This window comes from Fimbriimonadaceae bacterium (assembly GCA_023957775.1).
Classification (GTDB): Bacteria; Armatimonadota; Fimbriimonadia; order Fimbriimonadales; family Fimbriimonadaceae; genus JAMLGR01.
Genome location: JAMLGR010000002.1, coordinates 172,505 through 227,665, shown reverse-complemented (window position 1 = coordinate 227,665; position 55,161 = coordinate 172,505). Strand labels below are relative to the sequence as shown.

Here is a 55,161-nt window from a genome sequence, read left to right as displayed (position 1 = left end):
ATCCTGCGACGTGGCCGAGCCTGCTGGAAGAGCAGTTGAAACGTCCGGTGCGTTGGACCGAGACGGTGGGCACCCTGCGGGAGGCAGGGGTGTCGCGGATGGTGGAGTGCGGTGTCGGCGAGGTGCTCTGCGGCCTCGCCAAGAGGATCGATCGCGAGCTGCCGTGTTGGGCCGTCTACGACGACGAGTCGCTGGCGCGAACGGTGGCGGAAGTGGGAGGAAACGCGTGAATTTCGAGGGACAGGTGGTGATGGTGACCGGGGCGAGCCGCGGCATCGGACGGGCGATCGCCGAGGCGTTCGCCCGTGCGGGCGCCCAGGTGGCGTGCGTCGCGACGACAGAGCAGGGCGCAGAGTCGACGGCCCAGGTGCTGCGCGAGGGGGGAGCCGCCGCCCGAGGATTCGCTTGCGACGTGAGCGACTCGGGGGCGGTCGAAGCGCTTTTTGGGGCCGTTGGGGAGAAGCTTGGCACCCCGTCGGTGCTGGTGAACAACGCGGGTATCGCTCGGGACACGCTCCTCATTCGGATGTTGGACGACGATTGGGACCGGGTCCTCGCCGTCAACCTCAAAGGGGCCTACCTGTGCGCCAAGGCGGCCGCCCGGCCGATGATGAAGGCGCGTTACGGGCGGATCGTCAACGTGTCGAGCATCATCGGATTGGGCGGCGGGGCCGGGCAGGCGAACTACGCGGCCAGCAAAGCCGGCCTGATCGGCCTCACCAAATCGATTGCCAAAGAGCTGGGGGGACGCGGCATCACGTGCAATGCGGTCGCACCGGGGTTCATCGAGACCGACATGACCTCGGAGTTGCCGCAGGAGATGCGGGATCGGGTGGTTCAGAACGCTCCGGCGGGACGGTTGGGCACGCCTGAAGACCTCGCGCCTGCCGTCCTGTTCCTGGCCTCCAGGGAGGCTGCGTACATCACGGGCCAGACGTTGGTGGTGGACGGGGGGCTCACGCTGTAATCTCCAATCTCGATTCTCCTCTTGCCCCACCCCCACCCCCAGAGGTATCGTGTGCGCATGTCTCAGGCCGTTATTGACAGGGTGAAGAAAGTCGTTGTCGAGGAACTCGGCGTGAAGGAAGAAGAGGTGGTGGACACCGCGTCCTTCACCGAGGATCTCGGGGCCGATTCGTTGGACGTCGTCGAACTCGTGATGGCGCTCGAGGACGAGTTCGGGATCGACATTCCCGACGAGGAGGTCGGTGAGATCAAGACGGTGGGCGACGCCGTCAGCTACATCGGCAAGAAGCAGGGATGAGCATGCCCCGTCCGTCGGGACGGGTCGTGGTCACGGGCGTCGGCGCGGTTACCCCGCTGGGAACCGGGGTCGACGTTTTTTGGCCGCGCATGCTCGCAGGCGACTCTGCGGCGGGTCCGGTCACGCACCTGGATCCAACCGAGTTCTCCACGCGCATTGCGGCCGAAGTCAAGGATTTCAACCCCGAGGACTGGCTCGACCGAAAGGAGGCCAGGCGCATCGACCTGTTCATCGCCTACGCGGTGGCCTCGTCGACCATGGCCCTGAAGGACTCCGGACTCGACACCTCGGGCGAGATGGCCGAGCAGGTGGGAGTGCTTGTCGGCTCAGGGATTGGCGGGCTGACTTACATGGCCGAGCAGATGCGGCGCTTGGTCGAGTTTGGCCCGGGCAAAGTCTCGCCCTTCCTCGTCCCCTACATGATTCCGGACATGGCCTCGGGCTATGTTTCCATCGTGCACGGGCTTAAGGGTCCGAACACGTGCGTGGTCACGGCGTGCGCCACGGGCGCGAACTCGCTGGGGGACGCTTACCACATCATCAAGCGCGGCGAAGCCGTCGCGATGCTTGCCGGAGGGACCGAGGCGCCGGTGAACGAGATCGGGCTCTCCGGGTTCTGCGCCGCGCGCGCCATGACGTCGCGCAACGACGATCCCCAGCACGCGTCCCGGCCGTTCGATCTCAACCGCGACGGGTTCTTGATCGCCGAGGGCTCGGCGGTGCTCGTGCTCGAGGATTACGATCACGCCAAGGCGCGCGGCGCCAAGAACTACGGCGAGATCCTCGGCTACGGCATGTCGGGCGACGCGTACCACATGACGGCGCCCGATCCGCAGGGCGACGGCGCCCAGCGCGCGATGAGGGCCGCGTTGCGCAGCGCGGGTTTGGAACCCTCGGCCGTGGGCTACATCAACGCGCATGGGACGTCCACCAGCCTCAACGACAAGTTGGAGACCCTCGCGATCAAGCGCGTCTTCGGCGAAGACACCACGCCACCGATCAGCAGCACCAAGTCCATGATCGGCCACACGTTGGGTGCGGCGGGCGCCATCGAAGGACTCGTGTGCCTGTTGGCGATGCGCGACGGCATCCTGCCGCCGACGATCAACTACGAGACGCCCGACCCGGAGTGCGACCTGGACTACATTCCGAACCAGGCGCGCCGCCAGGCCGTGGACGTGTCGCTCTCGAACTCGTTCGGGTTCGGCGGCCACAACGTCTCGTTGATTTTCGGCAAGGGGGAGTAGCCCCGTGCTGGATGCCCGCATCCAAGCGTTTCTCGACCACCTTTCGGCACGCCGTTCGCCGCACACCGTGCGCTCCTACGGTTCGGACCTGGCGCAGTTGGCCCTGTTCTTGGAGGGGGAGTTCGACCTAACGCCCGATCGGCTTCGAGGCTATCTGCGCGCGTACGCCCCCCATCCGACGACGCGCGCGCGCAAGCTCTCCACCCTTCGCACGTTCGTGCGGTTCCTTCGAGAGGGGGGGCTCTTGGAGACGGACCCGACCGAGTCGTTGGAGGCGCCGATCCGCAGGAAGCGGCTGCCAAAGGCCCTATCGCGCGCGCAGGCCGAGGAGCTGCTCGACCAGAGCGACGGCGGCCGCACCCCGCTTCGCGACCGCGCGTTGCTCGAGCTGATGTACGCCGCGGGCATCCGGGCGGCCGAGACCGTGGGCGTCAACGTGTCGGACATCGACTTTCGCGAGGCGACCGTCCACGTCCGCGGGAAGGGCAACAAGGAGCGCGTCGCGCTATTCGGCGATCTGTGCGCGCAAGCCTTGCGGGCGTATGTGGATCACGAGCGGGTAGACGCGGGCGAGGGGGACCCCTTGTTCACGAATGACAAGGGCCGGCGACTCACCACGCGTACGGTCCAGAACGTGGTGCGGCGTTGGGCGCAGCGTGCGGGCTTGCCTCCCGGAGTAAGCCCCCACACGCTGCGCCACTCGTTCGCCACCCACCTGCTGGATGGAGGGGCCGACCTGAAGAGCGTGCAGCAGTTGCTGGGCCACGAGAGCCTGGCAACCACCCAGATCTACACCCACGTCAGTGTCGAACGACTGCGCAAGGCCGTGGACGAGGCGCATCCGAGGTCGTGAGGCGTGGGGGGCGTGAGGCGTGGGGCGTGAGAGCGTGAGGCGTGAGGCACCCCTCGCCCCTCTGGGGGAGAGGGGCAGGGGGTGAGGGCTGTGGGCGAAGCGAACTGCCAGTGCAAATCAGTCGTCTGGTCGAATCCGTTTTGCATTAAGGGCACATGACAATCCCAAGGGGACCATGATGAGCCCAAACCCAAGAGACACGGGTCCGAGGCCGTATCCAAACCAGCCCTGCCAACCGTATTCGCTTCCGCCACACCAGAACAGGTAGCCCACGCTGAACAGGAGCAACGGCACACCGGGACCGAGGAGGGATAACGCTCCATCGCGCGCCGCTTGGTACGCCTGGAAGGAAGCACCCTCACGCCTCACGCCTCACGCCTCCAAAACCGTCCCTACCGCCGCCGCCGCCGTGAACGCCGCCTCGGTCTTCTCTCTCACCTCGTCTTCTGTCACACCGGGCGCCAACTCCTTCAGCACCATGCCCTGATCCCCGATCTCGAACACGCAGAGGTCGGTGATGATGAGGTCCACGACGCCCTTGCCGGTCAGGGGAAGTGTGCACTCCTTGAGGATCTTGGGTTCGCCGTGCTTGTTCGTGTGCTCCATCACGACGACGACGCGTTTGACGCCCGCGACCAAGTCCATGGCGCCGCCCATGCCTTTGACCATCTTGCCGGGAATCATCCAGTTCGCGAGGTCGCCCTGCTCCGAGACCTCCATGGCGCCCAGAATCGACAGGTCGATATGCCCTCCACGGATCATCGCGAACGAGTCGGCGCTGCTAAAGAACGACGTTCCGGGGATCTCGGTGATCGTCTGCTTGCCGGCGTTGATCAGGTCGGGGTCCTCCTCGCCTTCGTAGGGGAAGGGGCCCATGCCGAGCATGCCGTTCTCGCTCTGCAGCACGACGTCCATCCCTTCGGGAATGAAATTCGCGACGAGCGTGGGGATGCCGATGCCGAGGTTCACGTAGTAGCCGTCGCGCAGCTCTTGCGCCGCGCGCTGGGCGAGTTGGTCGCGGGTGAGTGGCATGCCTCCATTATGGGAGATGCGGTTGGTTTGGGGGAGCGGCGACGCAAGGGGTGGTCATATCACCAGTAATGGTGGTAGTATAACCACTGTAAGTGGTGAAACGATGAAGATCGACCGAAAGCTCGGACTCTTTGGCACTCGGCTGAGGACTCGGCTGTTGCTCGTGCTCTCCCTGCTCGACGAGAGTTACGCGACCGAATTGGCGCGGCTCGCGGGAGCGCGGCTTTACGCCGTGCAGAAGCACCTGGAGGATTTCGAGGACGACGGGATTCTCGTCTCCCGGGTCATCGGGCGCGAGCGCCGGGTGTCCTTCAACCCCCGCTTCTTCGCCAAGAAGGAGCTCGCAGCACTGCTCGAACGTCTGGCGGAGCAAGACGAGGAGGTTCTCGCCGCCGTCCGCTCCGTGCGTCGGCGTCCCCATCGCAAGGGAAAGGAGATCTAACGCGTGATCGACGCCGCGATGACCCTCCGAGAAGTGGCCTTCGCCGTGTGCTCCGCTCTCGAGGGGAACGGCATCACCGCTGTGCTTACCGGGGGGAGCGCCGCCACGCTCTGCGCGCCCGAGGAGTACCAGTCGCGGGACATCGATTGGGTGACCGAATGGCGTGGCGCGCAAGGCGTCGCGGTCTTGGCCGAACGCGAGGGACACCCGGACCGATTCGCCACCTTTGCGCGCAGGCTGCGAGCCTAGGCGCGTGCGCGCGTCGTTCGCCGCTCGATCCGCTTCTCGTAGGTCGCACCCTGCAGAATGCGGTTCACGTAGATCGCGGGGACGTGGATGTGGTTGGCCTCGAGCGCTCCGACCTCCACCAGCTCCTCGACCTCCGCCACGCACACCTTGCCGGCCGCCGCCATCATCGGGTTGAAGTTCCGCGCGGTCTTGTTGAACACGAGGTTGCCGGAACGGTCGCCCCGATGCGCCTTGACGATCGAGAGGTCGGCGTGGAGGGCCGTCTCCATCACGTACCACTCGCCGTCGAACTGGCGCGTCTCCTTTCCCTCGGCGATCATCGTGCCGTAGCCGGTCTTCGTGTAGAACGCGGGAATGCCCGCACCGCCCGCGCGGATGCGCTCCGCCAGAGTGCCCTGGGGGTTGAACTCGAGCTCCAGTTCGCCCGAGAGGAACTGCCGTTCGAACTCGGCGTTCTCACCGACGTAGCTCGAGACCATCTTCTTGATCTGTTTGGTCTGGAGGAGGAGTCCCATCCCGAAGTCGTCCACGCCGCAGTTGTTGGAGATGACCGTGATCTCCTTGACCCCCGAATCGCGGAGGGCGGAGATCAGGTTCTCCGGGATGCCGCAGAGTCCGAAGCCTCCGGCCATGATCGTCATGCCGTCGAAAAGCAAGCCGTCAAGGGCGGCCGCCGCGTCGGGATAGACCTTGTTCATGACAACCAGTCTACAGGGTGGGCGGCGCTCCACGGAAGCGGCGGATAGGCCCTCCGGAGGCGAAAAAAGAGGGGGCAAGCCCCCTCCGAATTAGATCTGATGCCAAATGACTAAGGCTTTCTCCTTTCACAGATCGAAGCCTTATGTAGCACAGACTTCCCGAGCGCGGGCATTGTTCGGTGCAGGCCGCCTTTCAGCCTGGAGGCGCTTCGAAACCTGGCAAATTTGCCAGCTCAATCACCTTCTTCAAATCGAAAGTGATCTGGCTGTTGGTGGCCAGCCGATCGCAGCCCGCCTCCTTGCCCGCGCCGAGGACCGCCTTCTCCTGATGCCCGGCGTGGCCGATGACGAACACCCCGAGCGCCCGCAAGGTCGGGACCACCGCGGCGGGATCGAAACGGCTCGCCCCCAGATTCACGATCGCCAGCGGCGCGTCGGTCGACGCGGGGACCGAGGTGAGCACCTCCGGCACGTGGCCCAGAGAGCGGAGCGAGTTCTGGAGCCGGGTGCTCCAAAGCAGGTTGTCCTCGAACACCAGCACATGCATCGCTGATAGCGTAGCAGGGCAGGGGTACCCTTCGCCCGATGGCGATCCGGCCGATGGAGTGGAACGACGGGGTGCTGCGCATGCTCGACCAGCGGCGGCTGCCGCTCGAGGAGTGCTGGTTGGCGCTCGAGACGTGGCAGGAGGTCGCATCGGCGATTCGCGACATGGCGGTGCGTGGAGCTCCGGCCATCGGTGTGGCGGCCGCGTACGGAATGGTCCTCGCGTGCCTCCATGGGGAAGATCGCGCGCGAGCGCGGAACGGGCTGGCCGCGTCGAGGCCGACGGCAGTGAATCTCTTCTGGGCGCTCGACCGAATGGACCGGGTCGATCCCTGGACGATCGAGGACGCCCTGGCCGAAGCGCGGAGGATCGAGGTCGAGGACCTCTCCTGCAATGAGGCCATCGGCCGCCACGGGGCCGCGCTCGTGCCTCCCGGCGCCCGCATCCTGACCGTGTGCAACACCGGCGGCCTCGCCACGGCGGGCCATGGAACCGCGCTCGGAATCATTCGGACGGCCTTTGCCCGGGACCCCGGCGTGTTCGTCTACGCGTGCGAGACTCGGCCGCGCCAGCAGGGCCTTCGGCTTACGACGTGGGAGCTTCTAAAGGAGGGGATTCCGTTCGCGGCGATCGCAGACGGTGCCGCGGCATCGCTCATGCGCGCGGGGAAGATCGACTGGGTCGTGGCCGGCGCCGATCGGATCGCGGCGAACGGAGACACCGCCAACAAGATTGGCACGTATGCGCTCGCCGTGCTTGCGGCGCACCACGGCATCCCCTTTGTGGTCGCCGCTCCAAGCTCGACGCTGGACCCCTCGCTTGCCGACGGGGAGTCGATTCCGATCGAGGAGCGCGGGGCCGAAGAGCTTTGCGAAATTGAAGGGGTGCGCGTCGCACCCACAGGCTGCCCCGTCTTCAACCCCGCGTTCGACGTGACCCCTGCCGCCTTGATCGAAGCGATCGTGACCGAGCAGGGCGTCCACCGGGCACCCTACCGCTTCACGCGAGAAGCGCACCAGGTGGCCCCTCGGTGACGATCCACGACCTCATCGTGGCCCGCCGCGACGCCCGCGAACACTCGCTAGCGGAGCTGGAGTTCCTCGCCAAAGGCGCCGCCGATGGTTCGATCCCCGACTACCAGTTGGCCGCCTGGCTGATGGCCGCCTACCTGAATCCGCTGGGCCCCCGAGAGACCGCCTGGATGACCGCCGCGATGGCGGCCAGCGGAGAGAGGATGGACCTTTCCGGGCTTCCCAAGCCGTGGGTGGACAAACATTCGACGGGGGGCGTGGGAGACAAGACGTCGATCGTGCTGTTGCCGCTGCTGGCGGCGTGCGGACTGACGGTCGTGAAGATGAGCGGGAGGGGCCTGGGCATCACGGGGGGCACGATCGACAAACTCGACTCGGTTCCAGGCTTCAACACGAACCTTACGCCCGACGCGATGAAGGCGCAAGCCGCGCGCATCGGCGTCGCTCTGACCGGGCAGACGCCTCGCCTGGCGCCGGCCGACAAGGCGCTGTACGCCCTGCGAGATGCCACCGACACCGTGCGGTCGGTCCCGCTCATCGTTTCGAGCATCCTATCGAAGAAACTGGCGGGTGGAGCACAGATCGTGGTCCTCGATGTGAAGGCGGGTTCGGGCGCGTTCATGAAGACCGTCGAGGAAGCCCGTGAGCTCGCCGGTGCGCTCGAGGCGACGGCCCAGGCGCTGGACCTCAAGGTTGTGGCCACCCTGACGGACATGGACCAGCCTCTTGGACGCATGGCGGGGAACGCATTGGAGATACGGGAGGCGCTGGACACGCTCGCGTGCCGCGCGCAGGGCCGGTTCCGAACCCTGTGCGAGCACTTTGCCGGGGTGGCGCTCCACGCCTCGGGCCGGGCTGCGGATTTCGAAAAAGGGAAGTCGCGCGCGGCGCTCGCCCTCGATTCCGGAGCGGCCCTCGAGAAGGCGATCGAGTGGTTTGCCGCCCAGGGAGCGACGATCGACGCGTCGGGAGGTGCGGACCTCCCGACCGCCGGTCACGTGTTGGACGTATCCCACGATGGGGCGCCTGGTTGGGTCGCCCGCATCGACGCCCAGGCGGTCGGCGAGGCGGTCGTCCTCTTGGGAGGGGGCCGCGCCAAGAAGGAGGACGCGATCGATCCCGCGGTTGGAATCGAATTGGCGTGCGAGGTGGGAGACCGCGCTGAGCCAGGGCAACTCCTGTTCCGCGTCCATGCGCGGGACCGCTCTGCTGCGGAGTCGGCGCGGGAACGCGTCCTCGCCCGTTGGCTCGTCTCGGCGGAAGAGGTCGCGCACCGCCCAGTCATCCTCCCGCGGCCCTGAGGGATCGCGCGAGCGGCGTCAGATCACGCTGTTGCGCACGAACTCATCCCCGCGGTCGGGCCGGATGGGCTTGATCGACGCCACGGCCTCCCGTTCGAAGTCCAAGAGCCGCAGCCAATCCTCTTGCACGTCGCTCTTGGGGAAGATCTCGTTTTCCCGGTACTCGGCCTCGACGGCGCGCTTCAGGTCGTCGAGGGTCACCCCCTCTTCTCCCGAAGGGTTGGCGATCGCGCGTCGGATCGCCAGGTCCTTCGATCGATCCACCACCGATTTGAGCAGTGCGCCGCTCACGAGGTCCTTCCAGTAGAGCGTCTCCGAGCTGCCGTTGCGCATGAACACCTTGAGGAACTCGGTCTCCGTCGATCGGCGCCACAGGAACTCCACCGTGCCCTCGACCAGCTCCTTCCGGGCGCAGTCGATCTCGCCCTTGTTGCGCTTGACGACGAGCGGGTCGATCGGGATCCGGTCGTGGAGGTAGATGGCGAGAATCTGGGTCGAAGCGGCTTTGTCCGGACGGGAGACCTTGACCTTTCGATCGATTCTCTCGGGTCTCAGCACAGCCGGGTCGATGTAGTCGGGCCGGTTCGAGGTCAGCATGAGCACGACGTTCTCGAGGGCGACCAGTCCGTCCAGCTCGGCGCAGAACTGGGGGACCACGGTGTTGCTGATGTTCAGCCAGCGTCCGCTCGATCGGGTGCGGAGTACGGATTCGGCCTCGTCCATGAAGATGAACACGAGACGGCCCTCGGCAGCCTTCTCGCGCGCCGTCTGGAAGATCTCCCGCACGATCCGCTCGGTCTCCCCGAGCCACATGTTGAGGATCTTGGGGCCGCTGATCACCATGAAGTACTCCTTCACGTCGTGGCCCACGCGCTTGGCGTACTCCTTGGTGAGGTTGTGGGCCGTGGCCTTCCCGATCAGGGTTTTGCCGCAGCCCGGAGGTCCGTACAAGAGGATGCCCTTGACCGGCTTCTTGTCGAACTTGGCGTAAAGCTCGGGATGGAGAAGGGGCTGTTCGATGGTCTCGCGGATGAGGTGGATGGCCTCCTCCTGGCCGCCGACCTTCTCCCAGGGGATTTCGGGCACGTCTTCGAAGAAGTAATCGCGGGTCTCGCGCTTGGCGAAATGCTCCAGCGCGATCCTGCCGGTGGCGTCCAAGCGGACCTCGTCGCCCGAGGCAATCACCGTGTCCTGCAGCGCCGCGCTGCGCAGGACCAGCCGTCCCCCGTCGGTCCCGGGCGCGGCGGATTGAAGCCGCAGGCGCCCGTCTTCGAGAACCTCTCCCACCCGGGCCAGCGCGCCGTCCGATCCCGTCTCCACCGAGCCGACGACGGCGTAGGCGTCGTTGAGCCGAACGCGGGTTCCCGAGACGAGCGTTTCGGCATCGAGGGCGGGATCGACCTCCGCGACAAACTCGGTGTCCCCAAGCGCTACCTGGGCCCGGCCATCTTCGAGCCACCGAAGGAAGACGCCGACGCGGTTGGCCGGGGACGTGAGCTTGTTGTAGGCCTCCTCGTACTCTTGGATCAGCCGTTGCGTCTCCTCCCGGTCCCGCTCGTCTCGATCGACGGCTTCTCGGAGAGCCGCGAGAAGGTTGGCGGTCTTCGGATCCGAAGGAGGCTGCTCGAGAATCCGGTCGAGGATTTCACGGCTGGGAGAGGGAGAGGCGTCGGGCATATCTCATAGTACGCCGTCGCCTTCGCCGAGGTCGCTAGCCATCTTGGGCGAGGAGAGCGAGCCCGGCGAACACGGCGTCGATGGTGGCCTGCGCCGTCGCGGCGTGGGGATCGGATCCGGCCGGGCGCGATCCCTCGCCGGCCGCCTGGCAACCCTCTTTGGCGAGTTGGCACGACACGGCGACCGCCGCCGACTCTCCGTCGCCGGCGAGTTCCGCGGAGTCGATCGTGATCGTCACGCCTTCGACCACGCGCTCGAGGGCTTTGCTCGTCGCGAGTGCGATCGATTCCACTGGAGTGCGCCCCGCGCGGTGGTGCATGCCGCTGACCACGCTCGTACCCACTTTGAGGAAGACCGTCGTCAGAGCGTTCGGGGAACGCTCGTCGGTGTAGACCCCCACGACCTCGGGCTTCGGCCCGTGCTCCGCTTCGGATGCGAATGCGTCCGCGGGTACGAGGGTTTCTGGCGCGGCCGCAGAGGGTTGGGGTTTGAGGGAAAGGCACTCTTGGCTTGCCAGGTTGATCAAGTTGTCGAGGGTCGCGGCGAAATGGACGCTCTCCCGCTCCTTGGTCCGCTTGCCCCCCTTGAGGCCCACGGCGTAGGTGACGGGCTCGGACGCCTCGGGCACGGACGCCTCTTCCGTGCGGTCGAGCAGTTTCTGGCGAAGGGCCTCCGCCTCCTCGCGCGGGCGGACCGTTCCGACGGCGAACTCGTCTCCGCCGTAGCGCACGAGGACGTCGGTGCGCGGATCGGTGCACTCCTTCAACAACCGGGCGACCCGCGAGAGCACGCGGTCCCCCACGATATGCCCGTAGCGTTTGTTATAGCGGCCGAATTCGTTGAGGTCGATGAAGAGGATGCAGATCTCCTTGCCTTGGCGGAGCATGTCCACGCCCCATTCGCGCAAGCGGTCGCTCCAAGGGAGGTGGGTCAGCGGGTCCCACGACCGTCCCAGTTCTTGGAGGAGGAGGTTTGCGGTGGCCATGCCGAGAAAGCGGTCTCCGTCGACGACCGGCGCGTACTCGATGTGCTCCTTGACGAACAGATCCGCGACCTTGCGCACGGGAGTTCCCGCCTGGACAACCAATCCCAACGGCTCGATCGAGGCGCGGATCGGATCGAAATCGGGAGCGGCGGCGAGGCGCTCGCTGCTCACGGTTCCAATGAGGGCCCCGTCCTCGACCACGGCCAGCACACGCATGTGGTGACCCGCCATCAGCAGCCTCGCGGTTGCGGCGAGGTGCGTGGGGGCAACCCATACGGGGAGCAGTTGGAGGTCTTCGATGTTGAGCATCCGCGCAATGTTCGGACGTTCGAGAGAACGGCCCAATCCGTCCAGAGTGTATCAAGGTTCATGCCACAAAACCCCGGGTGGGCCGTTCGATCAGGCAAATCCACCGGGAAGGGTTATAGCGTTCGCTATAGTGATTGAAGCCGCCCGACGACGGCGTGCACGAAGGCGTCCTGCTCCTTCTGGAGCTCCGGATTTCGCCTCATCTCCTCGCCGAACTTCTCGGCGCGCAGGTACACGGCCGCGGGCTCTGCTCCCACCGCGCGCGCGACCTCGGCCTCGGGGAGCTGCGCCTCTCGGAGCAGCGTGTAGATCGCGAGCCGCTCGCGCGAGCACGACTCGGTCGGCGCCCACTCGGCCGCCGCGCCGAGCACGGCGCCCACGAGGTCCCATCCGCTGTTGTCCGCGAAGAACGGATTGACGATGCCGCACGCTTCGAGCACGCACCGGTCCGTGTTCCACTCGTTGCCGTGGAGTTTGAGGCGCATCAGCGCGCCGCGGAGCGTCCGCCCGTTGCCCCGGAGACCCTTGGCGAGCATCGCTTCGAGGCACGGCCCGATCGAGAGGTCGATCGAACGCGCGATCCGGTGGATGATCGTTCGCCGCTCGCCCACCTCGGGGGCGCCGAGGTGGGCGATCTCCCACTCACGGCCGCTTGGCAAGAACGCCCGCAACAGGCGCCCGGCGCGGTTTTCGGAGAACACGAGCATCGTGGGGCGGCCGGCGCGCACGCGCCGCTCCAGCGCCAGCTTGAACGGAATCCTCAGCCGGGCCCGCTCCATGGCCTCGTGCACGTTGTCCAGAAGCAGCGGGGCGGTGGGATCGACGGGCGAGGTCGAGGAGACCCATTCGCTCGCGTTGAGCACCCGGCACGCGCCGCGTCCGAGCTCCTTGCGGATCCGGGTCGCGGAGGCCTCCAGCAGGTGCGACTTGCCCCAGCCGCTCGGGCCCACCAGGGTCACGAAGGTCTGCAGGCCGGCGGAGAAGAGCAGCGCCGCCTCCACGGCCTGGATGTTCGAGGCGACCGTCGCATAGGTGTCGAAGGTCTGCGGTTCGTTGGCGAACAGCACGTCGGACAGGCCGGGGGACGCTACGCGGAAGCGGTTGGCGCCGGCCAGCGGCGATCGGCGCTCCGGCGGTTTGGTAACGCGGTTGTCGAGGACCCCCATCCCGCAGCTATTGTTGTGGATCGCCGCATCGCCCGTCAACCCCGAGTTTTTGACCTAATGTGCAATACGTTTCCAAAACTCCGCAAACGAGAAATTGGGGCTGTGGGAAGCGTTGTGGCAAGGCGCGCACGACGCCGGTCCGGCCTTGCCCAGCGAACGGGAAGGATCCAGGGCGTGGTCCAACCCGGGTCCGTGGCAGCTTTCACACCCGACATCGGCGAGTTGCGGGGTGTCGAGGCGCGATCGGAAGCCGCCTTCCCGGTCGAGTCCGGACACGTGGCAGCCGACACACTCCGGATCGCGCCCGTGTCCGTCGTCCTCGAGGGTCTTGAGCGCTCCGGCGTGCCCCGTCTTCTTCCACTTGGCGGCGGCCTCGGCATGGCACGAGCCGCATCGCGCGTTGCCCGCGAACTTGGGGCTCGGTCGCCGGTCGACCCGCTCGATGAGCTTCTCGTCGTCGACCCGTTGGAGGTAGCGCGCATAGATGCGCGCCGCGTCGGGGTCGTTTTCGAACGTGGGTCCGAGGGTCAGGGGCGAGTAATCGTGAAACGAACCCTCGCCCCAGACGAGTCGAACCACGTGCTTGCCCTGTTCGCCGGGTGTGGCGAGCACCGTTTCCCCGACGCGCTCGACGGTGGGGGGAGGCGATCCGGACGCGCGGTATTCGATCAAACGGAGTTCGGGGTGCCGCCGGGCGATCGCCCGCGCATCGTCCAGCGAGCCCTGGAGCAGGAGGACGGGGACCTTGTCGGAGGCGAGCGCGGCCGCCACGACCCCGCGCACCGCGGCGTCGGCGGCGAGCGGGCGCTCGCCGAGGGCCGACGCCAGCGCCTCGGGGTGCATGGAAACCCCGCCGACGAGGAACGGCCCCGCCTCGCGGGTGGAGGCGAGCGTGTTCGTCGGGGACGGCGCGATGCTGCTGCAGAGGAGGCGATCGGGGGCCAGGGTCTCGAGGGCCCTCACCAAACCCTTGCCACCGACCGCTTCGTCGGCGCCCAGATGGATGGCGTCGGCCCCCAAGAGGTTCATCGTTTCCGCGAGCGCTTGGGCTTTGAGCTCCTCTTGCCTCCCGGCTCCGCCGACCAGCCCCGAGTTTTCGAGAATCACCGACGGTCGCCCCGCGGTGAGCATCTTGATGGCCGCGGCGCGACGCCGAAGTCCCCCCGTCATCGGTTGCGTGCAGCCGCAGGGGGAGAGCATGCCGTCGGTGTCGCCGCCGAGCACCACCGTCCACTCGGGGGGCGCCTGGGGGACCATCGCGCAGGCCAGCGCCGCGGCGCCGGCCAGCAGCAGGGCTCTCACCGAACCACCGCGCGCACGGGAACGATCAACTTGGGCTGCTTGGGGTCGTTGGTCTCCACGATCAACGTCGTCGTGTAGTTGCCGAAGGGGACCTTTCCATCGAACTGGACGGTGACCAGATACTCCCAATCGTCCCGCACGGCCGTGTGCTCGAAGAAGAGGTTGGAACTGGGCGACGTGATCTTCAGGACTTTGAACCCCTGCCCTGGGCGGCTCACGAGGAACGAACCGCGGCGCGGGGCCTTGGGGATCTCCCCGAAATAAAGCTCGTCGGGAAGCGCCACGATGCCCTTCTGCGCGCTGAACGAGTAGTAGAGGGTCGGGAAGCGGTCGCTGTCCGTGTCGATGATCAGCGTCCCGTTGGAACGCCCCGGAGCCAGCGTGCCTTCGAGCTTGACGTCGTAGCGGTAGCCGGACCGTTGCGTGGCCGGCTCCCCGAGTTCCGGATCGGCGAGTTTTCCCGACCACGGCGTTTGCGCGACCTCGCCCGGCATGCCGTTGAGCCGTACGCCGGTGGGCTTGAAGTTCGCCTTCTCGTCCAGCGCCAGAAACACTTGGAATTCGGCGCCGTCCTGGGAAGCGATCACGACGGGGCCGCCCGGAGCGAGAAGGCGGTAGCGCGGGGTGACCCGCACGTTGATGGGAATCTCCTTGACGGGGAAGTCGGGATCGTTGGAGTACACGATCAGCCGCTTGTGGAGCGGGCCGACAAATTCGGTGGTGTCGATCATCGCCTGCATCAGCCGCGTGTCTCCGGCTTCGAGCACCGCGGCGGGCGTCGCGCTGAGGCAGCCGCAGTCGGGCCTCAGCTCGATCGACAGAGGGGCGTCGCCGCGATTGGTGATCTGGACGTTGAATCGGATGGGTTCCCCTTGAATCGCGGGCTCCTGGGGCAGCACGGGAGCGTCGATCCAGATCTGCGGATGGGCCGCTTGGATCTTCTCTCCCTTCAACACCAGCTTCCGAAGGGTCTCGCACAGCTCCAAGTTGGCGCGGGCCTTTCGGTACTCGACGATGGAGGGCGCATTGAGGCGGAACGTGGGCAGGTCGCTCCGGCCCATGAACGCCCCGAACTGGAGCGGATCCGCGGCCAGGCCGAAGTACGCCCCGATCGCATACCCAAGCTCGTTGTGCACGTCGGCGGCCTCGGTCGCCCTCGCGGGGTTGCCTCGCTCCAGGGCGATCACGGCCTCGAGCCGGGGCTGGTCGGGAGCGGCGGAAAAGAGGTGGGCGGCCCCGGCGGGCAGGGGCGAGCCCGCGGCCGGCGGGAGCGACTTCACGAACCGCACGCGGATGTCGGCGGGGGCGCCGGCGGTGATCGAGACTCCGGTGATGCCGCGTTGCCAGACCGACATCACGCGGTCCCGGACCTCCTCGAACTCCTTGCGGCGCGCCTCGGGGATCGTGCTCGCGTCGAACTCGAGCTTGATCACGCGTCGGGGCAGGGAAGCCGCCGCGGCGCGGGCCGCCGGGACGTCGCCCGCGGCGAGCGCCTCCTCGACGGCGAGGCAGGCCCGGTGAAATTCGGTACTGGCGCCGGGCTGGACCACGGGCACTTGGGTGAGGGTCGCGGCGATGAGGAACAGGAGTTGCGTCATGGAGAACCTGCTGAAGCTACCTGACGCGCAAATCGCGCGCGCGGTTCGCCCCGCCTGGCGCGCAGGTAGACTTCCCCTATGCTCGACATGTCGACGCATGAAGCGCTGTCCAGTGCTCGCGGGAGATTGGACGCTATCGGAGGTCATCTTTGACCTACCGAGACTTCGTCGTACGATAGCCGAGCTTCAGGAGAAGGCCGCCCAGCCCGACTTCTGGAACGATCCCGCCCAAGCCAACCGCGAACTCAAACAGCTCTCGCGCGCCCGTGGCGTCGTCGAGCCTTTCGACCGGCTCGTCAAGACCGAGTCGGACCTTCGCGAACTCTACGAACTCCTCGAGGGGGATCCGAGCGAGGACACGCGCAAAGACGCGGATGCGATGGCGCTGGAGTTTCTAGCGGAGCTTGAGATCCTCGAGTTCAAGACGTTGATGAGCGGCGAGTACGACGCCAACAACGCCCTCCTCGAGATCAACGCGGGGGCGGGTGGCGACGAGGCCTGCGATTGGGCGGCGATGTTGTTCCGCATGTACACGAGGTGGTTCCAACGCCGCGGGTTCGAGTACGAGATCCTCAACGAGACGCCGGGCGAGGTCACGGGTTACCGGACGATCAACCTGTTGGTGAAGGGGGAGAACGCCTACGGTTACCTGATGTCCGAGCACGGGGTGCACCGTTTGGTCCGCATCTCCCCCTTCGATGCCGCCGCCCGCCGCCATACGTCGTTCGCCAAGGTCGAAGTGCTGCCGGAAATCGAGGAAACGGAGGTGGACATCCAGCCGGACGACCTCAAAGTCGAGACGTTGCGTGCGGGAGGCGCGGGGGGCCAACACGTCAACAAGACCGAGAGCGCGGTTCGGATCACCCACCTGCCGACGGGCATCACGGTCCAGTGCCAGAACGAGCGCAGCCAGCACAAGAACCGCGCGAGCGCGATGACGGTCCTTGCCGCGCGCCTGGCTGCGCTGGGCAGGGAACAGAGCGACCAGGAGATGCGCAGGCTGCGCGGCGACGGCGGGTCCGCCGATTGGGGAAGGCAGATCCGCAGCTACGTGCTCCAGCCGTACACGATGGTCAAGGACCACCGGACCGGTGCGGAAACGGGCAACACGACCGGGGTGCTCGACGGCGATATCGATCTGTTCGTCGAGGCCTACCTCCGCAAGCCACCCGATCCCGACGCGTTCGTCGAGTAGGGACCCGTCGGCGATCGGAACTTGCGGCGAAGGGAATCGTAGGAACAAGTGGAGCGTTCTGGCGATCGATCACGGCGTGGCCTTCGGTTTGGATCGCGGTGATTGGTGTGTTAAGATCATGGTGACGTTTGCGCGACGCACCCAAGCCAAAAGATCGCGTGCTCCAAAAACCGCGTGGAGACTCCGCGCTGGACGGTGATGAAATTGAAGAAATTCTTCGTATTGCTCCTTCTCCTAGGCGCCTTGGCGGCTCTGACATTCGGCCAGGATGCGATTCCAGGGCAGATTCTCGTGAAGTTCCGGACGCCCACGTCGTGGGCGAACTACGCCGTGCACCGATCGGTGGGCGCACGCGTGGTTCAGAAGATGCCGCAGATCGGCGTGGAACTCGTGCAGGTGTCCCCCCGCATTCCCGTGGAGCGGGCTTTGGAGCGGTACCGCCGTTCGCCGGCGGTGGTCTATGCTGAGCCGAACTATCGGCGCTACCCGCTGTTCCGCCCCAACGACAGTCTCTACAGCCAGCAGTACGCGCCCATCCGCACGTTCGCGGAGCAGGGCTGGGACATCACGCGCGGGGATCCCTCGACGATCATCGCCGTGATCGACACGGGCATTCAGCTCGACCATCCCGACCTTCGGAACAAGATCGTTCCCGGCTACGACTTTTCGGACAACGACTCGGATCCGAGCGATTCGATCGGCCACGGGACGCACTGCTCGGGGATCGCGGCCGCGGACACCAACAACGGCATGGGCATCGCCGGGATGGGATTCAACTGCATGATCATGCCGCTGAAGATCTTCCCCAACTCCACCTCGGCCAACGTGATTCTTGCGGTCCTCCACGCGACCGATCACGGGGCGAAGGTGATCTCGATGAGCATCGGCAGCTACTTCGCGTCGCAGGCCGAAGACGACGCGATGAAGTACGCCGTCGAGCACGACGTGCTGCCGGTGGCGGCCGCGGGCAACGACAACGTCACGACGAAGCTCTATCCCGCGGGGTACGACAGCGTGCTCGCGGTTGGATCGACCGATCAGAACGACCAGAAGTCCGGATTCAGCAACTGGGGCGACTGGGTCGACGTGGCGGCGCCCGGGAGCCACATCTACAGCACCTATCTCAACTCGACCTACGTGTTCCAGGACGGCACGTCGATGGCGACGCCCTGCGTTGCGGGCTATGCCGGGCTGCTCTACTCCCATATCGGCGCGGACGCCACCGCCGCCGAGGTCCGGGCGGCGATCGAAAACAACTGCGACGACGTCGGCACGTGGCTCAAGTTCGGACGCATCAACGTGGCGCGTGGGTTGGCGGACGTCGTTCCTCCCGTCGAGACCGAGTTCCCGCCGGAAGAGATCGAGATGTATCTCGGCACGTCGTCGTCGGGCGACGTACCGGATGTCCTGCACAGCGATTCGCTCCGATTCTCCGTGCGGTCCACCTGGTCCAGCCTCGGCCAAGTGGCCGGCGCCGGCTTCAGCATGACGATGGGAGCGCCGCTGGAGAACGTGTCGAGTCTCTCGCTCGAAATCGAAGCGAACGGTCCCGCAGGCGGCACCGGGATGGTTTGGTTGTTCAACTGGAACACGAACCAGTACGACTTCTTCAAGGCGTTCCCGCTGTACACGACCGACCAGACTCAGAAGCTGAGGATCTACACGCCGGCGACCTACGTGTCCTCGACGGGGGAGGTGCGGGGGATCACCCGAGCCCACGTGCCGCTTCGGCGCATGTCGTGGTCGCCGTTCACGTACGCGATCAACGAGGTGAAGCTCTCGGCTCTGGTTCGGAACCGATAGGCGGGGGTGTTGCGGAGTCGCCGGGCAAGTTCCGGCGGCTCCCCCGCGTCTTCCAGGGGCCACAAGTCGTCCCTGTGCTTGTGCATTTCTCTTGCCGAAGAGAACTCTACGGCTTCCAGAGGCCTCTCATCTGGTGTAAAGTGAATGATCGATTCGATTTCACGCCCGCAGCTTTGCCGGGTGTGAAGGAGGCTGTACGTGCTTTTATCTAGATATCTCAGGACGCTGGCGATCGTCGGCGTGGTGGGCGTGGTCGGATTTGCCGGCGCCCAGCAGACCACCATCCGGCCGTTCAAACGGACCATCGGCCCGCGCGCGATCAAGGAATCGACCTACTCGGTGTTTCCTCAGATCGACGAGCGGATTCGGTTGGCGCCCGCGCGCCCCGAAAACCCGACTCCCGACTGGTGGAGAAAGCCCGACGAGGGGCGCAACACGTTGCCGGTCGGCGGTCTCCTCAACGAGACGCGCGGAAACGAGACGGCGCACTTTCCCGGCATCGGGTTCACGGGTTGGGTTCCGCCCGATCCCAACGAGGCCGTCGGCCCCGGCCACATCGTGCAGGTGGTCAACACCTCGATCGCCTTCTTCACGAAGACGGGCACCAAGTTGTTCGAACAGGGCATGGCGGGCGGCTCGGGCTTCTTCGGCTCCCTCGGCGCGGGCGCGTTCGTGTTCGACCCGAAGGCGTTTTACGATGCGGTCTCTCAGCGGTACTTCGTCGTCGCGCTCGAGCAGGATGACGGCTCCGCGACGAGCAAACTCCTGATCGCGGTTTCGGACGACAGCAACCCGTCCGGCAACTGGTACAAGTACCGCATCGAGGCGAAGCAGAACATCGGCGGCGCAGACACATGGCTCGACTATCCGGGCTGGGCCGGCAACAAAGACGCGATCGTGTGCACGGGCAACCAGTTCACGTTCGGGACGAATCAGTTCCGCGGCGCGTCGGTGACCGTCATGACGAAGGCCCCGATGCTTTCGGGCGGCGCCCCGACCATCTCCTACTTCATCGACAACGGATTCACGATCCAGCCGGGCCGGACGTGGGACCCGGCCGCCGACCGGATCTACGGAGCGTGCGAGCTGAACAACAACAGCCTCAAGCTCTACGCGATCACGAACCTGACGTCGAGCCCGGTCATCACGACCCGTTCGCTGACGGTGCCGACCTACTCGCCTCCGACCGGTCCTGCGCCCAGCACGGGCGGCAACGTGCTCGACACGCTGGCGTTCCGCATCATGAACGCGTACTACCGGGCCGGCAAGTTCGTCTGCACGCACTCGATCGCCAAGAGCGCCGGCAGCCCGGACACGATGGTGCGCTGGTACGAGATCTCGATGAACGGCTGGCCGACGTCGGGGAACCCCTCGCTGGTCCAGTCGGGCAACGTTCAGCCGCCCAGCGGGCAGAACTACTTCATGCCCGCCGTCAACACGAACGTGCTCGGGGACATCTCGCTCATCTTCACGCGTTCGAGCTCGTCGATCACGGCGGACGTGATGTACGCGGGCCGCAAGGCCTCGGATCCGCCCGGCGCGATGGGGCAGCCGCAGCTGCTGGCCTCCAGCACGGGCAACTACGCGCAGTACCGATGGGGCGACTACTTCGACGTGTCCGTCGACCCGCTTGACGACACGCGGTTCTGGGGTACGGCGATGATCGCCCAGGGCGGCGTCTGGCTCTCGACGATCCACACGTGGCTGATCAGTCAGCCCGGTTCGGGCGGCGGCGGCGGCGGCACGGCCATCGACCCCACTTCGATCGTCATGATTCAGGGCACGGGCTCGTCGGGAGACGTCACCTCGGTGAAGCTCTCGGACGATGTGTACTTCAACGTCACGTCGGCGTCGCAGGCTGGCCTTGGCCAGATCGGCGCGGCCCAGCTCAGCTTCACGATCCCCTCCGGCACGGTCAACACGCTGCGCGCGAAGATCGAGGCGGTTGGTGTGACGGGCTCGACCGGCATGGTGTGGCTCTACAACTTCAACACGGGGCAGTTCGACCACATCAAGTCGTTCCCGGTGAAGGGATCGGGCAACTCCGCGGCGTCGATTCCGCTGGATCTCAAGTCGCAGTACATGTCGTCCTCTCGCGAGGTGCGCATGGCGGTGCGCGGCTTGGTTCCGGAGCGACGGGGTTCGATGCCTCCGAGCTTCACCCTTCGGCTCGACCAGGTTCAGCTGATCCTGAACTAGCGGCCGAAGCAAGCACGACAGCCAGAGAGGGCCGCGGCGATCTCGTCGCGGCCCTCTCTTTTTGGTCCTTGGTCCTTGGTCCTTCGACCTTCGGGCCCCTTAGCCGATGCGGTCGAAGTTCACGGCGGCTTGAGGCTTGGCGTAGGTTGCGGGGATGCGGCGGGCGTTGTACTGCCGCGCGATGGCGTCGAGCGTTGCGGCGCGCGCGTCGGCAAAGGCTTGTCCAAGCCGCAAATCGGCGCTGCGGAGCTTCTTGCGAAGGTTGGGATCGAGCGGTGCCTTGGCATCGCTCTCAAGTTGTGCGATCGCCCGGTCGCGCTCCCGCATCAGGTCGCTGACCTCGCTCCAACGATTCTCCCCCACGGCCTCGACGGCCGACAGGGTCAGGACGAGCACGCGTTCGAGGCTAGGCGGCATGGGAAATCTCCTCTTTGGAGGTGGCCTTGGCGATCTGGACCCAGCTCTCGCGCAGATCGCTGAGGACGCGCATCGAGCGGTCGATGCCCTCGGGCTTGTCCGTGACGTTGGCATCGATCAGCTCGTTGACCACGTAGGTGTAGAGCGACATCAGATTCCGGGCGATCTCGCCGCCGGACTCCATGTCGAGGCAAGCCATCAGCTCGAAGACGATCTTCTGAGCCCGTTGCAGGCTTTCGTTCTGCTTGGGGATGTCGCGGTGCGCCATCGCGTGCTTGCCCGCCTCCATGAAGCGCAGCGCGCCATCGTACAGCATGACCACGAGTTCAAGGGGCGAGGCCCCGTTCACCGCGTGTTTCCGATATTCGTGAGCAAAACGACCGCTAGCCAAGGTTCTCCCTCTCGACCCACCGGGGACCGACATCGCAATTATCGGAGGGTGAACGGAGATTCTCAGAGGCCTTTCACGAAGGCCGCGCGTCCGCCCGCTACTCGATCGGCAGATCGGACCGGCGCATCGAAAGCAGCGCGAGTCCGGCGCACGCGGCGACCCAAGCGATCGGCAGGAGCGTTCCCCACGACACCGGGTAGTCGGGCTGCTCGGAGGGGTCCCCGTACCGTGTCAGCAGCACCTGGGCGAGGCGCAGGTAGAGGAAGACCGCCGAAACCAGCGCTCCCCCGACGAATCCGCAGGCGCCCGGCAAGCCGAAGCGGCGCGACGCGACCATTCCCACCACCGCCGCCGGGGCCAGGCCCAACAGGGACGCCCGCCCCAACTCGACGAGCCTCTGGGTGTCCGCGATGAGGAAGTGGGGAAGGGCGACGAGGAGGAGGATGAGGCCCGCCACGATGCCGAACGTCGAGCAGCCGAACATCATCTGGGTGTCCATGTCCCGCTTCTTGGGAGGAGGCGCGTCCAACTTCTCGTCGGTTTCCAAGGGTTCGAACGGCATCAAGGTCCATGATGCCCGAAACCACAAACCACAAACCACAAACCACAAACCACGGGTGTGGTATTCTCTGCAACTCGGGCGCTTGCGTCCGACCTACAACTATGCCACGGACCAGGTGCGGCTGAAACACGTCCGCAAACCAGTCCGATCACGGCGGGAGACTCTATGGCGAAACAGTGTTTGATCATCAAGCAGAAGCAGAAACCGAAGTTCAAGGTTCGATCCTATAACCGGTGTTCTCTCTGCGGCCGCGCGCGCGGCTATTTCCGGTTCTTCGGCGTGTGCCGAATCTGCATGCGGGAGAAGGCCCATCTCGGCCAGCTTCCCGGAGTGACCAAGTCCAGCTGGTAGCGGCGCGGAGGTTCTTATGCACAGCGATCCCATCGCGGACCTTCTGACGCGCGTGCGCAACGGCGCCCAGTCGCGGCTCGCAACCGTCGAGGTCCCTCACAGCAAAATCAAAGTCGAAGTTTTGAAGATCCTCGAGGCCGAGGGTTACATCAAGGGTTGGGAGGTCACGACCGAGACCAAGTTCCCCACGATTCGTGTGCACCTTCGCTACGACGCGAAGCGCAAACCCATCATCCAGAAGATCCGGCGCGTCAGCAAGCCGGGCCTGCGCATCTACAAGCCGGCGGCGGACCTCAAGCCCGTCCGCAGCGGTTTGGCGACGCAGATCATCTCAACGAGCAGCGGAGTGATGACCGACCGAGACGCGCGTAAGCGCAAGATCGGTGGCGAGGTCCTCTGCGAGGTTTGGTAGGAGGAAGAAATGTCGAGAATTGGCATGCAACCGATCACCGTTCCGAGCGGCGTGACCGTTGATGTGGCCGAAGGCAACCACGTGACCGTGCGCGGTCCCAAGGGCGAGCTGAAGGTCAAGGTCGGTTCGGAACTGCAGATCGTTCAAGAGGGGGACCAGTTGAAGGTCGAGCGCACGAGCGCGGACCGTCACGCGCGCAGCCAACACGGGTTGGCCCGAACCCTCATCAACAACTGCATCGTCGGCGTCACGACCGGGCACACGAAGGTGCTCGAGGTCGTCGGCGTCGGCTATCGCATCGCGCAGGCGGGCGGCGGACTGACCCTGAACATGGGCTTTTCCCACCCGGTCAACGTCGATGCGGTTCCGGGCATCACATTCGAAGTGGCGGCCGAGGAGAAGTCCCGCGTGCAGCAGTTGCGCGTGAGCGGCATCGACAAGGCGCTGGTCGGCCAGGTGGCCGCCGATATCCGCAAGGTGCGCAAACCCGATCCGTACAAGGGCAAGGGCATTCGCTACAAGGGCGAACTGGTCCGGCTCAAGCCCGGCAAGCGCGCGGCGGCGAAGAAGTAAGGGAGAACTGGAGCAGTGGGAAAGAAAACCAACGTTGCGTTGAGGAAGGTGCGGCACGAGCGGCTGCGCAAGCGGATCTCCGGCACTCCGGAGCGCCCGCGGCTTGCGGTGTTCCGCAGCCTCAAGCACATCTACGCACAGATTATCGACGACACCACGGGCACCACGCTGGCGAGCGCCAGCAGCCGGGAGAAGGAGATCGCCGCGGGCGGCAATCTCGACGGTGCGAAGGCCGTGGGAGCCGCGCTGGGCAAGCGCGCCGCCGACAAGGGAATCAAAGCCGTGGTCTTCGACCGTGGCGGGTTCCGCTATCACGGACGCGTGGCGGGTTTGGCCGACGCCGCCCGGGAAGCGGGGCTGGAGTTTTAGCATGAGGATGATGAATCGCCTGAGCGGCAAGCGCGAGAGCCGCAACACCGAAGGTCCGCAGCTCGATGTACGCATCGTGCGGACCAACAAGGTGTTCAAGACCCACAAGGGAGGCAAGACCGCTTCGTGGTCGATCCTCGTCGTCGTGGGGGACAACAAGGGCCAAGTCGGCGTGGGCTTGGGGAAGGCCCGAGGCATTCCGGATGCGATCCGGAAGGCCGAGGAGTCGGCCCGCAAGAACATGATCACGGTGGCCCGGATCGGCGAGACGATCCCGCACTCCGTGGAAGCGGTGTCGGGCACGTCCCGCGTGGTGCTTCGCCCCGCCTCGGCGGGTACGGGCGTCAAGGCGGGCGGCGCGGTGCGCGCCTGCCTGGAGTGCGCGGGCATCAACAACGTCCTCTCCAAATCGCTGGGAAGCCGCAACGCCATCAACATGGCGTACGCGACGATCGAGGCGTTCCAGAAGCTGCAGGCCCCCGAAGCGCGAGCCGAGCAGCGCGGGCTCGACGCGAACGAGCTGGTGCCCTGGCTCCAGAAGGCGCGCAAGGAGGAGGCCGATGCTGCGAATTAAGTTGGTCCGTAGCCTCATCGGCAACACCCCGCGCAACCGCAAGACGGTCGCCGCGCTCGGCTTGCGCCGGATGCACCAGGTCGTCTACCAAGAGGACAATGCGACGATCCGCGGCATGGTCCACAAGGTCAAGCACATGCTGACCGTGGACGAGGTCGACGCGTCGGAGGCCGCGCCGAAGGTCAAATCGCCCACGCGCAAATCCGAGCCCAAACCCAAGGCCCAACCCAAGCCCAAGGCCCAAGCAGAGCCGAAGGCCGAACCCAAGGCCGAAGGCCCAAAGCCCAAGGCCACACCCAAGGCCAAACCCAAGGCCCAAGGCCCAAAACCCAAGGCCAAACCTGAGGAGACCAAGAAGTGAGTTTGCACAAAGTGAGTCCGCCCGACGGAAGCACGACCCGCAAGCGTCGCGTCGGCCGCGGCATCGGCAGCGGCACCGGCAAGACCTGCACGCGCGGAACGAAGGGCCAGAAGGCGCGGCGCCAGATCCACCCCAACTTCGAGGGTGGCCAGACGCCGATCCAGCGCCGTTTGCCCGTCAAGAAGGGCTTTCGGAACGTCAACCACAAGGAGTTCGCCATCGTGAACCTCGACGATCTCGAGCGGCTGTTCGAGTCGGGCGACGAGGTGACTCCCGAGAAGCTGATGGCCATCGGCATCATTCCCGGAATCAAGGACGGCGTCAAGGTCCTTGCGTTCGGCGAACTGAAGAAGAAGCTGACGGTCCACGCGCACAAGTTCAGCAAAGCGGCGCAAGCCGCGATCGAGGGTGCCAAAGGGCAGGCGGTCACACTCTAATGCTTGCGGGCGGCAGCGATAAGAATCTGAGCATGCCCCTGATGGAGACCCTCCGTCAGGCGTGGGCCGACGAGGAGCTGCGGCGCAAGCTGCTGTTCGTCATGGGGATGTTCGCTGTCTTCGCCCTTGGAATCAACGTCCCCGTTCCCATTCCGGGCATCAGCAGCGCCGAACTCACCGAGCGGGTGAAGCAGCTCAACCTTCCGTTCTTCCAGTTGCTGGACGTGTTCGGCGGAGGCGGCCTTCGCCGTCTGTCGATCTTCGCGCTGGGCATGAACCCGTACATCACGGCGTCGATCATCATGCAGATCCTCACCCAGGCGTATCCGTCTTGGAAGCAGGAGCTCAAGGAGGGCGGCGAGTACGCGCGGCGGCAGCAGAACAAGCGCACCCGCATGCTCACGATCGTGCTTTGCGTGTTCCAGAGCCTCGGCCTCATCGGTTTGCTGAACCAGGCGCTTCCTCCCGAGGCGCAGACGATGTTCATCAAGTTCACGGTGGTGCTCTTCTGGACCTCGGGCGCGATGTTCGTGCTGTGGCTCGGCGAGCAGATCAGCGAGAAGGGCATCGGCAACGGCGTGTCGCTGATGATCTTCGCCGGCATCATCCTTTCGCTTCCCAACCAGGTGCGTCAGGTGTGGGGCGCCTACCAGGAGGGCTTCGCGCAGTGGTGGCAGCTCGGGCTGCTGCTTCTCCTGTTCCTGGGAACGACGTGGCTGATCGTGCTCTTCACGATCTCCCAGCGCCGAATTCCCATCCAGCACATGAGGCGCGTCGTGGGCACGAAGATGATGGGTGGGCAGACCAGCTATCTGCCGCTCTCGGTCGTGATGGCGGGCGTGATCCCTCTGATCTTTGCGGTTTCGTTGATCTACATCCCGCAGCAGTTCGCGTCGATGTTCGCTCCGACGAGTCCGATCCACCTCACCCTGATCGAGATCGGTTCGTGGCTCAACCCCGCGTCGCCGTTCCCCAAAGGTTTGGTGGCATCGGTCGTCTACACGGCGCTCATCTTCTTCTTCACCTACTTCTACACGGCGATCCAGTTCAACGTGGACGACATCAGCGACAACCTGAAGCGGGGGGGCTCGTTTATCCCGGGTGTTCGGCCGGGCAAACAAACCCGAGACTTTCTGGACGGGGTCATCTCGCGGATCACGATCGCCGGTGCGGGGTTCTTGGCCTTCGTCGCGTTGATCCAGTACGTCGCGTGGTCGCTCACGGGCATCCAGGCGATCAGCATCATCGGCGGCACGTCGCTGCTCATCATGGTGAGCGTGGCGCTCGAGACCATGCGCCAGATCGAGGCGAGCCTATTGATGAAGCACTACGGGCAATAGGCGGGGTTGCCCGCCAGTGCCTAGCGTTGAGTGTTGAGTGTTGGGAGATCGATGCGGCTGATTTTGATTGGGCCTCCGGGTGTGGGAAAGGGAACTCAAGCGGCGCTTCTTGAAGAGCGGCTTGGGCTCAAGCCGCTCTCTTCGGGCACGATCTTCCGTTCGGAGATCGAGGCGGACACGGATCTGGGCCGGCTCGCCAAGCGGTACATCGACCACGGCGAGCTTGTCCCCAACGGCGTCACCATCGAGATGATGGCCAAGCGCATCCGCAGCGACGAGGTGCGCAAGAAGGGCTTCGTGCTCGACGGCTTTCCCCGCACGGAGAAGCAGGCCGAGGCGCTCGACGAGATGCTCGCCGAGATGGACATGGACATCGACCGCGTCGTGAGCCTCGAGGTGGACGAGGACGTCGTCGTGCAACGCCTCGGCGGACGGATGGGATGCACCAAGTGCGGCGAGATCTACCATTCGAGCACCAAACCTCCCAAGCGCGAGGGGCTGTGCGACAAATGCAACGGCCCGTTGTTCGTGCGTTCCGACGATCAGCCGGAGACCATCCGCGAACGGCTGCGGGTGTTCCACCAGAACACCGCCCCGGTGATCGAGCATTACGAACGGCTTGGAAAGCTCCATCGCGTGTCGGCCGACGAGGGGCCGGAATTGGTGTACGAGCGCATCGTGGACGGTTCCGCCCGATGATCCTGCTGAAGAAGCAGTCCGAAATCGAGAAGATGCGTGCGGCCGGCCGGGTGGTCGCCCGCACGCAGCGCGTGGTCTCCGAAGCGATCGTCGCCGGCAGCTCGACGCCGCAACAGCTCGACGAGCTGGCCGAGCGCTTGATCCGAGAGGCGGGCGGAATTCCGAGCTTCAAAGGGTATCGCGGCTTTCCGAACGCGGCTTGCATCTCGGTCAACGACGTGGTCGTGCACGGCATCCCCGACGCGACGCCGCTCCAGGAGGGGGACATCGTCGGCCTCGACTTCGGAGTGATCCTCGACGGCTGGCACGCCGACGGTGCGTGGACCTACGCGGTGGGCGCCATCAGCCAGGACGCGCAGCGACTGCTCAACGTATCGCAGGAGGCGCTGTTCCAGGGCATCGCGAAGGCGCGGGTCGGCGCGCGCGTCGGCGATATCTCGGCCGCGGTTCAGAAGTACGTCGAGTCCAACGGTTACGCGGTGGTGCGCGATCTCGTGGGGCACGGGATCGGTCGGTCGCTCCACGAGGAGCCGAGCGTCCCGAATTTCGGGAGGGCGGGTAAGGGCCCGGTCCTGCGCGAGGGCACCACGATCTGCATCGAGCCCATGGTCAACGCCGGGACGTGGCGCGTGACGACGATGCCGGACGGGTGGACCATGAAGTCGGCGGACGGGAGCCTTTCCGCGCACTTCGAGCACACGGTGGCGATCACGCGAAACGGACCCGAGATCCTCACATTGGAGTAGCCTAGGGAGCAGTGGGCGCCGAGCGCGCCCAGGAGATTGGATGGCAAGAAGGAAACCACCGAAGAAGAAGAAGCAACAACCCGAGATCGAGAAGGAAAAGGGCATCGAAGTCGAGGGCGTCGTCCTCGAGAATCTGCCCAACGCCCGCTTTCGCGTGAAGTTGGACGAGGGAGACCACGAACTCCTGGCGCACGTAAGCGGCAAGATGCGCATGTTCTACATCCGCATCCTTCCCGGCGACCGGGTTCGCGTGGAGCTCTCGCCCTACGATCTCACGCGGGGTCGCATCGTCTACCGCTACAAGTAGCCGCCCGAGCGGCCGAACGAGACGCACGTTCGAAGAAAAACCCTAGCGAACCGCCGCGGGCTTAGGTATAATCCGATCTTGCGTCAGTCGGATTTTCCGGCCATGGGTGCGCACGCGTGCGTCACCCCTATGTCCAAGGACGATCCAGCAAGGTGAAATGTCGATGAAAGTTCGGGCCAGTGTTAAAAAAATGTGCGACAAGTGCAAGATCATCAAGCGCAAGGGCGTGGTGAGGGTTCTGTGCTCGAACGCGAAGCACAAGCAGCGACAAGGCTGACGGGGTAGTTAGAGATTTATGGCACGTATTGCAGGCGTTGACCTTCCGCGCGAAAAGGCGATTCTTTACGCGCTTCCGTTGATCTACGGGCTCGGGTTGAAGACCGCGGGCGAGGTGATTGAAAAGGCGGGCGTGGATCCACGCGCTCGCGTCAAGGACCTCTCCGAGGCTGAGATCGGGCATTTGCGCGAGATCATCGACCGCGACTATCAGGTCGAGGGCGATCTTCGTCGCGAGGTGAACTCGAACACCCGCCGGCTGATCGAAATCGGCTCCTACCGCGGGTTGCGCCATCGGCGCGGCCTGCCGACGCGCGGCCAGAACACCCGCCACAACGCGCGCACCCGCAAGGGCAAGCCGAAGACTGTGGCCGGCAAGAAGAAGGCGAAGAAGTAACGCGGGACACCCGGGCACACCATGGCAAGAAAGCAAGTTTCCAAAGGCAAGCAGAAAGAGAAGAAGAACGTGCCGGCTGGCGTCGCGCACATCCACGCGTCGTTCAACAACACGATCGTCACGATCACGGACCCGCAGGGCGCCGTGCTGAGTTGGGCGAGCGCGGGTTCGGTGAACTTCAAGGGGAGCCGCAAGGGCACCCCGTTCGCGGCGCAGGTCGCCGCGGAGAACGCCTCGCGCAAGGCCCAGGAGCACGGCCTGCGCAAGGTGGACGTGCGGGTTTGCGGCCCCGGATCCGGCCGAGAGACCGCGGTGCGCAGCCTTCAGGCGTCGGGCCTCGAGGTCAGTTCCATCTGCGACGTGACCCCCCTGCCCCACAACGGATGCCGGCCGCCGAAGCGCCGCCGAGTCTGAGCGAGTTCAAAGATGCCACACATTTCCACCCTTGACATTTCCTCGGAGAAAGGCACGTTCGTGCTCGAGCCCCTCGAGCGCGGGTACGGCCAGACGATCGGCAACGCGCTGCGGCGCGTGCTGCTCAGCTCGATCCAGGGCGCGGCGGTCAGCGCCGTCCGGATCGACAAGGTCTTCCACGAGTTCGCACCGATCCCCGGCGTCAAAGAGGACACCACCGAGCTGTTGCTCAACCTCAAGAATCTCGCGATCCGGATGACCTACGAGGATGCCCTGCCGGCCGAGGACCAGACGCTGCGCATCGACGTGCAGGGGGCGGGCCGGGTCACCGGCGCCGACGTCGTGTGCCCTCCGGGACTCGAGATCGTGAACCCCGAGGCGTATCTCTGCACGGCGAGCGACCCCAAGGGCAGCCTGTCGATGGAGCTGTACGTGGGATGGGGCACCGGCTACGTGCTTCCTGAGAAGCAGGAGAAGTACCGAGGCATCATCGGCGTGATTCCCGTCGGCGCGCAGTACACGCCGGTCCGCAAGGTGAGCTACACCGTCGAGCAGACGCGCGTGGGCATGCGGACGGACTTCGAGCGGCTCGTGCTCGAGATCACGACCAACGGCGCGGTGGTTCCGAACGACGCGTTGTCGCAGTCGGCGCACATCCTGGACAAGTATTTCCGCATGTTCTTCGATCTCGGCGAAGCCGGTTACGACGACGGACCGGACGAGGGAGAGGAGATTCCCGAGAACATCCTGAACATCCCCGACAAGCGGATCGAGGAGCTGGACTTCTCGCAGCGGACGTTCAACTGCCTGCGGCGCGCCAGTCTGCTGACGCTTCGGGCGCTCGCCGTGGCCACCGAGTCGGACCTCACGGGGATCCGCGGGTTCGGCAAGAAGTCGCTGGTCGAGGTGCGGGACAAGCTGCAGGAGTTCGGTCTCGAGCTCAAGCCGCCCAAGGGCGGGTACCGGCCGCTCGACGTGCTGGACGATGAAGATGAAGAGGATTTCGACTGATGAGACACCTTGTTGACCGACGTAAGCTGGGCCTGCCCAGCGACCAGCGCCGAGCGCTGCTGACGAACCTCACGCGCCAGTTCATCCGGCACGGCTACGTCCGCACGACGCAGGGGCGCGCGAAGGAGCTGCAACGGCTCGTCGAGAAGATGATCACGCTGGGCAAGAAGGACACCCTCGCGGCGCGGCAGCGCGCGCGCCGGGTTCTGGTCGGCCACTCGGCCTCGAGCGCCAAGCCCGAAAAGCTGCTCGCCGGGAAGACCGCGATGGAGAAGTCCCAGATCCTGCAGGAGCGCAGCCTCATCAACGGCGAGGACCTTGTCAAGCGTCTCTTCGACGACATCGCGCCGCGCTACAAGGAGCGGAACGGGGGTTACACCCGGCTCACCAAGATCGGCACACGGCGCGGAGACGGTGCGCCTTCGGCGGTCTTGGAGTTGGTTGACTAGACGGATCAAACTGGTCGTCGCGTACGACGGCACCGATTTTCGCGGCTGGGCCGCACAGGCTGGACGGAGAACCGTCCAGGGCACTTTGAAAGATGCTGTTCGCCGGGTCTCGGGCGAGGATTGCGAGATCGTGGGTGCAAGCCGCACCGACAGTGGAGCGCACGCGCGCGGCCAGGTTTGCCACTTCGACAGCGACGTGGCGATCGAACCGCCTCGCTGGGCGGGAGTCCTCAACCGGGTCCTCCCCCGAGATGTGGCGGTGATGGACTCCGTCCAGGTGGACGACGCGTTCAACAGCCGTTTTTGGGCCAGAGACCGGCACTACCGGTACCGGATCTGGAACGCGCCGAGCGACCCGTTCATCGAACGGACAGCCTATGGCTGGGACCAGCCGCTGGACGTCGAGGCGATGGCTCGAACGGGGCTTCGGCTCGTCGGAGAGCACGACTTCCGCGCGTTCACCGAGGAGCTTCGGCCGGACGTGCTGAACACCGTCCGCAAGCTCTTTTCCGTTCGCGTGAAACGGGTGGGACGGGAAGTGCGGATCGACATCGTGGGAACGGCGTTTCTGCGGGGAATGATGCGGCGCATCTCGGGCGGACTGCTCGAGGTGGGACGAGGCTTGCGCAGCGAGGCGGAGATCGCCGAGTTGCTCACCCATCAAGGACGCGCCGATCGGCATGGCCCCGAGGTCTTGCCGGCTCAGGGATTGACCCTGATGCGCATCCGCTACGGAAGACATCCGCGCGACGTGCGGGAGACGGCATCTGGATAGAAACGATTTGAACGAGTGGACTGGGTTGATACGATGAATAGAACATCTACGGTTAAGGCAGGAAGCATCGAGCACAAGTGGTTTGTGGTCGATGCCACCGGCGTGCCCATCGGGCGGCTCGCGGGTCAGGTGGCGCAGGTGCTTCGCGGGAAGCACAAGCCGACGTTTGCGTACAACGCGGACTGCGGCGACTTCGTCGTCGTGATCAATGCGGAGAAGGTCGTGCTGACGGGCAACAAGGGCGAGGAGCTGATCCATTGGCACACGGGCTGGCCCGGCGGCCTGCGCAGCGTGTCGCGAGGCAAAATGCTCGAGACCAACCCGACGAAGCTCGTTGAAAAGGCAATTTGGGGCATGACGCCCAAGACCAAGCTCGGCCATCAGATCATCAAGAAGCTGAAGGTGTACGCGGGCGCAGACCACCCCCACGCGGCGCAGAACCCCGAGCCGCTGAAGGTGACGAAGGACTAACGCAGCATGGCGAAGAAGAAAATCGATTCGAACTACGGCACCGGGCGGCGCAAGAGCGCCATCGCCCGGGTTTGGGTCACGCCCGGCGAGGGCGCGATCTCCATCAACGACCGGGACTTCAAGGAGTACCTGGGACGCCCCGTCCTCGAGATCCTGGTGCAGAGCCCGCTCGTTAAGCTCGGCCTCGACGGCCGGTACGACGTGAAGGTCCGCGCCAAGGGCGGCGGCATCACGGGCCAGGCCGGCGCCATCAAGCTCGGCATCGCCCGGGCGCTGCTCGAAATGGATTCCGAACTCCGCAGGCCTCTGCGCGCCGGCGGATTCCTCACGCGCGATCCCCGTGTGAAAGAGCGCAAGAAGTACGGTCGCAAGAAGGCGCGACGCGGCTTCCAGTTCGTCAAGCGCTAAGGCCCCAGGGAACCCGGTGCCACGCCCGCTCGACGGGCGTGGGCTCCGCACCAGGTCAGGCATTCTTGGCACGCAACGGCTCCCGCCCCTCCCGCATCCCAGCTCAACGCGTGGGGCGTCTTCCGCGTATGCTCTGATGGTCCGCCATGCCCACCGCTGAAGCGCCGGTCAAGCTGTTGCCTCTTACCCGCCGGCCCCCGGTCCTGCGGCTCCTCGCGGTGGCTCTGCTCGCCGAGATCGGGTTCGCGGTCCTCAACATCTCGACCATGCCGGTCTATCTGGCGAACGACCGGCAATTCGGCGAGTCGGCCATCGGCCTCGTGCTGACGGCGTTCCTTCTCAGCGAGGCCGCGTTCAAGAGCCCGATGGGCCATCTCGCCGAGCGGGTGGGCCGCAAGATGCTGATGGTCGTCGGCCCTGCCCTGTGCGCCGTCACGCCCCTGCTCTCGCTCGCCGTCCCGCACCACCTGGGGGCGAACGAGACGCTGCTCTTCGTGGCCCTGCGTGTCGTGGACGGGCTGGGCGCGGCGATGATCTGGCCGGCGACCTTCGCCGCGATGGCCGACTCCGTGGACGAAGGCGAGCAGCAGCAGGCGATGAGCCTGCTCAACGTGTGCTACTTGCTTGGCATCGCGCTGGCGCTCCCGATCGGAGGGATCGTGAACGACCTCACGGGACGCACGTGGTCGAGCCTCATTCTCGCCACGCTCCTGTTCGCAGGGGTGGCGATCACCGTCGGTCGGTTCATGCGTCCCGACGGCCAAGCGCATCGGCTGCCCCCGCCGGAGCACTCGAGCATCGAGCTGGCCAAGCTCGCCGAGACCGCGCGCGAGATTCCCGCCTACGTGGCTCTGGCCGTCGTGATCTTCGCCGGTATCGGGTTCCCCATGGCGATCATCAAGCTGTTCGCCCAACAGGAGTTCGGCATGAGCGAATCCGCGTTTGGAGCGCTCGTGTTTCCAGCCGCCATCGCCATGGCGGTGCTCAGCGTCCCGATGTCCCGCTATGGCGAGCGTCTGGGCCGCGTGCGCGCCGTACACCTCGGCTTGGGGCTTTGCTCGGGTGGATTGACCCTGATCGCACTCGGCGCGTTCTTCGAAGGGCTGAGGACCCCGCTCGCGCTGGCCGTGGGGGCGATCCCGGTGGGAATCGGGTTCCTGCTCGCCATTCCCGCGTGGATGACCAGCGTGAGCGAGATCAATCCCAACCGACGAGCCGCCAATCTCGGCGTGGTGATGACGGCCCAGGGCGTGGGGGCGATCATCGGCGCCCCGGTCGGGGCGGCGCTCTACGAGAAGCTCCAAGTGTTTGGCGCGGACTTTGGCCGCTACTCTCCGTTCGTGGGTTGCGCGCTGTGCGTTGTGGGCGGATGGGTGCTCTCGTTGCGGATTCTCAGCGAGCCCTCTGGAACGGCTCCTGAAAGGTAACATCGGGCCCACACCATGGCTACAAGGATTGGGATCAACGGCTTCGGAAGGATTGGAAGACTGACGCTGCGCACGATGGTCGAGCGCCACAAGGGAGCGTTCGACGTGGTCGCGATCAACGACCTGACCGACACGCGCACGAACGCGCACCTGTTCAAGTACGACACGACCTACGGCCCGTTCAAGGGCACCGTCGAGCACGACGCCGATTCGATCACGGTCGACGGCGATCGGCTGCAGGTGTTCTCGGAAACGGACCCGGGGAAGATCCACTGGGCCGACGTCGGATGCGAGATCGTTCTGGAGTGCACCGGCCGGTTCACCGATGCCAACCTGGCCAAAGCCCATCTCGGCGACACGGTCAAGAAGGTCGTGATCTCCGCGCCGGCCAAGAACGAGGACGTGACGCTGGTGCTGGGCGTGAACGACGGGATGTACGACCCGGCCAACCACCACGTGATTTCGAACGCCTCGTGCACCACGAACGGTCTCGCTCCGGTCGCGAAGGTGATGCACGAGACCTTCGGCGTGGAGAAGGGCCTCCTCACCACCGTTCACGCCTACACGAACTCGCAACGAACCGTCGACACAGCGGCCAAGGACCTACGCGACGCCCGCGCGGCCGCCGAGAACATCGTTCCGTCGAGCACCGGTGCGGCCAAGGCCGTGGGCTTGGTGATTCCCGAGCTGAAAGGGAAATTCACCGGCATGGCGTTCCGCGTGCCAACCCGCACGGTGAGCGTGGTGGACTTCACCGCGCTGTTGTCGCGCGTCGCTTCGGTCGAGGAGATCAACGCCGCGATGAAGAAGTACGCTGACGGGCCGATGAAGGGCATCCTCCAGTACAGCGACGAGCCCCTGGTCTCGTCGGACCTCATCGGGAATCCGCACTCGTCGATCTTCAGCGCGGTCGATACGATCGGACTGGACGAGATGGTGAAGATCGTGGCGTGGTACGACAACGAGTGGGGCTACTCGTGCCGCGTGGGGGACCTTTGCAAGTTCCTCACCGAGAAAGGGCTGTAGCGTCGGCCGGCTCCACGAGAGGTCCAAACGGAGGGTGCCACGCCCGCTCGACGGGCGTGAGCCCAAGTCCGACCCGAGCATGTCGACACGCCCGTGGCACCCTGGGGCATCGGCGCGTTCATCATCGGGGCTGGAGGGCCTCGTGCTCTCCGTCGCCCGGGTCTGCGAGGATCTCCGCCGCCCGCTTCAGCGCCGCGTCCACGTGCGGGCACAGGTTCCGAGGGTCCAGGTGCCTTTGGAAGTGCGCCCGCTCGATCAGGCGGGCGGGCTGTGGGCGCATGCCGCAAAGGAGCAAGTGGCGCCCGTGCAGTTCCATCGTTTCCGCGAGATCCTCGAGCGCCTGAATGCCCGTCGCATCGATCGCGGTCATGTTGCGCAGACGCAGGATCACGACGGGTGGAAGCGCCTCGATGGAGTCCGTGACGATTGCGAGCTTGTCCGTGGCGCCGAACAGGAACGGGCCGTGGATCCGGTAGATGGCGACCCCGTCGGGAATCTCTTTTCCTTGCAGGCTGTGCTCCTCACCCTCCGCGACGTAGTCCTCCGTGACGGGCACGACGGTCGTCGTGTTGGTCACGCGGGCAATGTACAGGAGCGCCGCGAGGATCATGCCCGCTTCTACGGCCACGGTCAGATCGGCGAACACGGTGAGCATGAACGTGACGAACCACACCGCCACGTCGGCCTTCGAGAGCTTGAGAATGCTGGGGATCTCGCGCCACTCGCCCATGTTGTAGGCCACCATCATCAGGATCGCCGCGAGGATCGCGAGGGGAATCACGCCGGCGACAGGAGCGGCGAACAGGAGGATCGCCCCGAGCGTGGCCGCATGGATCAGGCCCGAGACCGGGGTCTTCGCGCCCGATCGGATGTTCGTGGCGGTCCGGGCGATGGCCCCGGTCGCGGGGATTCCGCCGAACAGCGGTGAGACCAGATTTGCCACCCCTTGGGCGGCCAATTCGACGTTGGGATTGTGGCGATCGCCGCTCATGCGATCAGCGACCACGGCCGACATCAGGGACTCGATCGCCCCGAGCATCGCCACGGTGAGCGCCGGCGAGATGAGGCTGGCGAACTGGTGAAGGTGTATCTCGGGCACCTGAAGGGGGGGAAGACCCACGGGGATGCCGCCGAAACGGGACGTGATGGTTTCCACGGGCAGACGCAAGCCCCACGCCACAAGGGTGCCGACGACGAGCGCAACGATCGCTCCGGGGATTCGGGGAAGAAAGCGGCGGAAGACGATGAGCACCGTGAGGGATCCGGCGGCCACAGCGGTGGCCGCCGGCGACAGGGTGGACCAGTGGGCGCCGATGGCGACGAGCCGATCGAGAAAAAGGCTCGGCGTCTTGGTCATCGTCAGGCCGAAGAAGTCCTTGATCTGCGTGCTGGCGATCAGCACCGCGATCCCGTTGGTGAACCCGACGACGACGGGGCGGGGAATGTACTTGACGGCCGTTCCCAGCCCGGTGAGGCCCAGGACGAGCAAGATCAGACCTGCCAGGATCGTGCAAAGGGCGAGCCCGCCCAGACCGTATTTGGCCACAATGCCGGCCACGACCACGACGAACGCCCCCGTCGGTCCTGTGATTTGAAGTCGGGAGCCTCCAAGCGCCGAGGCGAAAAAGCCGGCAACGACCGCCGTGTAGATTCCCGCCTGAGGGCTTACGCCCGAGCTGATCGCAAACGCCATCGCCAAGGGCAGGGCCACGAGCCCCACCGTGACCCCCGCGATGGCATCAACAAGGAACGAGTGAGCCGTGTAGCCCCGCAGGCAATGAACGAGTTTGGGCGTCCATTCAGAGCGCGGTGTGGTGGTCGGGGCGCTCGCCATCGGGGAAGATGCAGAGTACCACCGACAAACAAGAAAACCCCGACCGTAGACTTGGGTCGGGGCGTGGTCGCTCTTTGGCGGCATTATCGTTTCGCCGCTGTGTCCGCCGAGCCCGGGTCTCCCCGTAGCTGGGCAAGCGCCTCAGCCGCCGTCTTTTTTCGAAGGTTCGGCTCCCTTCTCGTGCAGGCGTGTTATGCCGCTTCAGTCGGTCGAGGCTTGCCACCCCGCTAAGATCCCGCTAAGGACCAACCGTTCGTTCACGACAGTACGTCGAGGATCTTGCGAGATCCTCCACGCTCCCCTCTAGCCGAAGCCAGGGGAAACAGGCTGCTTTCCATCCTGCACGGACCGTATCTTTCGCTATGGCTGCGATCTGGGGATTTGAACCCCCATCAACGGAGTTGCAGTCCATTGTCCGACCTCGGACAATCGCCTTTGTTCGCCCGAACGACGTGTACGGTCCGGCGTTGCGTGTCTTGTTAGACACCCAATGCGCCACGCCATTCTGTCCTTCCCCGTTCCGCGGGTACCAGACGGCCTTCCCGGACGGCGTGCCTGCTTGTGGCAAACCCGCAACCCGCGAGGCTGGAGCGCGGCTCTTCCGACGGACCGGTCGAACTGCGTCCCCTACTCTTCGGCTCTCACCCCTCAGCCTTTAGCAGAAGCCGTTGTCGAGGGCTACCCCGACGCGGACCTCAGCACTCGCCGTCGGTCCTCGGCCTCGGCCTTCCGGTTCAACCCCGTTCCAGGAACGAGGTCTGCGAAGCCTCAGCTTGCATGGAGGTCCCCGACTTGCGTCAAGGCGACCGGGATGGGCACCCGATCCTTTGGCCGTGTTGCCACGGTTGATCCATTTCCCGGGCCATGCCCCGGACCGGCACCGCGCCGACCGAAGCCGACGCGAGCACAGGAAAAGCTAGACGAACCAGATGAGCAAAGTGTTCCCAATCGGGTTGAATGGGACACTCAGCGCTTCCCATGTCTATCCTCACACCCAACCTCGGCCGCAACTCGGGCACGGCCCTCGACCTCGATTGGATCGACTCGATCCGCGTCAACCGCAGCGCGGTCGACCGCCGGGCCGCCTCGTTGCCCGGGAGGCGAACGGTGAAGAAGCAGTGGCAGGCCGGATGGCTGTTGCGCGCCATCGCGTGCATGGACCTCACCACGCTGTCCGGGGACGACACCCCGGGGACGGTGAGGCGGCTGTGCGCCAAGGCGGTGCAACCCCTGAGGCCCGACCTGGCGGAGGCGTTGGGCGTTGCCGATCTGGGCGTCCGCGTCGGGGCCGTGTGCGTGTACCACCGGTTCGTCGAGGTGGCTGCGGAGGCGCTTGAGGGATCGGGAGTCCCCGTCGCGGCGGTCGCCGCGGGGTTCCCGCACGGGCTGAGTCCTCTTCCCGAACGCACTCGCGAGATTGAGGCGAGCGTGCAGGCGGGCGCGGAGGAGATCGACATCGTGATCACGCGCGCGCATGTGCTGAACCACGATTGGCAGGGCCTGTTCGACGAGGTGAGCGCGTTTCGAGAGGCCTGCGGCGATGCGCATCTCAAGACCATCCTCGCCACGGGGGAGCTCGGCACGTTGCGCAATGTCGGGAAGGCGAGCGTCGTCTGCATGATGGCCGGGGCGGATTTCATCAAGACCTCCACGGGGAAGGAGGGCGTAAACGCCACGCCGCAGTTCGGGTTGGTGATGGCGCGCATGATTCGCGAGTATCGAGAACGGACGGGCTTTTCGGTCGGCTTCAAACCAGCGGGCGGCATCCGTGCCGCCAAACAAGCCCTCGACTGGCTGATCCTGATGAAGGAAGAGCTCGGGGACCCCTGGACCCATCCCGCCTTGTTTCGACTTGGAGCCAGTACTCTGCTCGCCGATATCGAGCGCCAGCTCGAACACCACGTGACGGGCCGTTACTCGGCGTTCAACCGGCACCCGATGGGTTGATCGACACCCCGCATGGCGTCACAATGAACCGATGACCGTTCGCGAGATCTATCAGTCGCTTTCGTACGGGCCGGCGCCCGAGTCGGCGGATCTCGCCCATGCGTGGCTGGATGGCTTCGGGCGGGACTTCCGCCTGTTCATCGGGGGAAAATGGCGCGCCGCGCACTCGGGCACCTCGTTCGACACCTTCAACCCGGCCAACGGCAAGTCCTTGGCACGCATCGCCCAAGCCGATGCGGTCGATGTCGATGCGGCCGTCAAAGCGGCCAGGCGCGCTCAGAAGAAGTGGGCCGCCCTTGGGGGTCATGAACGTGCCCGGTACCTCTACGCCATCGCCCGCCAGATTCAGAAGCACCACCGACTCCTGGCCGTGCTCGAAACGCTGGACAACGGCAAGCCCATCCGCGAAACGCGAGACATCGACGTGCCGCTGGTCGCGAGGCACTTCTATCACCACGCGGGCTGGGCGCAGCTCATGGAGACCGAGTTCCCCGGCTGCGAGCCGGTGGGCGTGTGCGCTCAGATCATCCCGTGGAACTTCCCGCTGATGATGCTCGCCTGGAAGATCGCGCCCGCGCTCGCCATGGGAAACACCGTGGTGTTGAAACCCGCGGAGTTTACGTCGATCACAGCCCTCGCCTTCGCCGAAATCTGCCGCGAGATCGGACTGCCGCCCGGCGTCGTGAACATCGTGACCGGGGATGGCGAAACCGGCAAGCTGCTCGTGGCGCATCCGGGGACCGACAAGCTGGCGTTCACAGGCTCCACCGAGGTCGGCCGCATCCTGCGCGAAGCGACCGCGGGCACGGGGAAGAAGCTGTCGTTGGAATTGGGGGGCAAGTCCCCGTTCCTCGTGTTCGAGGATGCGGACCTCGACAGCGCCGTGGAGGGACTCGTGGACGCGATCTGGTTCAACCAGGGCCAAGTGTGTTGCGCCGGCTCGCGCCTCCTGGTTCAGGAGAGCGTGGCCGAAACCGTGCTCGCGAAGACTCGGGCGCGCATGGAGAAACTCCGCGTGGGCGACCCGCTCGACAAGGCCGTCGACCTCGGGGCGATCGTCGATTCGGTCCAGCTGGAACGAATCAAGTCCCTGGTCGAGCAAGGGTGCCGCGAAGGTGCCGAGCTGTTTCAGCCCGCCTGGTCCTGCCCCAAGGACGGCTGGTTCTATCCACCGACCCTCTTGACGAACGTCGCCCCGGCGGCGACGGTCGCCCAAGTGGAGATCTTCGGGCCCGTTCTCGTGGCGATGACGTTTCGGACACCGGACGAAGCGGTCGCATTGGCAAACAACACGCCTTACGGCCTCGCGGCCAGCGTCTGGAGCGAGAACGTCGGTTTGGCGCTGGACATCGCCGACCGCGTGAAGGCCGGAACGGTCTGGGTGAACTGTACGAACCAGTTCGACGCGGCCTCGGGCTTCGGTGGCTATCGCGAATCGGGATACGGTCGGGAGGGCGGGCGCGAGGGCTTGTGGGAGTACGTGAAGGGCCGCGCGGGGGGCACCGTTGTCGAAGGCCTCCGCGGGAAGTCCCAACCCGCCCCTGTTGAAGCGGCCCCTCCAAGGATGGACCGCACCCACAAGCTGTACATCGGCGGGAAGCAGGTGCGACCCGACGGTGGGTACAGCGTGACTCTGCACCTGAAGCACGGGGGCACTGCCCAAGTCGGGAGGGGCAATCGCAAAGATGTCCGCAATGCCGTGGAGGCGGCTCGGAAGGCGCAAGAGTCCTGGGCGGTCGCGAATACCCACCTGCGCGCCCAAATCTTGTACTACCTCGCAGAGAACATGGAAGCGGAGAGGGCGCTTTTGGCGCGAGCCATCGCGGACACGACCGGCGATCGGGACGGGGCCACCGCCGAAGTGGACGCCGCGGTCGCATGCGCGTTCCACTACGCCGCCTGGGCGGACAAGTTCGACGGGGCGGTACACCGCACGCCGTTCCGTGGGCTCAACTACACGCGGCCCGAGCCCGTGGGGGTCGTCGGCCTCGTATGCCCCGAGGACCCGCCCCTCCTGGGTTTGCTCGCACTCGTTCTGCCGGCCATCGCGATGGGCAATGCCGTCGTGGCGTTGCCATCCCAAACGCACCCGCTCGCAGCCTGCGATCTCGTTCGCGTGCTGGAAGCATCCGACGTGCCCGGCGGTGTGCTGAACCTCTTGACAGGTCCTCACGCCGAAATGGAGCAGGACCTGGCCAAGCACGATGGGGTGGACGCCTTGTGGCACTTCGGAGACATTGAGGCCGCCGCCGAGGCGGAGCGGCTCTCGGCGGGCAACCTGAAGCAGACGTGGACGGGGCGTGTGCTCCCCGCCGACGCGCGGGAAGCTCTGCGCCGTGCGACCCAGGTCAAGAACATCTGGGTCCCGACCGGGGAGTGAGACACTACTTGCGGATTTTGAAGATCGCGTCGAAGTAGAACGCCGCCTGGCCAAGCTGGCTCAGCGTCCCGATCGTGATCCCCTTCGGCTCGCCGAAGAAGAGCACGTCTCCCACTTGCAGCTGCGGGTTGCTCTCCACGCGGCCGTCCTTGAGGAATTCGTCCAAGTTGAACTTTGTGGGAACGACCTTTCCATCGGGACCGGCGCGCAGGAGCGTGACCCTTCGGAGGGTGCCTTGCCCGCCAAGGCCGTGCGCTTTGCCGAGTAGATCTGCGGCGGTCCAGGTCTGGCCGTCGGGGATAATGAATTGGCCGGGGCTGTTCACCTCGCCGAGCGCGTACACCCAGCGCTCGTTGCGCGGGACGTAGACGAAATCACCGGATTGGAGTTCGAATGCCGCATCGGGACCGCCGACGACGGGGCCGGTGGCATCGACCCGGAACACGTCGGCACCGCGCATCACCAACGTTCCGGCCAGGGTTCCCGTGGGCGTCGTTCCCCGCGCTTCGGCGACGACTCGGCCGATCCCCGAACCCTCGTTGACCAGATAGGTGCCGGGCTCCATGACGTCGCCTCCGACGGTGATTCGGATCTTGGTGGTCGGCTCGACGTAGAGCACATCTCCGGCCTCCAGCTTGAAGCTGGGGTTTCCCGGCGCCGGCTTCAAGGGCAGCACGTGGGTGTCCGGGCCGCGTTTGATGGTCAGGGTCATCTCCTCGGGCAGGTCGCCCGTCCCAGCCGGCCCTCCGAACGCCGAAAGGGCTTTGTACACGTCGAGGCCCTCCCGCACGCGGACTTCGCCCGGGCTCTTCACGGCACCGAGCAGCCAGATCCTGATGTAGGGCTTGGGAAGGATCACGAGCGTGTCGTCGCCTTCGAGCAGGCCGTTCCACTGGTCCGGGCTTCCTTGCGCGAGTTTGAGAAGATCGACGGAGATCATCGACCCGTCTTTGCGGTGCAGGGTCGCGTCCAGCAGATCGGGTTCGCTCGGCAAGGTGATGGTCGCGACCAGTTGCCGGAGCGTCATGCCTGGGAGGATCTCCAGCGCGCCGCCCCGCCGGACCGACGAAGCGGTGTCGCCCTCTTGTTGCGCGCCCAGGCCGAGCACGTAAACAAGCGGGCGCCGCTGCGATTTCAGCACGACACGCACCGAGGGGTCTTTCAAACTAGAGGCAAGCGCCTTCTCAAGGCGGGCTTTCGTTTCGCCCAAAGTGAGGTTCTGGACTACCAGACGGCCAAATCCCTCCCCGTTGATCGTCCCGTCGTCGAAGACGGTGAAGTCTCCCCCATAGGGGTGATAGCCGAAGACGGTCACCGAAATCACGTCCCCGGGATGGAGCTTCGGCTCGGGGGGCGTGGGGACGGCCTGCGCCTGGAGCTGCATCAGGCAACCCAGCAAAACCACCAGGGAAAGGAACGCGCGCATAGGCGCGTTGTACCTCACGGCTCCGCCTCCCCAGTAAACTCCGCGCCATGGGTCCACTCTCGGGCATCGCCAACCTCGTCGACGCGCGCTCGCGCCGCGCCTCCAGCTTCGACCGCTCGGGAGGGAATGCGGACTACGTGAAGGTCCCAGCCGGTGCGACCCACACCCTGGCGGAGATCGAGGGTGCGGGCAGGATCACGCACCTGTGGTTCACGATCTCCTCCAAGGACCCTTTGGTGCGTCGCAACCTTGTGCTGCGCGCATACTGGGACGGGTCGCACCACCCTTCGGTCGAGAGCCCGATCGGCGATTTCTTCGGGCAGGGTTGGGGGGAGACGTATCTGTTTCGTTCGCTCCCGTTGGCCGCCGCGCCGAAGGGCGGGAACGCGCTCGTGTGTTACTTCCCGATGCCGTTTGGAAACGGCGCCCGCCTGACGATCGAGAACCAGGGGGCGGAGGAGGTCGACGCGCTCTACTTCTACGTGGACTACGAGGAGTGCGCCAGCGTCGGCGACGAGGTCGGCCGGTTTCACGCGTCGTACCGCCAGGAGCTGACTCGGCCGGAGTCCGACTTTGGGGATCGGGAGAACGAGTGGGCCGTGCTGGGTCCGACGCCGAAGAACCCCACCGACGAACACAACTACGTCTTCGCCGAGGCGGAGGGGCGGGGTCACTTCGTGGGGGTGAACTACTACGTGAACTGCCCGTCCCCGATCTGGTACGGCGAGGGGGACGACATGTTCCGGGTCGACGGCGAGCCGTGGCCGTTCAGCGCGCACGGGACCGGCACCGAGGATTACTTCAACCAGAGCTGGAGCCCGGACGAGCTGTACATGCACCCCTACTTCGGCACGGCGCGCGCGCCGGGTCGGGGAAACGACGATGCCCTGGCGGGCTGGTTGGGGCGCACGCACTGCTACCGCTTCCACCTCGAGGATCCCATCCGGTTCCAGAAGTCGCTCCGGGCCTCGATCGAGCACGGCCACGCCAACAACCTCACCCTCGAGATCGCGACCGTCGCCTACTGGTACCAAACGATGCCGGGCAAGGCGTTGCCGCCCCTGCCCAGCGCCGAGGAGCGCGTGCCGAGGGGCGTCATCAAGCCGGCGGACATGCACGCGTGGCGCGACGCCTGGCGCGCCGCCAAAGGGGGCGGCGCGCTCTGGGGTGATCGCTGATCCTTCGCGAGAGGTCGCGGAGGGGTCTTGGACTGACCGGTTAAGGTACCGAGGGGTCTGGGTAGGCCGATTTGGGTGCCACGCCCGCTAGACGGGCGTGGAACCTACTTGCTCGGGGGAGGCGGGTTGCCGCCGCCGCGTCGCTCTAAGGGTGCCACGCCCGCTAGACGGGCGTGATCCTACTCGCTCGGGGGAGGCGGGTTGCCGCCGCCGCCGCGTCGAAGCTGCTCGCGGCCGACGGCTCCCGGGGCGCCCGGGCCCCGCATCTCGGGCATGGGGAGTTCGCCTTGGGCAACGACCTTGAGGGTCTCCTTTTGGACTTTGAGCAACTGGTTGCCCCGCAGGATGTAGAGGAACTGGCCGTCGACCACCATGGTCGGGCTTCCCCCTCCCATCATCATGGCCATTCCGGGGAACTGCCCTGGCTGGCCCGGCTGTCCGGGTTGCCCTGGGAACTGCCCAGGTTGTCCTGGGAATTGGCCGGGACGCTGCCCGCCGCGCGGGCCGGCGATCGCTCCGCCTTGTCCGGGCGGATTTGGAGGCGCATCTTGGGCGCCCACGGTCTGAATCGTCAGCGGAACGGCAAGCGCGGCCACGGCAACGGCCGCGGCCAGCATGGGTTGGGTTCGAAATCGCATATCAACCTCCGATCGGAGGGCCAGTGGCCCCCTACACCAGGGTAAACGCATTCGGCGCCCGGGAGTTCAAAAAAATCGGGCTACGTTTCGATTCGGATTCCAAAGTGCTCCGCGTAGCGCCGAAAGAGGTTGTGGGCCGAAGGGTAGCACGAGTGGGGCGAAAGGAAGTGCGCGAACTCGAACGTGATCAGTTTTTCGGCGCGTTGCGAGGCGGACTCCAGCTTCAAGCGTAAGTTGCGCCAGTCCGCCGGGGGAAACTTGATCGGCATGTCCCGATCGAACGTCTCGACGTTCGCCCAAACGGTGATTCCGTGGCGCCGGCCCAGCTCGGCGATCCCCTCTTGGAACTCGGGCAGCTCCCGATAGTGCAGTTGGCCGTCTTGAAACGCGCAGATGTCGAACGCTCCGCGCGTTTCGGCGAAGATGTCGTGCCACTGGCGAAAAGACTCCTCGAGAGGGAGGGGGGCGGCGCCGGGCTGCTTCGCTCCCTGGGGGTAGGGCGAGATCAGGACGGGACGAGGCACGGCCTGCTTGCACGCGTGGCCCAGCCGGTTGTAAAGCTCCTCGGTGTAGGGCTCGCGCCTGCCGGTTTCGTGGCACAGGTACCACCCCTGGAACGCCGCGTGGCCCCCGTACCGTGCGGCCACCTCCTCAATGAAGCGCAGGTTCAGTTCGACCTCCTCGCGCCAATCGCCTCGGACCCAGTGGACGCCCGAGTCGAACAGCCCGAAGAAGAGACGGAGTCCATGGGCGTGGGCGAGGTCGAGGAACATTCGGGCGAGGTCCTCGTAGACGGGGAGCAGCCCAGGGACGGACCGGGCCGGGAAGACACACCGGTCTCGGTAGCCCGCGCGAATCAGGATCACCGTGTCGATGCCGATGCGCTTGTACAGCCCGAACTCCCGGTCCCAATCCTCCCGCCCCCAGTTTTGGGAGGGGATGTCGTGGGTGATCTCGTCGAGGAACGTGCCGGAAAGCGGAAGGCCTGCCACATGGTGATGTTACTTGCATGGAATCGGGCCTTCGGCCTTGGGCCTTGGGCCTTGGGCCTTGGGTGATCGGTCCTGAGGACCGAATGGGCAGAAGTAATGAGGTACTGTATGCGGATGGGATCGGCCACGACCTTCAAGGATCTCCACGTTTGGCAGACGTCAATGGACTTGGCGCGAGAAGTCTATAGGGTGACGAGGGACCTGCCGCGGACCGAGGTCTTCGGTTTGACCAGCCAGATCCGCCGTGCAGCGGTGTCGGTGCCGTCGAACATCGCAGAGGGAAACGGGCGCCAACACCCGAAGGAGTACGTCCAATGCTTGAGCATCGCCATGGGGAGCTTGAGAGAGGTTGAGACGCTTTGGATCCTGTGTCAAGAATTGCTTCCGCACGCAGAACGTTCTCGCATGGATGAGCTGCTCGACCAAACCGGCCGCATGCTGAACCGACTGCGCGCCACCATCCGAGCCAAGATCTAAGGCGCAAAAACGAAGGACGAAGGACAAAGGACCAATCGCTACTCCCTCGCCAGCCGCTCCAGCGTCGCCTCCATGATCGCGCTGGTCTGCGCGCTCACGGTGAAGACGAGGGCCTCGCGGTACACCCGTTGCGCGGGGTGGGCGGCGCTGTTCGCGGCGCCGCTGCTTGCGGCCACGCCCGCGTGGGCGCAGCGCACCGCGAGGTCGATCGCCCACGCGCGAACCTTGAGGCGCTCCTCGGTCGTCTCCTCGCCGACTTGGCGCGCATCGACCGTCGCCTTGCGGCACGCCTCGAGCTCGGCGTCCAGCTTCGTCCACGCGTCGTGGACGAAGGGCAAGCCCTTGCGCTCCGCGGCGGCGGCCACGATGTCGAGCCCCGCCCGTGCGCAACCGAGCGCAAAGTGGCCCTGCAGCGTCACGTTGATCATGTCGTTGTTCTTGATCCAACCTGCAGGCTTGAGAAACACGACTCGGGCGTCCGGCACGAACCAGTTCTCAAACGTCCCCGACACGGTTTGGGCCGACTCCATGGCGGCGAGCCGCATCGGTTCGGAGAACGTGATCGCCTCGCCTGGGCGCTGGGAGTCCACGAACGGCACCACGGCGAAGACCGCGCGACCGTCCGGCAGCGTCGCTCCCACGAGGAACTCGGGATAGAGGCCGAACCCGGTGATCCAAGGCACGTCCCCGTTCAGCCGGTACCCGCCCTCGCACGATTCGGCGCGCATCATCGGCGGCCCCGGCCGCCGCAACTGGCTGAAGCCGATGCCGACGAGCTTGCGGCCATCCCCCATTTGCGGCAGATATTCGGCTCGCAGCTCCGGGTTGTCTCCCTTCGCGATCATCGAACCCGCACTCTGGTGTTGGGTCTGGAGAAAAGCGAGCGATCCGGAGTACCGGGCCACCGTTTCCTGAAACTGGCGAAAGGCGTCCTCGTCCAATGCAGGCCCCCCAAACTCCATGGGTCGGCGTAGGGCCATCAGGTCCCTGTCGCACAGCCCCTCAAGAGCCGAACGCAGGGCGTCGGGATCGGCATCGATGGCGCAGGCACGGGGTTGGACCTCCTCCTTCAGGAAGCGATCGGACTTGGCGAGAATCTCCTCGGCGGACACATTGGTTAGTCTACTGGCGGAATGAACTCGATGAGGGCTTCCGCTCCCTTGGGAGTGCGCGAGCTTGCTCGTCGCTCTTGGGAGTGGGGGGGGGGGGTGGTCGGCCGCTTCACCGGCGACTTGTCGCCGGTTCCACACCTGGACTCGCGGCAAGCCGCTCGAAGGCAAGGCGACGAGCAAGCTCGCCGCCCCCCCCCCCCCCCCCCCCACTCCCACAAGGCGCTCGCTTCCCTCCTCCACCCGAACATCGAATGCTGACGATGGACTAGCCCTCCAGCTTCGACCAGTCCCCACCGAGGCGCAAGACCTCGGCGGCCGCGGCGACGAGGCTGAGCCGCACATAGCGCTCTTGCTCGTTCTCCGACATCACCATCGTGGCCTCAAAGAAGGCGTTGATCGGAACTTCCAACGGTTTGAGCGCCGCCGTCAGGGCTTTTGCATCCTGGCGGTGGACCGCTTGGGTGGCGGCGTCGCCCGCCGGCCCGAGCGCGTCCGCGAGGGCCTCGCCTTCGGGACTGGCCAGTTGGGCTCGATCCAGCGTCGCCAGGGGCGCCTCCCTGTGGTAGGGGACCTGCTTCTTGTCGGCGGCGGCGAGGATGTTGAGGGGCCGCGTCGCCGTCTGCACGAAGGCTTCGTCGGCCGCCAGCGCACCAACGGCCGCGAGGCGCGTCTTCACATCATCGGGCGAGGCGAGGGCTTCGAGGCTGTCCGCAAGGATGGCCGCCTGCACCTGGTCGTGCCGGCTCGAAGCGAGCAACGCCTCGTAGCGAGAGCTCAAGACGTCGCCCAACGCCGCGCTCGCGGCCGCGAGGTCGAGGTCGACTCCTTGGCGTTCGTACAGGTTCAGCGCCTGGTGGAAGAGGTGCAAAAGCGAGGGAACTCGGTCCGGCCAGGCCCATGTGGCTTCCAGGACCAGGGTGGCTGCGCGGCGGAGCCCGTTGGGATCGCTCGATCCCGTCGGGACCAGTCCGATGCCCAGGTTGCCCGCCAAGCGGTCGAGCTGGTCCGCGACCAGGAGAAAGAGCCCGAGCCGGGCGTCGGGCGAAGCGGGCGGCGTGCATCGGGTCAGATCGTAGTGGGCCGCCAAAGCGCCACAGACGCTTTCCGGAACGCCCTCGCGGCGCGCGTATTCGCTCCCCACAACTCCCTGCAGCGAGGGGAGCTCGCTGACCAGGCCCGTGCTCAGGTCCGCTTTGGCGAGATGTCCCGCCTGCTCGGCGAGCTTCTGCTCGTCGGAGCCCGCGCCGAAGTGGGCGGCCACCCCTGCCGTCAGCGCGGCGAGGCGGTCGGCCCGTTGGCGCACGGTGCCGAGCTTGTCCTGGAACACGATGCCCCGCGTGCGTTCGAGGAACTGGGCAAGATCGTGCTTCTGATCGTCGTCGAAGAAGAACTTGGCGTCGTTGAACCGCGCGTTGAGCACCCACGCGTTCCCCTCGCGAACCACGGCATCCTCGCCGCCGTTTCGGATCGAGATGAACCGGTTCGTCAAGGCGCCCTTGCCGTCGCGAACCGGGAAGAAGCGCTGATGTTTGGCCATCGCCGTGACCAGCACCGGCTCTGGGAGCTCCATGAACTCGGGCTTGAACGCGCCTTCGATCGCCGTCGGCCACTCGGTCAGGAACACGTTTTCATCGACCAGGGCGTCGGTCAAGTCGGGCGTGCCGGAGGCCGCGATCGTCGCTCCCTCGCGGATCCGCGTCTCCCGCTCCGCCGGGTCGGGTTCGACCTGGCGTGCGAGAAGGCCGTTCAGCAAGGCGTCGAGGGTGCGCGCCTCGAACGGTTCGGGATGGTTGAACCGGTGCCCGCGACTCGTGGCACCCGCCTCCACCCCCTCGATCGAGAACGGCACGACTTCGCCGTCGAAGACCGCGAGGATCCACCGAATGGGGCGCGCGAACCGCATGCGGGACTCGCCCCATCGCATCGACTTTTCGAATGTGAGGGCCCGAATCGCGTCGGGTAGCAGTTCGGACAACACCTCGGCGGTGGGACGTCCCTCAAGGGTCTTGGTCACCCACACGTAGTCGCCTTCCTGGCGCACGTCCTTCGGGTCCACTCCCTGGCCCCGGCAGAATCCTTGGAGCGCGCCGGTGGGGTTGCCCTCGCCGTCGTAGGCGGCTTTGACCGCCGGCCCGCGCATCTCCTTGGTCTGGTCCGGCTGCCGCGCGTCGACCGCAGCCAGGTGCACGATCAAACGCCGGGGCGTCGAGAGCGGCTTTTGCGTTCTCTCGAAGCCGATGCCCGCCTCCCGAAGGCGCTCTTCGACATGGCTCTGAAGGTCGTCGGCGGCCTTGCGAACAAACGACGCCGGCAGCTCTTCGCATCCCAGTTCAAGAAGGAGGTCGGGCATGAAGTGGTGAGTTTACCGACGCCCGCGCCCCAAGGACCAAGGACCAAGAACAAAGCACGAACCTATCCCGGCCACAGTGCCAACGCCGCCGCGCCGTACAAGCCGGCATCTTGGCCGAAGGGGCTCGGCAACCCGTCCAACACGGGGTCGGGACCGGTCACCAGACCCAAACCCACTCCACCGCACACCACGACGTGGTCGGGGTGGAACAGGCCGTGCACGAGGCGGATGGCGGCGACGCCCGCTTCGCGCGCCGACGCGATCTGGGCAGGCGAGGGGTCAGCGCCCAGCGCATAGCCGCCGAGCAGGCTCTCAAAGGACCCCCAGGGCGTGGGCACGTCGTTGAGGTGCGGGGGCTCGCCCCGCGCACCCATCAGCAGCCGGCCGCGCTCCACGATGCCGAACCCCACCCCCGTGCCGAGCGCGATCGTGGCGACGCGCGTGCCGGCGAAGAGGGGGTGGCATGCATGGCCCCAGGCCGTTGCCAGACCGTCGTTCAACGCGTACGTGGGGAGATCGAACCGGAGGACGGTGCCCTCGTGGTCGGGGATGAGCGGTTTGGACCGCCACACCGTGCCGGTGTCCGGGTCCACCACGCCTCCGGTTCCAATGCCCAATGCCCGCACCCCGGACTCGCGCGCCCGCGCTCGAATCCAGGCCAGCCTGTCTTGTGGGTCCGCCGGCGTCTCGATGCGCTCGGAACCCTGCATCTGCCACCTGTCGTCGAAGGTCCCGAAGCGCAGCCACGTGCCTCCCAGGTCGACGGCGCCCACGGGGCCCGCCGTCGTTCGGCAAGCCTGAAGAAAGGCGCGGGTTTGCTTGACCGGGTCGTTCAGCGCACCCCCCACCACGACGCCGATCGCCCCGGCGCGCAGCGCGGCGGCGGCCTGCCAAGGTTCGGCGACCCGACCCTCGGCAAGGACGGGAATGCTCCGGGCGGCGGCCTCGCGCACGAGTTCGAGGTCTGGTCCCGGCCGCGGAGGGGAGGCGTCCGTGTAGCCGGACAGGGTCGTTCCGACCAGATCGCACCCCGCCTCCATGGCCTCGAGGACCGAGTCCAACGTGTCGCAGTCCCCCATCGCCAGCGCGCCGGCTTCGTGGATGCGCTCCACCAACGCCGGCAGCGCGGCCCCTCCCGGTCGAACCCTCGCGGTTGCATCGAGGGCGACGATGTCGACACCGGCGTCCAGGAGGGCGTCGACTTCGGTCGAGGTGGGTGTGATGAAGACGTCGGAACCCTCGATCCGCTGCTTGACCAGCCCGATGCAGGGCAGTCCGCCGCGCGCCGCGCGGATGTTCTCCACGCCCTGCAGGCGGAGGATTCGGACCCCCTCGGCCACGCTCGCCCGGGCCAACCGCGCGAGGGTCGCGGGGTCGTCGAGCGGCGAGCCCTCGCTTGCTTGGACCGAGGCCACAAGCGGGCACGCGCGCAGCGTGTCGAGCAGCGCCTCGAGAGTCATGGTTGATTGTAGACCCGCGCGTGTGGTGGGTCGGATGGTCCCGGTGGGCTCGACGATGCGTGTAAAGTAGGGCGAGTATGGCCGTCGCCGAAATCCGAGACCTAACCGTCAAGTACGGCGACTTCACTGCTCTCGACCGGTTCTCCGTCGACCTTCCGGAAGGCTGCGTGGGGTTGCTGGGTCCGAACGGCGCGGGCAAGACCACCTTCATTAAGACGCTCCTGGGATTCGTCGCGGCGGCGAACGGGGGAGGGAAGGTGCTCGGCCTCGACTTCCGCACGCAGGGGCGCGAGATTCGGCAGAGGGTCGGGCTGATGCCCGAACAGGATTGCCACATCCCCGGCATGAGCGCGGTCCAGTTTGTGGCCTACGCGGGCGAACTCGCCGGCATGCCCGAGGGGCAGGCGCTTCGGCGCGCCCACGAGGTGCTCGAGTACTGCGGACTCGGCGAGGCGCGGTACCGAAACGTCGAAACCTATTCGACCGGCATGAAGCAGCGGATCAAGCTCGCGCAAGCGCTCGTCCACGGCCCCCAACTGCTCTTGCTCGACGAGCCGACCAACGGGCTCGATCCGGCGGGGCGCGAGGAGATGCTCGAACTGGTGCGCAGCATCTCGCACGGCAAAGGTGTGAACGTGCTGGTGAGTAGCCACGTGCTTCCCGACATCGAGCGGGTCTCGGATCGAGTGATCGTGCTGATGAAAGGCCGCCTGAGCGCCGAGGGGCTGATCAAAGATCTCAAGCGCATCGAGGGCCAGCCCGTCGACGTCGAGCTCAAGGTGCCCAGCGCCGCGTTCGTGAACGCGGTCGTGACACGGGGCGGCAAGTTGGTTCACGCGAAGGGCACCGCGTACCGCGTGCAGGCTTCGGGCACGCACGAGGAGAACACGACGATGTTGTTTGCCGCCGCGAAGGAGGTGGGCGCCCAGATCCGGGGGCTCCACATGGCCGAACGGTCGCTCGAAGAGGCGTTCTTGGAGGCCGTCCATGGCTAGCACCCCATCGCCCATCGCGGATCTCACGTATCGCAACTACGACGGCACGCTCGAGTCGCCGCGCTACCGCTGGTGGGTCATCGCGCGGATGGGGATCAAACAGGCGTTCAAGAAGCGGTCGTTCTGGGTCTTCACGACCTTTTCCGGCGCCTACTACTTCGTGATGATGATCGTGCTGTTCTTCGTGGAGCAGCTCGCCACGAACAGCCCCGCCCGCGGAGGGGTCGATCCCATGCAGTCGTTCTACGACCGCATCGTTTGGAAGGACCAGTTCATGCACGGGATCTCTCTCGGACAGATCTGGTTTCTGGTGCTGGCGCTCCTCCTGGGAGCCGGGGCCATCGCGAACGACAACCGTGCGAACGCCCTGCTGGTCTATCTCAGCAAGCCGTGCGAGAAAGCGGACTACCTTCTGGGCAAGTGGATGGGGATCTTCCTGCCGATGCTGCTTGCGGTTGCCATCCCCACGTTCTTTTTCTACTTCTACGGGGCGTTGAGCTTTCGCGACCGCGGGTTCCTGTCGAGCGATCCTTGGCTGATTCTCAAACTGCTCGCCATCGTGCCGTTGCCGGCGGCGTTCCACGCCAGCGTGGTGTTGGGAGTGAGCTCTCTCTTCAATCAAGGGCGCCTGGCGGGCGCGACCTATGCCGGTCTCTATTTCGTGACCAACTTCTTCACCCAGATGATGGGCGTGACCTGGCGCATGTCTCGCGGCGGGATCTCTCCGGTCGTGAAGAACCTCTACTACGGGAGCGTGGACGGCGTCCAGATCGGATTGACGAAGGCCATCCTTGGCACAGACGGCACCCCGCCGTTCGGCGTCCCGGGCCGGATCGAGTCCGTGCCCGCTCCTTCGCTCGCTGTCTTCATCCCCGTCTTTCTGCTGATCTGCGGGGGCTCGCTCTGGCTGGCGTGGAGCCGCATCCGCGCGGTCGAGGTCGTGGGATGATCATCTTCGAGGGTGCCTCCCGATGGTACGGCCAGGTCATCGGCCTCAACGACGTCACCTGCACCATCCAGCCCGGCGTGACCGCGCTCCTGGGGATGAACGGGGCGGGGAAGACGACGATGATGCGGATGATCACCGGCCAGATCCGAGAGACCACAGGGTCGGTGACGGTGATGGGTCTGCGTCCGTTCGCCAACCCCGACGTGTTCCGCCATCTCGGCTACTGCCCGGACATCGACAACTTCTACGAGCACATGACCGGCCGCGCCTTCGTGCGGCTGCTCGCCCGGATGGCGGGCTTCGACGCGGCGGAGGCCGAGCGCCGGACCGCCGCGGTGCTCGAGCGGGTCGGGATGGCGGACAGGTGCGACCGCCCGATCGCGGGGTACAGCAAGGGGATGCGGCAGCGCATCAAGCTCGCCCAGGCGATGCTGCACGAGCCGGACATCATCTTGCTCGACGAACCGCTCAACGGCCTCGATCCCGTGGGTCGGCGCGAGTTCATCAACCTGTTGGGCGAGCTGGCCGATCAGGGGCGGACGATCCTGGTGAGCAGCCACATTCTCTTCGAGGTCGAGCAGATGACGCGCAGCATCTTGCTGCTGCACCGGGGGCGACTGCTCGCAACGGGCGATCTGCGGGTGATCCGCGAGCTGATCGACAAGCACCCGCACCGCATCCGGATCGACACAGACCAGCCTCGCGAGATCGCGCCGCTTCTTGCGGGCCTTCCGTACGTGCTGAGCGTGCAGTTCGCGCCCTCCGGCCGCTCGCTGGAGGTGCAGACGAGAGAGCCGGACCGGTTCTACGACTTCATCCCGTCGCTGGTGCTCGAACGCGGTCTTCACGTCGAGGGGTTTTCCAGCCCCGACAACAACCTGGAATCCGTGTTCCGCTACCTGGTGACCGACTGATGGGAGTCTTCCTTTACCAAAGCGCGCTCCGTGATTTCCTGCGGCCCAAGCGGCTGGTGGTGTGGCTGCTGGTCGTCGCGGCGGTCTTTGGGATCGCAAAGTTGTGGACGAGCCTGACCACGGGCATGAGCCCGCAGGCGGCGTACAACCAGGTTTCTGCGGTGCTGGTGTACCGCGTGCTGGCGCTGACCGCCGCGATCTTCAGCACAGCGGTGGTGAGCCAGGAGGTGGAGCAGAAGACCATCGTCTACCTGCTGACCCGCCCCATTCCGCGTCAGACGCTGCTGCTGGCTCGGAGTTTGGCCGCCGCGACGGTCGTGGTCGCGATCGGATGGCTGCTGGCGATCGGGGTGAGTTTCGCGGTCTTTGGCGCGCGGATCGGCGACAACGCGATGCTGGTCAAGGACCTGATCGCCCTGGGCGTCGGGGCCCTCGCCTACACATCGCTGTTCGTCCTGTTGACGCTCTGGATCAACCGGGCGATGATCGTGTGCATCTTGTTCGCCTTTGGTTGGGAGACGATGATTCCCAACCTCCAGGGCGATATCTACTACCTGTCGATCTACAAGTATCTGGAGACGATTTCGGAGCGCCCGTCCCTCGAAAGCTCGGGTCCGATCGGCGCGTTGGCGGCCCAACTCTCGACCAACCAGATGACCACCCAGACGGCATGGGTCGCGCTGGTCCTCATGATCGCCGCGTTCACCGCCGTCGCCGGCTGGTGGTTCACGCACTACGAGTACGTTCCGCGCGAAGACGCGGAGTAGGTCTAGTTGGGCCTTGGGCTTTGGGCCTTGGGCCTTCGATGTCGGCTGGTCCCACCAAGGCCCAAGGCCGAAGGCCCAATTTACGCCGCCAGGCGCAGGCCCGGGCTTCCTTCCCTTGGCTGCCGGCGCTCGATCTTGAAATCGGAGAGCAGTTCGCCCAGTTGCTGCGCCGCGAGCTGAAGCTTGAGGCTTCCGGCGGAGAGCTCCTGCAACCTCTCCAACTGCTTCGCGATGCTTTGCCCGACCTCGCTCACGGCCGTCGCGTTGCGTTCGCCGACGGCGACGATCGAGCGCATCGCGCGCTGCGTCTCCGACGTGGCGGCCGACATCTGCTCGGACGCTGCGCTGCTCTGTTCCGCGACGGAGGCGATCTGCTGCATCTCGTCGAAGGCGGACTCCATGAGCTTGCGGATCAGTTGCGCCTCCTGCACGGAGTCCTTGGCTTCGCCGGCGATCGTCTGCACGGATTCGAGAATCTGGCGCACGCTGGCGAACGCCTCGAGGCATTGGCCTGCGCCCGTGTCGACGGATTCGCCCGTGCGCTCGACGACGCGCGCGGCGCGGGTCGTGCGCTCTTGCGCCTGCCCGATGATGTCTTGGATTTCGCTGGTGGCGATCGCGCTTCGTTCGGCGAGCTTGCGCACCTCTTCG

General features: G+C 65.8%; 59 protein-coding genes, 1 tRNA gene and 1 pseudogene (2 of these 61 only partly in view). 40 read left to right on the top strand and 21 right to left on the bottom strand.

What is annotated here, in order from left to right; genetic code table 11:
* The 5 genes from fabD to M9921_02650 all read left to right on the top strand — a co-directional run.
* Positions 1–230, top strand: the end of a protein-coding gene (fabD, locus tag M9921_02670) for an ACP S-malonyltransferase (GenBank protein ID MCO5295736.1). It extends 706 nt beyond the left edge of the window; the window shows 230 of its 936 coding nt (coding positions 707–936); the start codon falls outside the window, past its left edge; the stop codon is at positions 228–230.
* Positions 227–967, top strand: coding sequence for a 3-oxoacyl-[acyl-carrier-protein] reductase (gene fabG / locus M9921_02665; GenBank protein ID MCO5295735.1), 741 nt, complete (start codon positions 227–229; stop codon positions 965–967). Before fabD ends, fabG begins: the two co-directional genes overlap by 4 nt.
* A 57-nt stretch (positions 968–1,024) precedes the next feature.
* The gene (locus M9921_02660; protein ID MCO5295734.1) at positions 1,025–1,264 is read left to right on the top strand and encodes an acyl carrier protein; all 240 of its coding nucleotides are present in this window, start codon (positions 1,025–1,027) and stop codon (positions 1,262–1,264) included.
* Complete coding sequence (gene fabF / locus M9921_02655) at positions 1,261–2,511, top strand: beta-ketoacyl-ACP synthase II (GenBank protein MCO5295733.1); 1,251 nt, start codon at positions 1,261–1,263, stop codon at positions 2,509–2,511. Before M9921_02660 ends, fabF begins: the two co-directional genes overlap by 4 nt.
* A 67-nt stretch (positions 2,512–2,578) precedes the next feature.
* Entirely contained in the window at positions 2,579–3,364 is a 786-nt protein-coding gene (locus M9921_02650) for a tyrosine recombinase XerC (GenBank protein ID MCO5295732.1), read from the top strand.
* Positions 3,365–3,736: 372 nt separating this feature from the next.
* Here the strand turns inward: M9921_02650 and M9921_02645 are convergent, their stop codons facing one another.
* Complete coding sequence (locus M9921_02645; protein ID MCO5295731.1) at positions 3,737–4,396, bottom strand: CoA transferase subunit B; 660 nt, start codon at positions 4,394–4,396, stop codon at positions 3,737–3,739.
* Positions 4,397–4,499: 103 nt separating this feature from the next.
* Here M9921_02645 and M9921_02640 point away from each other — a divergent pair, with 103 nt between their 5' ends.
* Entirely contained in the window at positions 4,500–4,838 is a 339-nt protein-coding gene (locus M9921_02640) for a hypothetical protein (protein ID MCO5295730.1), read from the top strand.
* Between the two features lie 3 nt (positions 4,839–4,841).
* Complete coding sequence (locus M9921_02635; protein ID MCO5295729.1) at positions 4,842–5,087, top strand: hypothetical protein; 246 nt, start codon at positions 4,842–4,844, stop codon at positions 5,085–5,087.
* Here the strand turns inward: M9921_02635 and M9921_02630 are convergent.
* Positions 5,084–5,785 (bottom strand): CoA transferase subunit A, encoded by a 702-nt coding sequence (locus M9921_02630; GenBank protein ID MCO5295728.1) that lies wholly within the window; start codon positions 5,783–5,785, stop codon positions 5,084–5,086. The genes M9921_02635 and M9921_02630 overlap by 4 nt on opposite strands.
* Positions 5,786–5,978: 193 nt before the next feature.
* Positions 5,979–6,332 (bottom strand): hypothetical protein, encoded by a 354-nt coding sequence (locus tag M9921_02625; GenBank protein ID MCO5295727.1) that lies wholly within the window; start codon positions 6,330–6,332, stop codon positions 5,979–5,981.
* Positions 6,333–6,370: 38 nt separating this feature from the next.
* Here M9921_02625 and mtnA point away from each other — a divergent pair, with 38 nt between their 5' ends.
* Complete coding sequence (mtnA, locus tag M9921_02620) at positions 6,371–7,366, top strand: S-methyl-5-thioribose-1-phosphate isomerase (GenBank protein MCO5295726.1); 996 nt, start codon at positions 6,371–6,373, stop codon at positions 7,364–7,366.
* The gene (locus tag M9921_02615; GenBank protein ID MCO5295725.1) at positions 7,363–8,664 is read left to right on the top strand and encodes a thymidine phosphorylase; all 1,302 of its coding nucleotides are present in this window, start codon (positions 7,363–7,365) and stop codon (positions 8,662–8,664) included. Before mtnA ends, M9921_02615 begins: the two co-directional genes overlap by 4 nt.
* Positions 8,665–8,682: 18 nt before the next feature.
* Here the strand turns inward: M9921_02615 and M9921_02610 are convergent, their stop codons facing one another.
* The 5 genes from M9921_02610 to M9921_02590 all read right to left on the bottom strand — a co-directional run bounded on the left by M9921_02610 (position 8,683) and on the right by M9921_02590 (position 15,701).
* On the bottom strand, positions 8,683–10,341 hold the full coding sequence (locus M9921_02610) for an AAA family ATPase (protein ID MCO5295724.1): 1,659 nt from the start codon (positions 10,339–10,341) through the stop codon (positions 8,683–8,685).
* A 34-nt stretch (positions 10,342–10,375) separates the two neighbouring features.
* Positions 10,376–11,635 (bottom strand): diguanylate cyclase, encoded by a 1,260-nt coding sequence (locus M9921_02605; GenBank protein MCO5295723.1) that lies wholly within the window; start codon positions 11,633–11,635, stop codon positions 10,376–10,378.
* Positions 11,636–11,760: 125 nt separating this feature from the next.
* Positions 11,761–12,801 carry a hypothetical protein gene (locus tag M9921_02600; protein MCO5295722.1) on the bottom strand — a complete coding sequence of 347 codons (1,041 nt, stop codon included), beginning with the start codon at positions 12,799–12,801 and terminating at the stop codon, positions 11,761–11,763.
* Between the two features lie 54 nt (positions 12,802–12,855).
* Positions 12,856–14,103: a hypothetical protein gene (locus tag M9921_02595; protein ID MCO5295721.1), complete on the bottom strand. Its 1,248-nt coding sequence runs from the start codon at positions 14,101–14,103 to the stop codon at positions 12,856–12,858.
* Complete coding sequence (locus tag M9921_02590; GenBank protein MCO5295720.1) at positions 14,100–15,701, bottom strand: DUF1573 domain-containing protein; 1,602 nt, start codon at positions 15,699–15,701, stop codon at positions 14,100–14,102. Before M9921_02590 ends, M9921_02595 begins: the two co-directional genes overlap by 4 nt.
* A 97-nt stretch (positions 15,702–15,798) precedes the next feature.
* Between M9921_02590 and prfB the strand changes: the two genes are divergently transcribed.
* From prfB to M9921_02575, 3 genes are all read left to right on the top strand, one after another.
* Complete coding sequence (gene prfB, locus M9921_02585) at positions 15,799–16,896, top strand: peptide chain release factor 2 (GenBank protein ID MCO5295719.1); 1,098 nt, start codon at positions 15,799–15,801, stop codon at positions 16,894–16,896.
* A 198-nt stretch (positions 16,897–17,094) separates the two neighbouring features.
* Positions 17,095–18,699 carry a S8 family peptidase gene (locus M9921_02580; GenBank protein MCO5295718.1) on the top strand — a complete coding sequence of 535 codons (1,605 nt, stop codon included), beginning with the start codon at positions 17,095–17,097 and terminating at the stop codon, positions 18,697–18,699.
* Positions 18,700–18,897: 198 nt separating this feature from the next.
* The gene (locus tag M9921_02575; protein ID MCO5295717.1) at positions 18,898–20,898 is read left to right on the top strand and encodes a hypothetical protein; all 2,001 of its coding nucleotides are present in this window, start codon (positions 18,898–18,900) and stop codon (positions 20,896–20,898) included.
* Positions 20,899–20,997: 99 nt separating this feature from the next.
* Here M9921_02575 and M9921_02570 read toward each other — a convergent pair whose 3' ends face one another.
* From M9921_02570 to M9921_02560, 3 genes are all read right to left on the bottom strand, one after another.
* Positions 20,998–21,315 (bottom strand): hypothetical protein, encoded by a 318-nt coding sequence (locus tag M9921_02570; protein MCO5295716.1) that lies wholly within the window; start codon positions 21,313–21,315, stop codon positions 20,998–21,000.
* Positions 21,305–21,631, bottom strand: coding sequence for a flagellar export chaperone FliS (fliS, locus tag M9921_02565; protein ID MCO5295715.1), 327 nt, complete (start codon positions 21,629–21,631; stop codon positions 21,305–21,307). Before fliS ends, M9921_02570 begins: the two co-directional genes overlap by 11 nt.
* Positions 21,632–21,803: 172 nt before the next feature.
* A complete protein-coding gene (locus M9921_02560; GenBank protein ID MCO5295714.1) occupies positions 21,804–22,268 on the bottom strand; it encodes a hypothetical protein in 465 nt (154 codons plus the stop codon).
* Between the two features lie 165 nt (positions 22,269–22,433).
* Here M9921_02560 and M9921_02555 point away from each other — a divergent pair, with 165 nt between their 5' ends.
* The 21 genes and pseudogenes from M9921_02555 to gap all read left to right on the top strand — a co-directional run bounded on the left by M9921_02555 (position 22,434) and on the right by gap (position 35,091).
* Positions 22,434–22,619 (top strand): type Z 30S ribosomal protein S14, encoded by a 186-nt coding sequence (locus M9921_02555; GenBank protein MCO5295713.1) that lies wholly within the window; start codon positions 22,434–22,436, stop codon positions 22,617–22,619.
* Positions 22,620–22,635: 16 nt separating this feature from the next.
* Positions 22,636–23,031, top strand: coding sequence for a 30S ribosomal protein S8 (rpsH, locus tag M9921_02550; GenBank protein ID MCO5295712.1), 396 nt, complete (start codon positions 22,636–22,638; stop codon positions 23,029–23,031).
* Between the two features lie 9 nt (positions 23,032–23,040).
* Complete coding sequence (gene rplF / locus M9921_02545; protein ID MCO5295711.1) at positions 23,041–23,604, top strand: 50S ribosomal protein L6; 564 nt, start codon at positions 23,041–23,043, stop codon at positions 23,602–23,604.
* Between the two features lie 15 nt (positions 23,605–23,619).
* Positions 23,620–23,973: a 50S ribosomal protein L18 gene (gene rplR, locus M9921_02540; GenBank protein MCO5295710.1), complete on the top strand. Its 354-nt coding sequence runs from the start codon at positions 23,620–23,622 to the stop codon at positions 23,971–23,973.
* Positions 23,974–23,983: 10 nt separating this feature from the next.
* Positions 23,984–24,547 carry a 30S ribosomal protein S5 gene (gene rpsE / locus M9921_02535; protein MCO5295709.1) on the top strand — a complete coding sequence of 188 codons (564 nt, stop codon included), beginning with the start codon at positions 23,984–23,986 and terminating at the stop codon, positions 24,545–24,547.
* Positions 24,534–24,701: pseudogene (gene rpmD, locus M9921_02530) on the top strand (50S ribosomal protein L30). The gene rpsE and the pseudogene rpmD overlap by 14 nt, the downstream one beginning before the upstream one ends.
* A 203-nt stretch (positions 24,702–24,904) precedes the next feature.
* Complete coding sequence (rplO, locus tag M9921_02525; GenBank protein ID MCO5295708.1) at positions 24,905–25,345, top strand: 50S ribosomal protein L15; 441 nt, start codon at positions 24,905–24,907, stop codon at positions 25,343–25,345.
* Positions 25,346–25,377: 32 nt separating this feature from the next.
* On the top strand, positions 25,378–26,685 hold the full coding sequence (gene secY / locus M9921_02520; GenBank protein ID MCO5295707.1) for a preprotein translocase subunit SecY: 1,308 nt from the start codon (positions 25,378–25,380) through the stop codon (positions 26,683–26,685).
* Positions 26,686–26,736: 51 nt separating this feature from the next.
* Complete coding sequence (locus M9921_02515) at positions 26,737–27,384, top strand: adenylate kinase (GenBank protein ID MCO5295706.1); 648 nt, start codon at positions 26,737–26,739, stop codon at positions 27,382–27,384.
* On the top strand, positions 27,381–28,130 hold the full coding sequence (map, locus tag M9921_02510) for a type I methionyl aminopeptidase (protein ID MCO5295705.1): 750 nt from the start codon (positions 27,381–27,383) through the stop codon (positions 28,128–28,130). The genes M9921_02515 and map overlap by 4 nt, the downstream gene beginning before the upstream one ends.
* A gap of 40 nt (positions 28,131–28,170) precedes the next feature.
* Positions 28,171–28,437, top strand: a complete 267-nt coding sequence (gene infA, locus M9921_02505) for a translation initiation factor IF-1 (protein ID MCO5295704.1) — start codon at positions 28,171–28,173, stop codon at positions 28,435–28,437.
* Positions 28,438–28,600: 163 nt separating this feature from the next.
* A complete protein-coding gene (gene rpmJ, locus M9921_02500; protein ID MCO5295703.1) occupies positions 28,601–28,714 on the top strand; it encodes a 50S ribosomal protein L36 in 114 nt (37 codons plus the stop codon).
* A gap of 18 nt (positions 28,715–28,732) precedes the next feature.
* The gene (gene rpsM / locus M9921_02495; GenBank protein MCO5295702.1) at positions 28,733–29,110 is read left to right on the top strand and encodes a 30S ribosomal protein S13; all 378 of its coding nucleotides are present in this window, start codon (positions 28,733–28,735) and stop codon (positions 29,108–29,110) included.
* Between the two features lie 21 nt (positions 29,111–29,131).
* Complete coding sequence (gene rpsK / locus M9921_02490) at positions 29,132–29,524, top strand: 30S ribosomal protein S11 (GenBank protein ID MCO5295701.1); 393 nt, start codon at positions 29,132–29,134, stop codon at positions 29,522–29,524.
* 12 nt (positions 29,525–29,536) lie between these two features.
* Entirely contained in the window at positions 29,537–30,535 is a 999-nt protein-coding gene (locus M9921_02485) for a DNA-directed RNA polymerase subunit alpha (protein ID MCO5295700.1), read from the top strand.
* Positions 30,535–30,984 carry a 50S ribosomal protein L17 gene (gene rplQ, locus M9921_02480; GenBank protein ID MCO5295699.1) on the top strand — a complete coding sequence of 150 codons (450 nt, stop codon included), beginning with the start codon at positions 30,535–30,537 and terminating at the stop codon, positions 30,982–30,984. Before M9921_02485 ends, rplQ begins: the two co-directional genes overlap by 1 nt.
* Positions 30,977–31,759, top strand: coding sequence for a tRNA pseudouridine(38-40) synthase TruA (gene truA / locus M9921_02475; GenBank protein MCO5295698.1), 783 nt, complete (start codon positions 30,977–30,979; stop codon positions 31,757–31,759). The genes rplQ and truA overlap by 8 nt, the downstream gene beginning before the upstream one ends.
* 33 nt (positions 31,760–31,792) lie before the next feature.
* The gene (gene rplM / locus M9921_02470; GenBank protein MCO5295697.1) at positions 31,793–32,230 is read left to right on the top strand and encodes a 50S ribosomal protein L13; all 438 of its coding nucleotides are present in this window, start codon (positions 31,793–31,795) and stop codon (positions 32,228–32,230) included.
* 6 nt (positions 32,231–32,236) lie between these two features.
* On the top strand, positions 32,237–32,638 hold the full coding sequence (gene rpsI / locus M9921_02465) for a 30S ribosomal protein S9 (protein MCO5295696.1): 402 nt from the start codon (positions 32,237–32,239) through the stop codon (positions 32,636–32,638).
* A gap of 146 nt (positions 32,639–32,784) precedes the next feature.
* Positions 32,785–34,065 (top strand): MFS transporter, encoded by a 1,281-nt coding sequence (locus tag M9921_02460; GenBank protein ID MCO5295695.1) that lies wholly within the window; start codon positions 32,785–32,787, stop codon positions 34,063–34,065.
* A gap of 15 nt (positions 34,066–34,080) precedes the next feature.
* Positions 34,081–35,091, top strand: coding sequence for a type I glyceraldehyde-3-phosphate dehydrogenase (gene gap / locus M9921_02455; protein ID MCO5295694.1), 1,011 nt, complete (start codon positions 34,081–34,083; stop codon positions 35,089–35,091).
* Between the two features lie 121 nt (positions 35,092–35,212).
* On the opposite strand, the gene M9921_02450 is transcribed toward gap, so the two are convergent.
* Positions 35,213–36,925, bottom strand: coding sequence for a SulP family inorganic anion transporter (locus M9921_02450; GenBank protein ID MCO5295693.1), 1,713 nt, complete (start codon positions 36,923–36,925; stop codon positions 35,213–35,215).
* 367 nt (positions 36,926–37,292) lie between these two features.
* A tRNA-Cys gene (locus tag M9921_02445) sits at positions 37,293–37,358 on the bottom strand.
* A 545-nt stretch (positions 37,359–37,903) separates the two neighbouring features.
* On the opposite strand from M9921_02445, the gene deoC reads away from it, so the two are divergent.
* On the top strand, positions 37,904–38,872 hold the full coding sequence (gene deoC / locus M9921_02440; GenBank protein MCO5295692.1) for a deoxyribose-phosphate aldolase: 969 nt from the start codon (positions 37,904–37,906) through the stop codon (positions 38,870–38,872).
* 31 nt (positions 38,873–38,903) lie between these two features.
* Entirely contained in the window at positions 38,904–41,252 is a 2,349-nt protein-coding gene (locus tag M9921_02435) for an aldehyde dehydrogenase family protein (protein MCO5295691.1), read from the top strand.
* 4 nt (positions 41,253–41,256) lie between these two features.
* Here the strand turns inward: M9921_02435 and M9921_02430 are convergent, their stop codons facing one another.
* Positions 41,257–42,678: an SLBB domain-containing protein gene (locus M9921_02430; protein MCO5295690.1), complete on the bottom strand. Its 1,422-nt coding sequence runs from the start codon at positions 42,676–42,678 to the stop codon at positions 41,257–41,259.
* Positions 42,679–42,725: 47 nt separating this feature from the next.
* Here M9921_02430 and M9921_02425 point away from each other — a divergent pair, with 47 nt between their 5' ends.
* Positions 42,726–43,856, top strand: coding sequence for a DUF2961 domain-containing protein (locus M9921_02425; protein ID MCO5295689.1), 1,131 nt, complete (start codon positions 42,726–42,728; stop codon positions 43,854–43,856).
* Positions 43,857–44,035: 179 nt separating this feature from the next.
* Here the strand turns inward: M9921_02425 and M9921_02420 are convergent, their stop codons facing one another.
* From M9921_02420 to M9921_02395, 6 genes are all read right to left on the bottom strand, one after another.
* Positions 44,036–44,494, bottom strand: a complete 459-nt coding sequence (locus M9921_02420; protein MCO5295688.1) for a hypothetical protein — start codon at positions 44,492–44,494, stop codon at positions 44,036–44,038.
* Between the two features lie 80 nt (positions 44,495–44,574).
* A complete protein-coding gene (locus M9921_02415) occupies positions 44,575–45,486 on the bottom strand; it encodes a DUF4434 domain-containing protein (protein ID MCO5295687.1) in 912 nt (303 codons plus the stop codon).
* A 182-nt stretch (positions 45,487–45,668) separates the two neighbouring features.
* Complete coding sequence (locus tag M9921_02410) at positions 45,669–45,812, bottom strand: hypothetical protein (GenBank protein MCO5295686.1); 144 nt, start codon at positions 45,810–45,812, stop codon at positions 45,669–45,671.
* A 189-nt stretch (positions 45,813–46,001) separates the two neighbouring features.
* Complete coding sequence (locus M9921_02405; GenBank protein MCO5295685.1) at positions 46,002–47,075, bottom strand: acyl-CoA/acyl-ACP dehydrogenase; 1,074 nt, start codon at positions 47,073–47,075, stop codon at positions 46,002–46,004.
* A 265-nt stretch (positions 47,076–47,340) separates the two neighbouring features.
* Positions 47,341–49,425: a glycine--tRNA ligase subunit beta gene (gene glyS / locus M9921_02400; GenBank protein MCO5295684.1), complete on the bottom strand. Its 2,085-nt coding sequence runs from the start codon at positions 49,423–49,425 to the stop codon at positions 47,341–47,343.
* 62 nt (positions 49,426–49,487) lie between these two features.
* Positions 49,488–50,885: a putative N-acetylmannosamine-6-phosphate 2-epimerase gene (locus M9921_02395; protein MCO5295683.1), complete on the bottom strand. Its 1,398-nt coding sequence runs from the start codon at positions 50,883–50,885 to the stop codon at positions 49,488–49,490.
* Positions 50,886–50,962: 77 nt separating this feature from the next.
* Between M9921_02395 and M9921_02390 the strand changes: the two genes are divergently transcribed.
* Genes M9921_02390 through M9921_02375 form a run of 4 tightly spaced genes read left to right on the top strand, consistent with a single transcriptional unit; the run spans position 50,963 to position 54,510 of the window.
* Positions 50,963–51,880 (top strand): ABC transporter ATP-binding protein, encoded by a 918-nt coding sequence (locus M9921_02390; protein ID MCO5295682.1) that lies wholly within the window; start codon positions 50,963–50,965, stop codon positions 51,878–51,880.
* Positions 51,873–52,829: an ABC transporter permease gene (locus M9921_02385; protein MCO5295681.1), complete on the top strand. Its 957-nt coding sequence runs from the start codon at positions 51,873–51,875 to the stop codon at positions 52,827–52,829. The genes M9921_02390 and M9921_02385 overlap by 8 nt, the downstream gene beginning before the upstream one ends.
* A complete protein-coding gene (locus M9921_02380) occupies positions 52,826–53,743 on the top strand; it encodes an ABC transporter ATP-binding protein (protein MCO5295680.1) in 918 nt (305 codons plus the stop codon). The genes M9921_02385 and M9921_02380 overlap by 4 nt, the downstream gene beginning before the upstream one ends.
* Complete coding sequence (locus M9921_02375) at positions 53,743–54,510, top strand: ABC transporter permease (GenBank protein ID MCO5295679.1); 768 nt, start codon at positions 53,743–53,745, stop codon at positions 54,508–54,510. The genes M9921_02380 and M9921_02375 overlap by 1 nt, the downstream gene beginning before the upstream one ends.
* 80 nt (positions 54,511–54,590) lie before the next feature.
* Here M9921_02375 and M9921_02370 read toward each other — a convergent pair whose 3' ends face one another.
* On the bottom strand, positions 54,591–55,161 hold the 3' end of the coding sequence (locus M9921_02370) for a methyl-accepting chemotaxis protein (GenBank protein MCO5295678.1). The gene runs 1,355 nt beyond the window's last position; the window shows 571 of its 1,926 coding nt (coding positions 1,356–1,926); its start codon lies off the right edge, out of view; its stop codon occupies positions 54,591–54,593.

Bases quoted from the DNA above. Each gene is read 5' to 3' on its own strand.
- M9921_02640 (MCO5295730.1), top strand. From the start codon at position 4,500: ATGAAGATCGACCGAAAGCTCGGACTCTTTGGCACTCGGCTGAGGACT.
- rpsE (MCO5295709.1), top strand. From the start codon at position 23,984: ATGAATCGCCTGAGCGGCAAGCGCGAGAGCCGCAACACCGAAGGTCCG.
- rplF (MCO5295711.1), top strand. From the start codon at position 23,041: ATGTCGAGAATTGGCATGCAACCGATCACCGTTCCGAGCGGCGTGACC.
- M9921_02610 (MCO5295724.1), bottom strand. From the start codon at position 10,341: ATGCCCGACGCCTCTCCCTCTCCCAGCCGTGAAATCCTCGACCGGATT.
- glyS (MCO5295684.1), bottom strand. From the start codon at position 49,425: ATGCCCGACCTCCTTCTTGAACTGGGATGCGAAGAGCTGCCGGCGTCG.
- M9921_02390 (MCO5295682.1), top strand. From the start codon at position 50,963: ATGGCCGTCGCCGAAATCCGAGACCTAACCGTCAAGTACGGCGACTTC.
- rpsI (MCO5295696.1), top strand. From the start codon at position 32,237: ATGGCGAAGAAGAAAATCGATTCGAACTACGGCACCGGGCGGCGCAAG.
- infA (MCO5295704.1), top strand. From the start codon at position 28,171: ATGGCAAGAAGGAAACCACCGAAGAAGAAGAAGCAACAACCCGAGATC.
- M9921_02410 (MCO5295686.1), bottom strand. From the start codon at position 45,812: ATGCTCAAGCATTGGACGTACTCCTTCGGGTGTTGGCGCCCGTTTCCC.
- rplM (MCO5295697.1), top strand. From the start codon at position 31,793: ATGAATAGAACATCTACGGTTAAGGCAGGAAGCATCGAGCACAAGTGG.
- fabF (MCO5295733.1), top strand. From the start codon at position 1,261: ATGAGCATGCCCCGTCCGTCGGGACGGGTCGTGGTCACGGGCGTCGGC.
- M9921_02485 (MCO5295700.1), top strand. From the start codon at position 29,537: ATGCCACACATTTCCACCCTTGACATTTCCTCGGAGAAAGGCACGTTC.
- rpmJ (MCO5295703.1), top strand. From the start codon at position 28,601: ATGAAAGTTCGGGCCAGTGTTAAAAAAATGTGCGACAAGTGCAAGATC.
- M9921_02645 (MCO5295731.1), bottom strand. From the start codon at position 4,396: ATGCCACTCACCCGCGACCAACTCGCCCAGCGCGCGGCGCAAGAGCTG.
- M9921_02555 (MCO5295713.1), top strand. From the start codon at position 22,434: ATGGCGAAACAGTGTTTGATCATCAAGCAGAAGCAGAAACCGAAGTTC.
- M9921_02395 (MCO5295683.1), bottom strand. From the start codon at position 50,885: ATGACTCTCGAGGCGCTGCTCGACACGCTGCGCGCGTGCCCGCTTGTG.
- mtnA (MCO5295726.1), top strand. From the start codon at position 6,371: ATGGCGATCCGGCCGATGGAGTGGAACGACGGGGTGCTGCGCATGCTC.
- fliS (MCO5295715.1), bottom strand. From the start codon at position 21,631: ATGCTGTACGATGGCGCGCTGCGCTTCATGGAGGCGGGCAAGCACGCG.
- M9921_02420 (MCO5295688.1), bottom strand. From the start codon at position 44,494: ATGCGATTTCGAACCCAACCCATGCTGGCCGCGGCCGTTGCCGTGGCC.
- M9921_02605 (MCO5295723.1), bottom strand. From the start codon at position 11,635: ATGCTCAACATCGAAGACCTCCAACTGCTCCCCGTATGGGTTGCCCCC.
- M9921_02380 (MCO5295680.1), top strand. From the start codon at position 52,826: ATGATCATCTTCGAGGGTGCCTCCCGATGGTACGGCCAGGTCATCGGC.
- deoC (MCO5295692.1), top strand. From the start codon at position 37,904: ATGTCTATCCTCACACCCAACCTCGGCCGCAACTCGGGCACGGCCCTC.
- map (MCO5295705.1), top strand. From the start codon at position 27,381: ATGATCCTGCTGAAGAAGCAGTCCGAAATCGAGAAGATGCGTGCGGCC.
- rpsK (MCO5295701.1), top strand. From the start codon at position 29,132: ATGGCAAGAAAGCAAGTTTCCAAAGGCAAGCAGAAAGAGAAGAAGAAC.
- M9921_02580 (MCO5295718.1), top strand. From the start codon at position 17,095: ATGAAATTGAAGAAATTCTTCGTATTGCTCCTTCTCCTAGGCGCCTTG.
- rplQ (MCO5295699.1), top strand. From the start codon at position 30,535: ATGAGACACCTTGTTGACCGACGTAAGCTGGGCCTGCCCAGCGACCAG.
- M9921_02590 (MCO5295720.1), bottom strand. From the start codon at position 15,701: ATGACGCAACTCCTGTTCCTCATCGCCGCGACCCTCACCCAAGTGCCC.
- rpsH (MCO5295712.1), top strand. From the start codon at position 22,636: ATGCACAGCGATCCCATCGCGGACCTTCTGACGCGCGTGCGCAACGGC.
- M9921_02625 (MCO5295727.1), bottom strand. From the start codon at position 6,332: ATGCATGTGCTGGTGTTCGAGGACAACCTGCTTTGGAGCACCCGGCTC.
- M9921_02450 (MCO5295693.1), bottom strand. From the start codon at position 36,925: ATGGCGAGCGCCCCGACCACCACACCGCGCTCTGAATGGACGCCCAAA.
- gap (MCO5295694.1), top strand. From the start codon at position 34,081: ATGGCTACAAGGATTGGGATCAACGGCTTCGGAAGGATTGGAAGACTG.
- M9921_02515 (MCO5295706.1), top strand. From the start codon at position 26,737: ATGCGGCTGATTTTGATTGGGCCTCCGGGTGTGGGAAAGGGAACTCAA.
- M9921_02630 (MCO5295728.1), bottom strand. From the start codon at position 5,785: ATGAACAAGGTCTATCCCGACGCGGCGGCCGCCCTTGACGGCTTGCTT.
- M9921_02375 (MCO5295679.1), top strand. From the start codon at position 53,743: ATGGGAGTCTTCCTTTACCAAAGCGCGCTCCGTGATTTCCTGCGGCCC.
- M9921_02660 (MCO5295734.1), top strand. From the start codon at position 1,025: ATGTCTCAGGCCGTTATTGACAGGGTGAAGAAAGTCGTTGTCGAGGAA.
- M9921_02600 (MCO5295722.1), bottom strand. From the start codon at position 12,801: ATGGGGGTCCTCGACAACCGCGTTACCAAACCGCCGGAGCGCCGATCG.
- rpsM (MCO5295702.1), top strand. From the start codon at position 28,733: ATGGCACGTATTGCAGGCGTTGACCTTCCGCGCGAAAAGGCGATTCTT.
- prfB (MCO5295719.1), top strand. From the start codon at position 15,799: ATGAAGCGCTGTCCAGTGCTCGCGGGAGATTGGACGCTATCGGAGGTC.
- M9921_02560 (MCO5295714.1), bottom strand. From the start codon at position 22,268: ATGCCGTTCGAACCCTTGGAAACCGACGAGAAGTTGGACGCGCCTCCT.
- M9921_02460 (MCO5295695.1), top strand. From the start codon at position 32,785: ATGCCCACCGCTGAAGCGCCGGTCAAGCTGTTGCCTCTTACCCGCCGG.
- M9921_02570 (MCO5295716.1), bottom strand. From the start codon at position 21,315: ATGCCGCCTAGCCTCGAACGCGTGCTCGTCCTGACCCTGTCGGCCGTC.
- secY (MCO5295707.1), top strand. From the start codon at position 25,378: ATGCCCCTGATGGAGACCCTCCGTCAGGCGTGGGCCGACGAGGAGCTG.
- M9921_02425 (MCO5295689.1), top strand. From the start codon at position 42,726: ATGGGTCCACTCTCGGGCATCGCCAACCTCGTCGACGCGCGCTCGCGC.
- M9921_02385 (MCO5295681.1), top strand. From the start codon at position 51,873: ATGGCTAGCACCCCATCGCCCATCGCGGATCTCACGTATCGCAACTAC.
- M9921_02435 (MCO5295691.1), top strand. From the start codon at position 38,904: ATGACCGTTCGCGAGATCTATCAGTCGCTTTCGTACGGGCCGGCGCCC.
- M9921_02430 (MCO5295690.1), bottom strand. From the start codon at position 42,678: ATGCGCGCGTTCCTTTCCCTGGTGGTTTTGCTGGGTTGCCTGATGCAG.